Genomic DNA, 55114 nt, shown 5'->3' on the forward strand with positions numbered 1-55114 from the left:
GTAGGCGTTGATCACCCAGGACAGGTTGGTGGTGGAGAAGTCCAGCGCGTCCCTGATCTGCGGCAGGGCGATGTTCACGATGGTGGCGTCGAGCACCACCATCAACTGCGAGGCCGCGATGACGGCCAGGGTGATGCCCTTGTTCGGGCCGTTGCCGCCTCGCGGTGGAGAGTTCTTGCTGAGCGTGTCGGAGATAGCCAAGTTGATGCCCCCTGCTGGCTATTGCTTCGTATGCCGCGGACCCGGAGGTCCGGCTCGGCCGGCGGCGTCCCGCGGGCTATGAAGGAACGGTATCGTTCACTACTGTGGACAATAGCGCTGAATAGTTTATGAACGCAAGCGTTCCTTAGGGTTGGTGACGATGGATCAGTTGGTGCGGCGGCAGGCGGCGGACCGCTCGGACCGCCTTCCGGCCGGCGCGGCGGAGCAGCCGGAGGCCGAGTCCGCGCGGCCCTCCTGCCCCGTCCAGGTCGTTGCCGAGGCCCTGGGCCGGCCGGGGCGGCGGCGGGGGAAGGAGCTGGAGGCGGCGATCTTCGAAGCGACGCTCGATCAGCTCACCTCCGGCGGATTCGCGCGGCTGACGATGGAAGGGGTCGCCGCTGCGGCGCGGACCGGGAAGGCCGCGCTCTACCGGCGCTGGGCGTCCAAGGTGGAACTGGTCATCGACGCCCTGGACGCCACTCTGCCACGCCCCACCGACACCCCCGCCCTCGGGTCCGCCCGAGCGGAACTGCACTACCTCGTCGAGAGTTTCGTCGCCGTCGCGCGCTCCCGGGCGGGCGGTGCGATGAGCGCGGTGATGGCCGAGCTGGACCACGAACAGGCGGAGCTGTTCAAGGACTTCATGGCCCAGCGGATGCTGGGGCCGACCAAGGGCGTGATCCTGGACATCCTGCGCCGGGGCGCCGAGCGCGGCGACGTCCGGCCCGGCGCGGCCACCCCGGTGGTCGCCGACGTCGTGCCGGCGATGCTGCTCTACCGGATCAAGGTCTGCGGCCGCCAGGTCGGCCCCGAGTTCGTCGACCAGCTGGTCGACGAGGTGCTGGTGCCGCTGATCAGGCCCTGAGGCGGGTGGGCCGGGCCGGGCCGATGGCGGCGTCGGCGTCGGCGTCGGCGTGCGAAGGCCCGCCCCGGGTGCGCGGGCGGGTGGCATAGGCTGGAGTCCGACCAGCTGAACGGACCCCATCATGCCCATCGTCCCGCCGACGCACTCCGTCGAGCGCTCGCTGCGCCGCGCCGGTGCCAAGGTCGTCGTCGGCCTCGACGAGGTCGGGCGCGGAGCCTGGGCCGGGCCGGTCACCGTGGGTGCGGCCGTCACCGGCCTGCGCCGGCCCCCGGAGGGGCTGACCGACTCCAAGCTGCTCACCGAACTCCGCCGCCGGGCACTCGCGCCCGTGCTCGCCGACTGGGTCACCGCGTACGCGCTCGGCCACGCCTCGGCGCTGGAGTGCGACGAGCTCGGGATGACCGCCGCGCTGCGGCTGGCCGCGGTCCGCGCCCTGGAGGCGCTCCCGGTGGAGCCGGACGCGGTGATCCTCGACGGCAAGCACGACTACCTCGGCGGCCCCTGGCGGGTGCGTACGGTGATCAAGGGCGACCAGTCGTGCATCTGCGTGTCCGCCGCCTCGGTGCTCGCCAAGGTCCACCGCGACGGTCTCATGGCCGACCTCGGTGAGGCGCACCCCGAGTTCGGCTTCGCCGACAACGCCGGCTACCCGTCCCCGGTCCACCGGGCGGCGCTGGAGGAGTTCGGGCCGACCGAGCACCACCGCCTCTCCTGGTCCTATCTCGACGGGCTGCCCGAGTGGCGCCACCTGAAGCGGATCCGGACGGTTCCCGGATCCGGCGGGGCGGGCTCCGAGGAGTCCGTCGGAGAGCAGCTCGCACTCGGTTTCTGACGGTACGTCTGGAAACTTCCGCAGTGGCCCGCGGGGCCCACGGTGCCCAATAGGTGGGGCGCCCGTGCGCGTCCGACCGGCATTTGATAGATATCCGGGTATGCCTGTCTTCCCCGAGGAGCCGGAGATTAACGAGAGCCTCCCGGGCCCCGGCGTTCCCAGCCCCCGTGAGTCGGACGCACAAGCCCTCCGCGCGCCAGCCACCGGCGGCGCGACCGCCGCCGTGCCGTCGGCCGCCGGTGCCACGCCGGCCCCGGTGCCGGGCCCCCGCCCCGCACCGCCGCGGCCGGCGCCGCGTGCGGCGGCCTCGCGTGCGGACCGTCCGGGGCCTTCGCCGCGCCCGAACCCGATCCCCAAGCCCAGCCCTCCGCGACCCGCGCCCCGCCCGGCGTCGGTCGAGGTCCGGTACGTCCCCGCTGCCGAGGCGGAGGCGCTGGACCGCGCGGACGAGACCGTCGACCTGCTGCTGGACGGCGGCCGTGACCCCGGCGCCGTCCTGGTGCTGACGGTCGGCTCGGCGCACCCCTGGCAGCAGCACGAGCTCTCCTTCGGTGAGGAGCGCTACTGGGCGCAGCTCGCCGAGGGCGGCGACGTGTTCTACGCCGACGCCGAGCTGACCCGCCCGGTCCGCCGCCCGGTGGTCGTGCTGGTCGTCAACGGCGGCCCGGCCGACCGCGCCGCGACGGCGTACGCCAAGGCGCTGCAGCACGCCGAGACGCTGCTGGTGGTCTGCGGCGGAGCCGACCCGACCACCGCCGGCACGCCGCTCGCGGCCGTCGGCGCCCGCGCCCGCCGCAAGCTGCCCGCCTGAGACCCGCTGCGACCCGTCGCGGACCCGTCGCCCTGCGGCGGCTCCGCGGGTCCTGGCGTCACGGGACCCGACGACCGCCCCGGCCCGGTGCCTCTCCTGGTGCCGGGCCCCGGCGTTTGCGGTGGTTCGCCGGTGCCCGGGGAGGCCCGGGGTCGCGGGTGCCCGGCGCGGGCCGTCACGGACCGCGGGCGGGTGGACGGACGGTCAGCGGGTGCCGGTGCGCCGGGTCGGTTCGATCGCCGTGACCCGGGCGGGCCCCCACGGACGCTCGGACTGGCGGGACCGCTGCGGCCTTTGGCCCCGCAGGGCGGCCTGCGCCGTACGCGGCGGCAGCTCCGTCACGGTGTGGACCGGCCCCTGTGCCCACGAACCCGCGTGCGGATTGCGTCCGCCCCGCCCGTCGCCGAGGATCTGCCAGCCGGCCGGGGTCAGTGCGACATACGCTCCGCAGCGCAGCCCGTGCAGGCCGGCCGCGTCCCGCAGGGCCCACATCCAGGCGCCGTCCTGCTCCGTCCAGCCGGCCGCGCCCTCGCGGCAGCGCAGCAGCACGGTGGTCCGCTTCGGGGCGGGCAGCCGCAGGTCGTGCGGGGTGACCTGGCGCAGGTGGGCGAGGATCGCGTTGCGGTGCTGCCAGCCGTCCGTGTCGCGCGGCCAGGGGGCGAACGAGGCCGAGGCGGTCACCCGGTGCAGCGCGTCCAGGACCGCGACCACCACCGTGCCGGGCTGCGGCAGATGGCGCCGGTGCAGCTCCAGGACGAATTCGCGCGGATCGCGGAGCAGCGGGATCCCGGAGGCCGTCCAGGTCTCCAGATCGAGCACCCGTCTGGGGGCCGAACTCCGGGCGAGGGGATACTGACCTCGGTCGATTCCGCTGATCACGACCCTCCTTCCAGACCCACGAGCGCGCAGGTTCCTGCGTGCGCCAGAGGCATGATCCAAAGGACCAGGCTCCGGGTACGCTCCAATTCTCAGGCCAGATGGGGTGGAGCGGCAACGATGAAATGATGAACGCCGCCCGAAAGCCAACGTTCTGCCGGATATATTCCACGGTCGCCGGGAACCGGCCCGGACGCCGCCGGGCTGTGGTCCGGCCGTACCGGAAGGCGCTGCGAAGCCTCTGGAACACGGTCGTCGCTCCTTTCCCGCGGCGAGCTCCCCGTGATCTCCCCGTCTGCCTGTTCGACGGTTCCGGTTGGGTGCGGAGATGTCCCGGTGCCCGTGGATTACTCCTTTCCGGTGAAACCGGCCCGCCGGCCCGGGGCGGCGGTCAGCCCTGGACCCCCAGTACCAGCGGCAGCACCGCGCCCGCTCCGGCGCGGCGCAGCAGCCGGGCGGCCACGGTGACCGTCCACCCGGAGTCCACCAGGTCGTCCACCAGCAGCACCGGTCCGCCCGCGGCCGCCACCGCCGCGGCCGTCTCCGGCGGCAGGACCAGCGCGCCCGCCACCGAGTTCAGCCGCTGGGCGCTGTTGCTGCGCGAGCCGTGCGGCGGCTGCCCGGTCGCGTACTCGATCCGCCCGAGCAGCGGCAGCCGCCCGATCTCGGCGATCCTGGCACCGAGGCTGTCGACCAGCCGGGGCCGGGTGGCGGAGGCCATCGTCACCACACCGACCGGCCGCTCCAGCCGGGCGCCGTCGGCCGCCGCCGGGCCGGCCCAGCCGCCCGGTCCGCGCGCCCAGTCGGCCAGCACGGTGACCAGGGCGTCCACCGCCTCGCCGGGGACCGGCCCGTCCGGGGCCTGGGCGTTGAGCAGCGAGCGCAGCCGGGTGCCCCAGCCGATGTCGGAGAGCCGGCCGAGCGCCCGGCCCGTCTCGGCCTGCTCGCCGGCCGGGATGCGGCCCTTGAGCGGGACGCCCAGCGCGTCCATGCCGGTGGGCCAGAGCCGGCGCGGCTCGAAGCCGACGCCCGGGCGGCCGAGGGAGGCGCGGGCGGCCTCCAGGGCCTCCGCCGAGACCTCCGGTCCGTGCAGCGGCCCGGCGCAGTTGTCGCACCGGCCGCACGGCGCCGCCTGCTCGTCGTCCAGCTGGCGGCGCAGGAACTCCATCCGGCAGCCGGTGGCCGCCGCGTACTCGCGCATCGCCCGCTGTTCGGCCTCCCGGGAGGCGGCCACCTTGGCGTAGCGCGCGGTGTCGTACTCCCAGCTGCGGCCGGTGGCCGTCCAGCCGCCCTTGACCCGCCGGACGGCGCCGTCCACGTCGAGGACCTTGAGCATGGTCTCCAGCCGGGTGCGGCGCAGGTCCACCCGGGGCTCCAGCGCGGCGGTGGAGAGCGGCCGGCCGGCCTCGGCGAGGGCGTCGATGGTCCGGCGGACCTGCTCCTCGGGCGGGAAGGCGAGCGAGGCGAAGTAGCGCCAGATCGCCTCGTCCTCGCGGCCGGGCAGCAGCAGCACCTCGGCCCGGTCGACCCCGCGCCCGGCCCGGCCGACCTGCTGGTAGTAGGCGATCGGGGAGCTGGGGGAGCCCAGGTGGACGACGAAGCCGAGGTCCGGCTTGTCGAAGCCCATGCCGAGGGCGGAGGTGGCGACCAGCGCCTTGACCCGGTTGGCCAGCAGGTCGGCCTCGGCGGTGCGGCGCTCGGCGTCCTCGGTGCGGCCCGAGTAGGAGGCCACCGTGAAGCCGCGCTCGCGCAGGAAGGCCGTCACCTCGTCGGCGGCGGCGACCGTGAGGGTGTACACGATGCCGGAGCCGGGCAGCCGGTCGAGGTGGTCGGCGAGCCAGGCCAGCCGGTGCGCCGGGTCTTGCAGGGTCAGCACGCCGAGGGTGAGGCTCTCGCGGTCGAGCGGTCCGCGCAGCACGAGCGCGTGCTCGTCGCCCGCGCCGGTGCCGAGCTGCTCGGCGACGTCGGCGGTGACCCGGGAGTTGGCCGTGGCGGTGGTGGCCAGCACCGGGACGCCCGGCTGGAGCTCGGCGAGCATGGTGCGCAGCCGGCGGTAGTCGGGGCGGAAGTCGTGGCCCCAGTCGGAGATGCAGTGGGCCTCGTCGACCACCAGCAGGCCGGTGGAGGCGGCGAGCTTGGGGAGGACCTGGTCGCGGAAGTCCGGGTTGTTCAGCCGCTCGGGGCTGACCAGCAGGACGTCCACCTCCCCGGCGGCGACCTCGGCCTGGACGGCGTCCCACTCGTCGGTGTTGGCGGAGTTGATGGTGCGGGCGCGGATGCCGGCCCGGGCCGCCGAGTCCACCTGGTTGCGCATCAGGGCGAGCAGCGGCGAGACGATCACCGTCGGACCGGCGCCGCGCGCCCGCAGCAGGGCGGTGGCGATGAAGTAGACGGCGGACTTGCCCCAGCCGGTGCGCTGCACCACCAGGGCCCGGCGGTGGTCGACGACCAGGGCCTCGATGGCCGTCCACTGGTCCTCGCGGAGGGTGGCGCCCGGGCCGGCCAGCTCGCGCAGGACGGCCTCGGCCCGCGCCCGGACCTCGGCGCGGTCGGCGGCGGTGGCGGTGGTGTGGGTCTTCGGCTGCTGCATGGCCCCCATGTAACCCCGAGGAACCGACACGGGGCGAACGGCGGCGGGCGGGGAGCGGGCGAAGCGGGGAGGAGTTTCATCCGTTCTTCTGCTGAACGGCAGCCATTTTTCCCCCGGGAGAGTGACTCGGCGCTACGCCGATCGAGGGAGAGGTTATCCACAGGGCGGGTTTGTCCACAGGTCCGGAAGAAGTTTCCGGGGCTTCCGGAGAATTGCGGCAGCCTTCCGGCCATGACCGACACGCGCATCGTGCTTCCCTTCGGCGACGGCCCCGACGGCCGTCCGATCACCATGCGGGGCCCGGCCGACATGGCCGAGGTGCTGCCCTACCTGCTCGGCTTCTTCCCCGACGACAGCATCGTCGCGGTCGGCCTCCAGCCGCCCGACCTCCACCAGGGCGGGGTGATCCGGCTGGACATCCCCGAGTCGGCCGAGGAGTGGCCGGCCGCCGCCGAGGAGACGGCCGCACTCCTCGTCGGGCTCTCCGAGCGGCAGGACCGGAGACCGGTCCAGGTCCTCCTCTACCTCTGCCAGGATCCCGTCGGGCCGGGGCCCGGCGGGCAGCACGGCCCGCCGGTGGCGGAGCGGCTGCGCCCGCTCGCGGAGCGGTTGCGGCGGGCCTTCGAGGACCGCGGCGTACGGGTCAAGGAGTCGCTGTGCGTCTCGGCGGGCCGCTGGTGGTCCTTCCTCTGCACGCGGCAGGGCTGCTGCGATCCGGTGGGGCACCCGATCCGCCGGACACCCGGTCCCGGCCCGGTCGCGGTGGCGGCGACCGTGGCCGGCCTGGCACCGCGCGGCAGCCGCCGGGAGATCCTGGCCGGCCTGGCCCCGGTCGGCCCGCCGGGGGCGGAGGCCGTGCGGAGCGCTCTCGCCCGGGCCCGGGCCGGGGCCGGGCCCGCGCCGGGGCGGCGGCTGTCGCTCGACCGGCGGGAGCACGCCGAGCTGCTCGACGCGGCGGTCGCCGAGTTCCTGGCCGGGGCCACGGTGCTCGACGACGACCGGGCGGCGCGGCTGCTGCTGGCGCTCCAGGACCGGATCATCCGGGACCGCGCGGCCGAGTACGCCAGGCCGGACGAGCTCGCGTCCGCCCAGCGGCTCTGGCGGTTCCTCGCGACCCGCTGCGTGGCGCCGTACGAGAGCTGCGCCGCGCCGCCGCTCACCCTGCTGGCCTGGGCCTCGTGGGTCGCGGGGGACAACGCCACCGCGCGTGTGGTGCTCGGCCACACGCTCCGCCGCCACCCCTCCTACCTGCTCGCGCAGCTGCTGTACGAGTCGATGAACGGCGGTTTCGCGCCGGACGCGCTGCTGGCGAGCGTGGAGGAGGAGCGCCGCCGCCGCACCGAGCGGGAGGAGCGGGAGCGGGCGGTGGCCGAGGAACCGGCCGGGGGCGAGGTGCCGGAGGCCGGGCCGCGGCCGGGTCCGCCCCCGGCGCCGGCCCCCGCCGCCGACGGGGCCGCTCCCGGGAAGGCCCGCCGCCGGAGCCGCCGGCGGCGCGGCCGTCCGGTCGCGGTGGCGGGTGCGGGTGCGCAGGGTCCGGCGGCCGGCGGGGCCGCGCCGGGGCGGGCCTCCGACGAGGGCGCGGGCCCCGACCGCCCGGCCGGGGCGCCGCCCGGGCGGGACGGCACCGGCGGCGCCCCCGGCAGCGGTGGGGGCGCCGGGGCCCGCGCCGCACGGGTGCGGTGCACGGCGGCCGGTGCCCGCTCCGTCACCGCTCCGGGGGCGGGGTGCCGGCCGAAGGAGCGGCAGCGCGGCCTGCGCGCGGCCCGGATCGCCCACCCGAGGCCCCGGCCGGCGCCCTCCCCGGCGGGCGGCTGCCGGTGGGGCCGGTCCCGGGGCGCGCGCGGCGCGGCGGCGGAGCGCCATGGGCGCTGACGTCCCGGCGGTCGCGACGGGCCGGCCGAGCCCGTCCGGCCGCCACCGGACCGGCCTCCCCGGCCTCCCCGTCCGTCCCGCCGGGCGGCCGGGGAAGCCCCGGCCGGGTCCGCTCCGCCCGGCGGCCGGTGGCGGTGCCGGCGTCGGTGGCGCGCTACGCCTCGCCGCGCGCCATCGCGATCAGGCGGTCGAGCACCTTGCCCCCGCTGACCCGCAGGCCGTCGTGCTCCCACTCATTGGTGATCCAGGTCCGCAGCCCCCGCACGGACCGCGCGGTCTCCAGCGAGTCGGCGGTGTCGACGTACATGTCGTCGTGGTAAACGGCCGCCACCACCGGCACCTCGTTGGCCGCCAGCCGGGCGGGGTCGTAGAGGTCGGGCCAGTCGGCGCGGGCGGCGAGCAGCTCCGCGGTCTCCTTCAGCGGGCGCAGCGCCGGGTCGGTGTCGAACATCCAGGGGTAGATCATCTCCCCGGTGAACAGCACCGGCGCGCCCGACTCCAGCGCGGCCCGGGCGTCGAACTCCGGGAACTCCGCGCGAACGCGCGCGGCGGACCAGCCGGTGCCGGCCGGGTCCACCGAGCGCTGGCCGTAGATCGACTCGTGCAGGACGGCGTAGAGCGGGCCCTGCGCGAAGGAGAGCTGGGCCTGGGCGCCGGCGAGGAAGGTGTCGGAGAGCTCGGGGCCGGCCGCACCCTCCACCCAGGCCTCCTCCAGCAGGTAGTGGAGGGTCCCGGAGCCGCTGCCGCCGCCGAGCAGCAGCCCGAGCGCCTGGAACGCCTCGACGGTGAGCCGCCCGCCGTCGGGCAGGACGGCAGGGGCGTCGGCGAGGTGCGCGGCGATCCGCCGCACCGCCTCGACGTCCTGCGGGAAGCGCGCGTAGTGGCCCTCGTTCTTGCGGACGACGCGCGGGTAGGCGGCGCGGTAGACGTCGTCGGCGGAGCTGCGCAGGCCGGCCAGGCCGCCGGTGATGAAGGCCCGGTCCAGTCCCTCGGGAGCGATGGAGAGGTAGGTGAGGGTGCAGAAGCCGCCGAAGCTCTGACCGAGCACGCTCCACCGGCGGTCGTCGCCGAGCAGCCGGCGGCGGATCAGCTCGGCGTCCCGCACGATCGAGTCGGCCCGGAAGTGCGCCAGGTGGTCGGCCTGCTCCTTGGCACCGCCCCGCCGCGTCAGCGTCTGCCGGGTGGCGGGCGTGGACCGCCCGGTGCCGCGCTGGTCGAGCAGGAGCACCCGGTAGTCGTCGAGCGCGCGCTCCAGCCAGCCGTCCCGGCCCAGCGGGCGGCCGGCCTTGCCGCCCGGGCCGCCCTGGAGGAACAGCAGCCACGGCAGGCCGGTGTCCTCGGAGCGGTCCGAGGCGACCACCTCGCGGGCGTACACCTCGATCTGCTCGCCCTGCGGGGCGGTGTGGTCGAGCGGCACCCGGAAGACGTGGTCGGTGAAGGCAATCCCGGGCAGCCGGCTGGCGGTGGACATACAACTCCTCGGTCTCTGCTGGTCACAGCCGTCGCATCGGCCCCGGCCGGGGTTGCCGGTGGCGGGGCCGCGACCCCCGCACCGTATCCTGGCCGCGGCCCGGGGCCGCCCCGACGGCCACCGCCCGCGACCGCCCACCCGACGGCCCGTGCGGCCGGGCACGACGGACCGGCGGCGGCAGCGGCTCGGCCGGGAACCGGACCGCGGCGGCCCGGCGGGCGTGACCTGTCACCGGTCTGCGGCGTTCACCCCCGGGGGCCTGTGCCCGGGCGCCGACCGCCCTGCGGGGGACGGGGCACCGGCGCGGGCGGGCCGCGGGGCCCGGCGGTGAGCTCGACGGCACGGTGCGGACGGCACCGTGACGGCCGGGCACGACGACGCCCGGCACCGCTTGGCACGGCCCGGCACCGGGTACGGCCAGACACGGCACAGCGGCCGGCGGGGCGTCCGCCCGACCGGCACCAGCACGCACGCGATCGAACATGCTCGCGGCCCACGGCCCTGACCGGCCACCGGACCGCCGAGGGGAGGAGAGTCCGGTGACCGCGATGAGGCCGCCACAGGCCACGCCCGCCGAGAGCGTGGTCGGCGCGCCGAGACCGGCCGGCCGGCCGGAGCAGGGCCAGCCGGCCGGCCCCGGCGGCCCGTCCCGGTCCGCGCCGCCGCGCCCGCAGCCGGCCGCCACCCACCACGCGGTGCTCTGCGTGAACGCGCCCGCGATGGCCGCCTCGGGCCCCGACGGCCAGCTGCGCGGACACGGTCTGCACGGCTTCTACCGCTCCGGTGTCCGGGTGGTGGCCCGGATGGAGCTGCGCCTCGGCGGGGTCGAGCCGCTCCCGCTCCAGGGCACCCTGACCTCGGCGGCCCAGGCCCGCTTCCTGGGCGCCGTCCGTGTGCCCGGCGACCTCGACCCGGATCCGGCGCTCACCGTCGAGCGGCTGCGCCACGCCGACGGCGTCGAGACCGTGACGGTGCGCAACGCCGGCAGCCGTCCGGTGCGGCTGCCGCTGGAGATCGCGCTCGCCACCGACCTCGGCCCGGTCGGCGAGATCGCCGCCGGCCACCGGTCCCCGGACCTGCCCGGCCAGGTGCAGTCCGCCGGGCTGCGCTGGGCGGGGCCCACGCACAGCGCCACGGTCAGCGCCCAGCCCTCGCCGCACGCCGTGCTGGCCGGAGCCGGCGTGCTGCGCTGGGACCTGGAGGTCCAGCCGGGCGCGCGCTGGTCGGTCGAGCTGCGGGCCGTCCTGGAGAGCACGGCGCCCGCCCCGCGCCCGCCGGGCGGCCGCGGCACCGGGGTCCCGCTCCCGTGGGCCGAGCCCGAGGTGCGCTGCGACGACCCGCGCGCGGGTCTGGTGGTGTCGCGCTCCCTGGACGCCCTCGGCGGGCTGCTGTTCGCCGACCCCGACCGGCCCACCGACCTCTACCTGGCCTCCGGCGCGCCCTGGCGGTTCGGCCTCGCCCCGGCCGACGCGCTCTGGGCGGCCCGGCTGACCCTGCCGCTCGGTACCCGGCTCGCCGCCGGCACCCTGCGCGCCCTGGCCCGCCGTCAGCAGCCGGCCGCCGCCCCCGGCCAGGGGCCCCACCGCACCGAGGGGCTGCTCCCCGGCGCGCTGCGGCACGGCGGCCCCGAGCTGCCGCCGACCTGCACCGCCACCGAGGCGACCCTGCTGTTCGTCACCGTGCTGGCCGAGGCCTGGCGCTGGGGCCTGCCCCGGGCGGAGACCGCCGAGCTCCTCCCGGCCGCCGAGCGGGCGCTCGGCGCGCTGCGCGAGGGGCTGGTGGACGGCTTCGTCACCGACCTGAGCCGTCCGGTCGAGGAGCGGTCGGCCCACCCGGTGCCGGCCCGCGCCGAGGTGCAGGCCCAGGCGCACCGGGCCGCCCTGCACGGCGCCGACCTCCTGGAGGCCTTCGGACGGCCCGGCGCGGAGGAGTGGCGCGGCTGGGCGGCCGCCCTGCGCGGCCGGTTCCGCGAACGGTTCTGGGTGGACGACCTCTCCGGCGGCCGTCCCGCCGCCGGGCTCGCCCCGGGAGGCCAGCCGCTGCCCGCCGTCGCCGCCTCGCTGGTCCACCTCCTGGACCCGGGCCTCTGCGCCGACGGCGGCCGGCACGAGAGCCTGCTGGACCGCGAGCAGACCAGGCTGCTCGCCCAGCGGCTGGCCGCGCCCGAACTCGACAGCGGCTGGGGGCTGCGCACCCTCAGCGCCAAGTCGCCCCGGTTCAACCCGCTGGGCCACCGCAGCGGGGCGGTGCGCGTGCACGAGACCGCCCTCGCCGTCGCCGGACTCGCGGAGGCCGGCTACGAGAACGAGGCCGGGGCCCTGCTGGAGGGCCTGCTCGGCGCCGCCGCCCAGTTCGAGGGCCGGCTGCCCGAGATGTACGCGGGGGAGCAGTGGACGCCGGGCAGTCCGCCGGTGCCGCACCCGGGGGCCTGCCGGCCGGCGGCGGTCTCGGCCGCCGGGGCCGCGCACGCGGTGTTCGCGCTCGCCGGGGTCCGGCCGGACGTCCCCGGCGGGCGGGTGCTGGTTCGTCCGGCCAGCACGGCGCCGCTCGGGGAGCTGGAACTGACGGGGCTGCGGGTGGCCGGCGAGCCGTTCTCGGTGCGGGTCAGCCGGATCGGCGTGGCGATGGTCGAGGAGGCGTCCGCCGAGCTCCAGCTGGTGGCCCGCTGACGCCGCCTCCGCCCTCGCGTCCGCCCGTGCCGCCCGGGCGCGGGCCGGACCCCACCGGCCCGCGCGGGGCGCGCGGCGGAAGGGGCCGCGGCAGCACGGCCCGTACACGGGCCTGTGCTTATCGTCAGAGAGACGACTATGATCGTCGCCATGTCGCGTTATGACCCGTCGGCCTTCCCCCCGTTCGCAGTCACGGTCGACCTGGTCGTGCTGACGGTGCGCGAGCACGCGCTCTGTGCCCTGCTGGTCCGCCGGGGCGAGCCGCCCTACCAGGGCTACTGGGCGCTCCCCGGGGGATTCGTGCGCCCCGGCGAGGGACTGGCCGAGGCCGCCTCGCGGGAGCTGGCCGAGGAGACCGGCCTGCGCGCCTACTCCGCCCCCGGCCATGACGCGGCCGCGCCCGGCACCGCCGGCGCCCACCTGGAACAGCTCGCCACCTACGGCCACCCCCAGCGCGACCCCCGGATGCGGGTGGTCAGCGTGGCCTACCTGGTCCTCGCGCCCGACCTGCCGACCCCGCGCGCCGGCGGCGACGCCAGCGGCGCCCGCTGGGCCCCGGTCACCGAACTCCTCGGCCCGAACCAGGTCGACGGCGTCCCGCTCGCCTTCGACCACGGGCTGATCCTGGCGGACGGGGTGGAGCGGGCCCGCTCCAAGATCGAGTATTCCTCGCTCGCGACGGCCTTCTGCTCGCCCGAGTTCACCGTCGGCGAGCTGCGCCGGGTCTACGAGGCGGTCTGGGGCGTGGTCCTCGACCCGCGGAACTTCCACCGCAAGGTGACCGGCACCCCGGGCTTCCTGCTGCCCTCGGGCGGGACGACGACCCGTCAGGGCGGGCGCCCGGCCCAGCTGTTCACCTCCGGCGGGGCCAATGTGCTCAACCCGCCGATGCTGCGCCCGGAGTCCTGAGCCGTCACGGCCCGGTGGTCCGAACGTCTCGGTCGCAGGATCGGATTGTCCCCTGATCGGGTGAGGTGTGCGGGCGGTGTGCCCGCGCCGCTCCCGTAATGCCCGGAATCGCCGGTGCGGACCCCTAATGTGCTGGCGCGGAACCGTGCGGGCGCGACCCTGCGCCGTGCGGACCAGGTCGGCCGAGGGCATGGGAGCGAGCCAGCGATGATCCAGATCACCGGACTGACCAAGGTCTACCGCCGGGGCGTCCCGCCGGCGGTGCTGGATCTGACCTTCGAGGCCCGCCCGGGCACGGTGACGGCGCTGCTGGGCCCCGAGGGGGCGGGCAAGTCGACCGCGCTGCGGCTGATGCTGGAACTCGAACGGGGCCGGGGCGTCACCCTCTTCGCCGGCCGCACCTACCGCCGGCTGCGGCGGCCCGAGCACGAGGTCGGCGTGGTCCTGGCCGGACCGGGCGGCGCGCCCGGGACCGCTGACACCGCCGGGCACCCGGACCGAAAGGCCCGGGGCCACCTCAGGATGCTGGCCTCGGCCGTCGGGGTGCCGGCCCGGCGGGCCGACGAACTCCTCGAGCAGATCCGGCTCGCGGCCGTCGCCGACCAGCGCCTGCGCACCTTCTCGCCGGGGATGCACCGCCGGCTCGCCCTGGCCGCGGCGCTGCTCGGCGAGCCCGGCACACTGCTCCTGGACGCGCCCACCGAGGGGCTCTCCCCGCGCAACGTGGAGTGGTTCCACTCCTTCCTGCGCTCGTTCGGCGCCGCCGGCGGCACGGTGCTGGCCACCACCCGCACCCCGCAGGAGGCCGCGCGGTTCGCCGACCGGGTGATCACCCTGGACGAGGGCCGGATGGCGGCCGATCAGCCGGTGGCGGAGTTCCGGCGCACCCGGATCAGCCCCGAGGTCGCCGTCCGGGGGCCGCAGATGGCCCGGCTCGCGGACCTGCTGACCGGCCACGGCGCGCAGGTCCGCCGGGACGGCGGGGCGGGGCTCGCGGTGGCCGGGATCGGGCGGACCGAGATCGGCGAACTCGCCTACCGGCACGGCATCCTGCTGCACGAACTCGCCGACCGGGCGGTCGAGCAGCCCGCCCCCCGGGCCGCCCTGCCGGCCGGCTCCGGACGGTCGGGCCACCTCCAGGTGCAGGCCGGTCCCGGCCCGGTCCGCCCCTCCGGGAACCGGGCGGCGGGGGCCGCGGCGAAGGAACGGCGGCAGGAGCGGACGACCGCACCGGCGTCGGCCGAACAGACGATGGCGATGGCGGTGTCCCAGCGGCCGGCGGCGGACGATCAGCCGGCGAAGGGGAAGCCGGCGCCGGACGCGGCCGCGCCGGACGCGGCCGTACCGGACAGGGCGGCCGCCGCCGACCGGGACCCCGCGCCCACCCTCGCCCTCCCGGTCGCGGCCGCCGCCGGACTCTCGGCCGCGACCGCGCTGTCCGCGCTCACCGCCCGCAGCGGGATCCGGGCCGTCCCCCGGCGTCCGGCCGCCGGGGCCGGGAGGCCGCGGGAGGAGGCCTCACCGACCGTCGCCGTGGACCGGCTCTTCCGGGACGGGCTGACCAGCCTCGCCCACTCCGCGGACGGCCTCCCCGGCCGGGCCGCGGACCTGAGGACCGACGACACCATCCGCCTGGGCCGCGTCGCCCACCCCGCCGCCGCCCACGCGCCCGCCGAGCACCCCGCCGCCGGGGCCGCCGGGCCGCTGGGGGCGGACCGGGCCGGCGTTGCCGTTCCCGTGACCTCTGACCTTCGGAGCGAGTGAAGCGTGCGAGTTCTGGCTTATGAGCTGCGCCGGGTGCGCGGCCTGCGTTCGACCTGGCTGCTGCTCGGCCTGGTGGTGCTCTGCGACGCCGTGGCCGCCGGTCTGCTGGCGGCGCGGACGGTCGACGCGGACCTGGGCGGCGCGGCGGCGGTACGGCTGCTGACGGCGGCGGTGCCGCTGCTGCCGCTGCCGTTCGCGGCGCTGGGCGCCGGGCTGCTGGGAGCGCTGTCGTACGGGCACGAGGTGCGGCACCCGGGGCTGGCCGCCTCGCAGGTGGGCTATCTGCGCCGGGTGCGGCTGCTGGCGGGCAAGCTGCTGGTGACCGGTGTGATCGCGGCGCCGCTGGCCCTGGTGACGCTGCTGGTCGACGCGGTGACCGTGCACCTCGCACTGCCGGCCGGGGTGACGGTCACGGCCTGGTCGGACCCGGCCGCGCTGTCGGACCGGGTCGCGCGGGCGCTGGCCGCGGCCGGCCTGGGCGGCCTCGGCGAGCTGCCGGGGGCGTCGGCGCCGCTGGCCCTGGGGGCCGGGCACGGGGCACCGGCCGCACTGGCGGCGTTCGTCCTGCTGGTGGTCGTGGCGGGCTGGACCGGGGTGCTGACCGCCGCGCTGACCCGCAGCGCGGCCGCCGGGGTGCTGCTGCTCTGCGCGCTGCCGCCGCTGCTGGAGTCCGGGGTGGCGCTGCTGCTGCGGCACACCGGGACGGCCTGGCCGACCCGGGCGGCGGAACTGCTGCCGTTCCAGTCCGGGACCGAGTGGGCGTACGGATGGGTGTACGGCGGGGACCGCCGGGTTGCGGCGGACGGTTCGGTGCTGACCGATCCGGCGCTGCTGGCCGCGGTGGCGGCTCCGGCCCTGGTGTTGCTGCTGGTCACCCTCGCGGTGCAGGTCAGGCGCCGGGCGCTGTGAGCCCCCGGCCGCCGGGGCGGTTCGTCAAGATCGGCCAAGGGTGACCGTAATGCGTGCTTCGCCCTGATAAGAAGTCAATTATCCAGTCACGGTCGATCACCCTTTCGTGTGCTTTTCACGAGAATTCTCAAGCTGCGCCCGCCGATCGCCGACAAAGGAGCTGTGAACACCCTTGCGCACCCCGCCATGACCCCCGCCCGTTCCGCCGACGGGGCCATCCCCGGCCCCGCCGACCTGGACCGCTTCTCCTACGCCGACCGGCCCACCCCGCCGGCGCCCCGCTGGGAGGGTGCCGAGTCGGACCTCGCCCGGGTCGGCCGCAAGACCACCAGCAGCCGCGGCCGCGGCCTGCACGGCCAGCTCGTCCAGCAGCTCGGCCAGATGATCGTCTCCGGCGACCTCGGCGCCGACCGGCCGCTCGTCCCCGAGGAGATCGGCCAGCGGTTCGAGGTCTCCCGCACCGTCGTCCGCGAGTCGCTGCGGGTACTGGAGGCCAAGGGCCTGGTCAGCGCCCGCCCCAACGTCGGCACCCGGGTCCGCCCGGTCAGCGACTGGAACCTGCTCGACCCGGACATCATCGAGTGGCGCGCCTTCGGTCCGCAGCGCGACGAACAGCGCCGGGAGCTGTTCGAGCTCCGCTGGGCGATCGAGCCGCTGGCCTCCCGGCTGGCCGCCGGCCACGGCCGGGAGGACGTCCAGCAGCGGCTGGCCGAGCTGGTCGAGATCCTGGGGCACGCCTGCGCCCAGGCGGACCTCGCCACCTACGCCCGGGCCGACGCGGAGCTGCACGGCCTGGTCCTCCAGCTGGCGGGTAACCGGATGCTGGAGCACCTCTCCGGGATCGTCGCCTGCGCGCTCCAGGTGTCCGGCGGTCCGGCCACCTCCTGCGAGCGGCCCTCGGAGTCCTCGGTCGGGCTGCACGCCCGGCTGGTGGACGCGCTCGGCACCGGCGACGGCACCGCCGCCGAGACCGCGATGCGGGCACTGCTCACCGTCCACCCCGAGATCGAGCCCTCCGTCCCGGCGCCCCGGGAGCACTGAGCGGACCGTTCGGCGACCGGGCGCTGCCATCCCCGCCCCGCGACCTGTGCACGGACCGCCTCGTCATGATCCGTCCGACCGCGACCGTCCCGCGGCTTCCCGCCGCTCCCTCCGCGACCCCGGCCCTCCGGCTGCCGCCACGGTGCAGCCGGGGGGCCTCCGCACGTGCGTCCGGCGGACGTGCGCCGAGTAGGGTGTCGTGTTCATGGTGAACGACTCGGACGCGAGTGGGGGATGATGGAAGCCGGCCCCCGGGCCGCGGGCGCCCTCCGGTGTGACCCGCGACACGAAGGCCATGCGTAACACTTGACGAGTAGCAGCGATGTCTCCTGAGCGGAAGCAGCTCCGGAATACCCCAACATGTCAGAATGCTGTGTTGGTCTGCGGCGCTGCTGCCGTCCTGCAAACCCAGTCCTCAAGCCCGAGTCGGTCGGAATCGACACCGCGTGCCCGACGCGCGATTTCCTTCCCCGCCCGCTCGGGCGGCCGGTACGGGTTCGAGTCCACTCATCGTCCGAGAGGTTGTTCGTGTCGGCCAGCACATCCCGTTCGCTTCCCCCCGAGATCGCCGAGTCCGCGGCTCTGCTGGCTCTCATCGAGCGGGGCAAGGCCCAGGGGCAGATCGCCGGTGACGACGTGCGCCAGGCGTTCGAGGCGGACCAGATCCCGGTCACCAAGTGGAAGAACGTCATGCGCAGCCTCAACCAGGTACTGATTGAGGAGGGGGTGGACCTCATGGTCAGCGCGGCCGAACCGGCCGGCGCCAAGCGCAAGAGCGTTGCTGCCAAGAGCCCCGCCAAGCGCACGGCGACCAAGGCGGTCACCACCCGGAACCCGGCCGCTCCGTCGGCCCCGACCAAGCCGCCCGTGCGCATCGCGCCCGGTGCGACCATCTCCGCTCCGGCGGTCGCGGCCGCCGCCGCGCCGGTCAGCACGGTGTCCGCCGAGATCACCGCCGAGTCGGCCCCGGCCGTTTCCGAGGTGAAGTCGGCCCCGGCGAAGAAGGCCGCACCGGCCAAGAAGGCCGCCGCCAAGAAGACCGCCGCGCCGGCCAAGAAGACCGCCGCCAAGAAGACCACCGCCGCCAAGACGGGCAAGGGTGACGAGGAACTGCTCGGCGAGGAGGAGCTGCTGGAGGAGGCGGCTCTGCCGGGCGACAAGCCGGGCACCGAGGGCGACGCTCCGGAGGAGGAGTCGGAGGGCTTCGTCCTCTCCGACGACGACGAGGACGACGCGCCGGCCCAGCAGGTGGCCGTCGCCGGTGCCACCGCCGACCCGGTCAAGGACTACCTGAAGCAGATCGGCAAGGTCCCGCTGCTCAACGCCGAGCAGGAGGTCGAGCTCGCCAAGCGGATCGAGGCCGGCCTGTTCGCCGAGGACAAGCTCTCGGCCGCCGACAAGCTCGCCCCCAAGCTCAAGCGCGAGCTGGAGATCATCGCCGAGGACGGGCGCCGCGCCAAGAACCACCTGCTGGAGGCCAACCTCCGCCTGGTCGTCTCGCTGGCCAAGCGCTACACCGGCCGCGGCATGCTCTTCCTGGACCTGATCCAGGAGGGCAACCTCGGTCTGATCCGTGCGGTCGAGAAGTTCGACTACACCAAGGGCTACAAGTTCTCCACCTACGCGACCTGGTGGATCCGCCAGGCGATCACCCGCGCGATGGCCGACCAGGCCCGCACCATCCGTATCCCGGTGCACATGGTCGAGGTCATCAACAAGCTGGCCCGCGTCCAGCGCCAGATGCTCCAGGACCTGGGCCGCGAGCCCACCCCGGAGGAGCTGGCCAAGGAGCTCGACATGACCCCGGAGAAGGTCATCGAGGTCCAGAAGTACGGTCGCGAGCCCATCTCGCTGCACACCCCGCTGGGCGAGGACGGCGACAGCGAGTTCGGTGACCTCATCGAGGACTCCGAGGCGGTCGTCCCGGCCGACGCGGTCTCCTTCACCCTGCTCCAGGAGCAGCTGCACTCGGTGCTGGACACCCTGTCCGAGCGCGAGGCGGGCGTGGTCTCGATGCGCTTCGGCCTGACGGACGGTCAGCCGAAGACGCTGGACGAGATCGGCAAGGTCTACGGGGTCACCCGTGAGCGCATCCGCCAGATCGAGTCGAAGACCATGTCCAAGCTGCGTCACCCGTCGCGCTCCCAGGTGCTGCGCGACTACCTGGACTGATCACCGTCCGACCACCGGTACCGGTCACCGGTGCCGACCGGAAGGCCCGGAGCCCCGTGCTCCGGGCCTTCCGGCTGTTCGGGGCGGGTGGGTGTCAGCGTCCGGGTGGCCGTTGTCCCCCGTCCGGGTGGCGGTGCGGCGGCGAGCGGTCGCGGAGCGTGGCCGGTCACCTACGCTGTGCCGGTTGCCTGCTGCCGAGCCACCTGGAGACACGGTGTCGCCCACCCCGGACCGTCCGGACCGCGCCGACCTGCCGACCCCCGCGCCCGCCCCCGCACCCGTCGACGCGCCCGCCGGGTCCGCCGCGTCCGAACCCGCGGTCCGGGTGTCGCGGCGGCGCCGGGCCGCCGCCCTGGCGCTGCTGGCCGCGCTGCCCGCGCCGCTGCTCGCCCTCGGCCCGGCGGCCCCGGACGCCCACGCCCGGCCGCAGGGCCGGATCGTCGGAGGCGAGGCGGTGGGCACGGGCGACCACCCGTGGGTGGTCGCGCTGTCCAGCCGCCAGCAGTTCGGCTCCGGCCGCTCGGGGCAGTTCTGCGGGGGAGCGCTGGTGACCCCGACCAAGGTGGTCACGGCGGCGCACTGCTTCTACGACGAGTCCAGCGGGCGGCAGGTGGACCGGCCCGGTCTGCGGGTGGTGGTCGGCCGGGACGACCTGCGCGGCTCGGCGGGCCGCGAGGTGGCGGTGCGCGGCGTCTGGGTCCACCCCGACTACTCCTTCGCCACCAACATGAACGACGTGGCGGTGGTCACCCTGAGCGAGTCGCAGGGCAGCCGGCCGCTGATCGACCTGGTCGGCCAGGGCGAGGCGGAGCCGTACCGGCCCGGGACCAGGGCGCAGGTGTACGGCTGGGGGGACACCACCGGCCGCGGCGACTACTCGCCCTCGCTGCGCAGCGTGGACGTGCCGATCGTGCCCGACCAGGCCTGCGCGCAGGCCTACCCGGGCGGCCCGGACGGGCGCTTCGACGCCCGGGGCATGGTGTGCGCGGGGGAGCAGCGGGGCGGCAAGGACGCCTGCCAGGGGGACAGCGGCGGCCCGCTGGTGGTCGCCGGCCGGCTCGCCGGGCTGGTCTCCTGGGGCACCGGCTGCGCGGAGGCCGCCCATCCGGGCGTCTACACCCGGATCTCCTCGGTCGCCGACGCGGTGCGCGCCGTCCTGTAGCCGGACGGGCACCCGGTGTTGACCGTTCGGGCAGCCCGGGAGGGTGGGCGGATCCGGTCCGGGGACGACGAAGCCGGGCGACCGGCCCCCGAAGGGGCAGTCACCCGGCTCACCCGGTCACGCGCGGTGCGCGACCGGACACACAGCTCGACGCTGGTTCCTGTGGGGCGGCGCGATCAGCGCTCGTCGTCGTTGGCCGTGGCGGACGTGCCGCCCAGGCGGCCGCTCTCGTCCTGTATCTCCACGGCGATCTTCTTGAGCTCCGGCTCGAACTTCCGGCCGTGGTGGGCGCAGAAGAGCAGCTCTCCGCCGCTGGCGAGTACGACGCGCAGGTAGGCCTGGGCGCCGCAGCGGTCGCAGCGGTCAGCCGCGGTGAGCGGGCTCGCAGGTGTCAGAACAGTAGTCACGTCGCCTCTTCTCTAGCTCGACGAGCTGTCGTACCAGGGTCAACATCCAACCAGGCCGAAAACGTTCCCGCTCGTGGCTTTTCTTCTCTGAGGATTCTGCTGTGTTGATGAGGACGTGCCCCGGGGGCCGGTGGTTCATGCGTACCGGATCCCAGGATCCGCCCGTCGCTCGAACGCCCGATCGGAACCGGATGTGGGAGTCCGCGTAGCATAATCCTCTGCTGGGTTGGAGCATAAGCCCCGTCCCGGGCCCCGGTAGCCTGCATAACGGCAGTTCCGGAGCCTGTACCCGGTCCCACGGTCCGCCAGGAACGGTGGTACCGGGAGGAGATGGAGCCCCGGCGCCCCCGATCCGGCACGACCCTTGTTCGCGGAGCGCGTACAAGCTGCGCGGGATCGGCCCGCCGTGCTGTGCACCCAGCGGAAGGGTGCGCACACAGAGGGGAAACGGCTGTCGGTGCGGTGTGCTGCACTGGCGGACGGTCCGGACGCGTCCGGATGTGACCGATGAGACAGAACTTGACCGAGGAGAGTGCCGCGTGAGTGCCGAAACGACCGTGCCGTCCGCTCTGCTGGCCGGCGACGACGGTTCCAACTACACCGCTCGGCACCTGCTCGTCCTGGAGGGCCTGGAGGCGGTCCGCAAGCGCCCCGGCATGTACATCGGCTCGACCGACAGTCGCGGCCTCATGCACTGCCTCTGGGAGATCATCGACAACTCCGTCGACGAGGCGCTGGGCGGCTACTGCGACCGGATCGACGTCGTGCTGCACGACGACTCCTCGGTCGAGGTCCGCGACAACGGGCGCGGCATCCCGGTGGACGTCGAGCCGAAGACCGGGCTGTCCGGCGTCGAGGTCGTGATGACCAAGCTGCACGCTGGCGGCAAGTTCGGCGGCGGCTCGTACGCGGCCTCCGGCGGTCTGCACGGCGTCGGCGCCTCCGTCGTCAACGCGCTCTCCGCCCGGCTGGACGTCGAGGTCGACCGCAGCGGCCACACCCACGCGATCAGCTTCCGCCGCGGCACCCCCGGCATCTTCACCGAGACCAGCCCGGACGCGCCGTTCGAGCCGGCCAACGGCCTGACCAGGGTCCGCAAGGTGCCCAAGACCCGCACCGGCACCCGGATCCGCTACTGGGCCGACCGGCAGATCTTCCTCAAGGACGCCAGACTCTCCCTGGAGAACCTGCACGCCCGGGCCCGGCAGACGGCCTTCCTGGTGCCGGGTCTGACGATCGTCGTGCGTGACGAGCGGCTCACCGAGAGCGAGAAGGTCGAGGAGAGCACCTTCCGCTTCGACGGCGGCATCACCGAGTTCTGCGAGTTCCTGGCGCCCGACAAGCCGATCTGCGACGTGCTGCGGCTGCACGGCGAGGGCACCTTCAAGGAGACCGTGCCGGTCCTGGACGACCTCGGCCACATGACGCCGACCGAGGTCACCCGGCACCTCGGGGTGGACATCGCGCTGCGCTGGGGCGCCGGGTACGACACCACGCTGCGCTCCTTCGTCAACATCATCGCCACGCCCAAGGGCGGCACCCACGTCACCGGTTTCGAGCGCTCGCTGGCCAAGACCGTCAACGAGGCGCTGCGGGCCGCCAAGGTGCTGCGCGTCGCCGAGGACGACATCACCAAGGACGACGCCACCGAGGGCCTCACGGCCGTGGTCACCGTCCGGCTCGCCGAGCCGCAGTTCGAGGGCCAGACCAAGGAGGTGCTCGGCACCTCGGCGGCCAACCGGATCGTCGCGGCCGTCGTCGCCAAGGAGCTCAAGGCCTTCCTCACCTCCGCCAAGAAGGACGAGAAGGTCCAGGCCCGGGCGGTGCTGGAGAAGGTCGTGGCCGCCGCCCGCACCCGGGTCGCCGCCCGCCAGCACAAGGAGGCCCAGCGCCGGAAGACCGCGCTGGAGACCAGCTCGCTGCCGGCCAAGCTGGCCGACTGCCGCAGCGACGACGTCGACCGCAGCGAACTGTTCATCGTCGAGGGCGACTCCGCGCTCGGCACCGCCAAGCTGGCCCGCAACTCCGAGTTCCAGGCCCTGCTGCCGATCCGCGGCAAGATCCTCAACGTGCAGAAGGCGTCCGTGAGCGACATGCTCAAGAACACCGAGTGCGCGGCCATCATCCAGGTGATAGGGGCCGGTTCGGGCCGCACCTTCGACATCGACCAGGCCCGCTACGGCCGGGTCATCTTCATGGCCGACGCCGACGTCGACGGCTCGCACATCCGCTGCCTGCTGCTGACGCTGTTCCAGCGCTACATGCGGCCCATGGTCGAGCAGGGCCGGGTCTTCGCGGCCGTGCCGCCGCTGCACCGGATCGAGCTCACCAACCCCAAGCGCGGGCAGGAGAAGTACCACTACACGTACTCGGACGCCGAGCTGCGTTCCACCCTGCTGGAGTTCCAGCGCAAGGGCCTGCGCTGGAAGGACCCGGTCCAGCGGTACAAGGGCCTGGGCGAGATGGACGCCGACCAGCTGGCCGAGACCACCATGGACCCGCGCCACCGCACGCTGCGCCGGATCAACCTGGGCGACCTGGAGCAGGCCGAGAAGGTCTTCGACCTGCTGATGGGCAACGACGTGGCGCCGCGCAAGGAGTTCATCGTGGACTCGGCGGCCACCCTGGACCGCTCGCGCATCGACGCCTGAGCACCGCCCGTTCGCACGAGGGCCCTCCACCCGTGGGTGGAGGGCCCTCGTGCTGCCGGTTCCACCCCCGTCCACCCCGGAGCCGATCAGCCGGGGGCGCCGGATCCGTACCGTCGGAGAGGTCGGCCCGAACCCCCTCCCGGACGGAGAAGCCTCATGTCTGCCCAGCTCAACGCCGCTCTGGTGGTCGTGGTGACGGCTCTGGTGCTCCGGCGTCAGATGCGCGCCCGGCGGCTGGACACCGAACGTCGCTTCTGGGTGCTGCCGGTGGTCCTCGGCGCGGTCGCGCTGCGCGACCCGCAGCTGCTCGACCGCCGGGACACCGCGTGGTCCGCCGTCCTGGTCGGCTCCGGGCTGCTCGCGGTGCTCGCGGCGGGCTCGGTCTGGGGCTGGACCGTCCGGATCTGGCGGGAAGCGGACAGGGCGCTCTGGGTGCAGGGCACCAGCGCGACGCTGGCCGCCTGGGGCGGGCTGGTCGCGATCAGGTTCGGCCTGTTCGGGATCGGGGAGGTCCTGCACCTGCACCAGTCGAGCAGCGCGCTGCTGCTCGGGCTGGCGGTCCTGCTGCTGGTCCGCACGCTCGTGGTGCACCGGCGGGCGCGGGCGCTGGAGCCCCCGGGGCCGGCCGCCGTACCGTGCTGAACGTCGTCGTGAGCTCACCGGGAGGAAACGTTTGGTCGCCGAGGGGTACTGGACCCGCTGGCCGTCCCGTGAGGGGTTGCGGTACGACGCCGAGAGCCGGCCGCGGCGGATGCTCACCGTGCTCGGCCGACTCGTCGTCCTGGTCAGCGTCTGCTGGGGGACGCTCACCGGCGGCAGGTACGCCGGCTGGGCGGTGGTGGTCGTGGTGGCCGGGCTGGGCGTGGCGGTCGGCCTCGCGGCCGGCTATCTGCACGCCAGTTGGGCGCAGTGGGCCTGGCCCGCGTACGCGCTGGCCGCCGCGGTGTTCGCGGCCGCCTGGCTGGCCAACTGGGGGCAGGCCTACCTGCTCGCCGACGTGCTCTGGTACGGGCTGGCGGTGACCTCGGTGATCCGGCTGCCGCCCGGGCCCGCGCTGCTCGTGGCCGGCGCCTCGCTCGGCTCGTACACCGCGGTGAGCTGGGCGAGTTGGCTGAGCATCATGGCGACCGTCGGCGGCCTGCTGCTGCTCGGCTACCTGCTGCGGCTGGACATCGAGGCGCGCGGTACCGCGCGGCGGCTGCTCGACCAGGAACGGGCCGCCCGGGCCGCCGAGGCGCAGAGCGCCGCGCTCGCCGAACGGGCCAGGATCGCCCGGGAGATCCACGACGTGCTGGCGCACAGCCTCTCCGCCCAGCTGGTGCACCTGGAGGCGGCCCGGCTGATGCTGGACTCCGGCACCGACCGGGAGCGGATCCGCGAACGGGTGGTGGCCGCGCGGCGGATGGCGCAGGACGGACTGGCCGAGACCCGGCAGGCGCTGTCCGCGCTGCGCGGCGAGTTCACCCCGGTCGGCGAGTACCTGGTGGAGCTGACCGCGGTGGAACGCGCGGCGTTCGGGGTGGTCGGGACACCGCGTCCGCTGGCCGCCGAGGCGGGGCTCGCCGTCCGGCGCACGGCGCAGGAGGCGCTCACCAACGTACGCAAACACGCCCCCGGCGCGCGCTGCACGGTCGAGCTGCGCTATCTGGCGCGACAGGTGGAGCTGGAGGTGCGGGACCAGCGCGCCGGACGGGCCGAAGCGCCCGGCGGACTGGCGGCCAGTGGCGGCGGGTACGGTCTGCTGGGGATGCGCGAACGCGCGGAACTGCTCGGCGGCACCCTGTTGGCGGGCCCCCACGAGGGAGGGTGGCGCGTGCTGCTGCGGGTGCCGGCATGACGGAACCGGTGGTCACCAGGGTGCTGGTCGCGGACGACCAGACGGTGGTCCGCGAGGGGATCGTGATGCTGCTCGGGCTGCTGCCCGGGATCGAGGTGGTCGGCTCGGCGGCGGACGGTGAGGAGGCCGTCGCCCTGGTCGACCGGCACCGGCCGGACGTGGTGCTGATGGACCTGCGGATGCCGCGCTGCGACGGGGTCGAGGCGACCCGGCGGATCCGCGCCGGGTACCCGGGGACCGAAGTCGTGGTGCTCACCACCTACGCCGACGACGACTCGCTGTTCCCGGCGCTGCGGGCCGGGGCGCGCGGCTACCTCACCAAGGACGCGGGCGCCGAGGAGATCGTCCGGGCGATCGCGGACGTCCGGTCGGGGGCGGCCGGGCTCTCGCCGCAGGTGCAGCTGAGGCTGCTGGAGCGGCTGGCGGGGGACGCGCCCACCGCGCCGGGACCGGCCTCGGGACCGGCTCCGGGACCGGCTTCGGGACCGGTCTCGGGACCGGCGGCGGAGGAGCCGCCGGACGGGCTGACCGCGCGGGAGGCCGAGGTGCTGGGGCTGATCGCGCAGGGGCTCTCCAACACCGAGATCGCCCGGCGGCTGTACGTCAGCCCGGCCACCGTGAAGACCCACATCAACAACCTGTTCGCCAAGACCGGCGTGCGGGACCGGGCGCAAGCGGTCGCGTACGCCTTCCGACACGGAATCACCGGGTCTCCGCAGTAGTCGGATGAGTGTCTGTCGGATCATCGATCACCTCATCGAGTGAACGTATCTGCGGTGGGGGTTTGGGGAGTCCGGGCGCCGCCATCATGGTTCGCGTCACAACCCCCCGGCCCAGGAGCAGCCGTGCCTCAACCGCAGACGAGAAACCCCGAGCCGGGAGGGCAACTGGACTGGTGGGCGCCGGAACCCGGGCCCGTACCAGGGCCGGTGCCTGGACCCGCGGTCGACGGCAGCATCGAGGTGTACCGGGCCGTCCAGCGGAGCGCGGCCTTCCAACGGATCCGCCACAGCTACCGGACGTTCGTCTTCCCGGTCAGCGGCGTCTTTCTCGCCTGGTACCTGCTCTACGTGGCCGCCCAGGCGGCGGCCCCCGCGCTGATGCGCCGTCCGGTCGCCGGTCCGGTGAACGTGGCGTGGCTGCTCGGCCTGCTGCAGTTCGCCACCACCTTCCTGCTGGCCTGGCTCTACGCCCGCAACGCCCGCACCAAGCGCGACCGGGCCGCCCTGTCGCTGCGCTGGGACACCCAGGACCAGCTGCGATGAGGGCCGCCACCCCGCCCCCCGTCGCCCCCGCCGGGGACCACCACGGCCTGGCCGTGGTGCTCTTCGCCGTCGTCGTCCTGGTCACCCTGGGGATCACCTTCTGGGCCGGCCGCCGCGGCAGCGCCGCCGAGGACTTCTACGCCGGCGGCCGCGACTTCACGCCCCTGCAGAACGGGTTCGCGCTCTCCGGCGACTACCTCTCGGCCGCCTCCTTCCTCGGCGTCGCCGGGCTGATCGCGCTGTACGGCTACGACGGCGTGCTCTACAGCATCGGCTTCCTGGTCGCCTGGCTGGTGGTGCTGATGCTGGTCGCCGAACTGGTCCGCAACGCCGGCCGGTACACCCTGGCCGACGTGCTGGCGCTGCGCCTGCGCCGGCGCAAGGTCCGGGCGGCGGCCGGTGGCGCCAGCGTGGTCGTCACGCTGTTCTACCTGGTCGCCCAGATGGTCGGCGCGGGCAGTCTGGTCGCGCTGCTGCTCGGCACCAACAGCGCCCAGGCCCGGACCTGGACCATCGTGGCGGTGGGCGGTCTGATGATCGTCTACGTCACGATCGGCGGCATGCGGGCCACCACCTGGATCCAGATCGTCAAGGCGTTCCTGCTGATCGCCGGCTCGGTGGTGCTGACCGTGCTGCTGGTGGTCCGCTTCCACGGGGACGTCGCCGAGCTGATGCGGCAGGCGGCCCAGCACAGCGGCGCCGGGCAGCGCTACCTGGAGCCCGGGCTGAAGTACGGCAAGAGCTTCACCAGCCGGCTGGACTTCTTCAGTCTGGGCCTGGCCCTGGTGCTGGGCACCGCCGGTCTGCCGCACATCCTGTCCCGCTTCTACACCGTGCCCACCGCGCGGGCCGCCCGCCGTTCGACGATGTGGGCGATCGGGCTGGTCGGCGGCTTCTACCTGATGGCCATCGCGCTGGGCCTCGGCGCCACCGCGCTGATCGGCTCGGCCGAGGTGCGGCACGCCAACTCGGCGGGCAACACCGCCGTCCCGCTGCTCGCCCTGGTGCTCGGCGGCGGCAACGGCTCGACCGGCGGGGTGGTGCTGTTCGCGCTGATCTCGGCGATCGCCTTCGCCACCATCCTCGCCGTGGTCGCCGGGCTCACCCTGGCCTCCTCGGCGGCGTTCGCCCACGACATCTGGGCGGGCGCCTGGCGGGGACGGCCGCGCGGCTCGCGCGGCGGCAGGGGTGCCCGGGGCGGCCGGGGCCTGCGCGGCCGGCGGGCCGTGGTGCCGGCCTCCCGGCGGTCGCGCGGCGAGGCGGACGCCCGGGCCGCGACCGGGGCCGGGGCGGACAGCGCTCCGGCGGCCGCCGAGCGCGACGAGGTCCTGGTCGCGCGGATCGCGGCGGTCGGGATCGGCGCGGTGGCGATCGTGCTCAGCCTCTTCGCCCAGCAGCTGAACGTCGCCTTCCTGGTCGGCCTGGCCTTCGCCGTCGCCGCCTCCGCCAACCTGCCGGTGCTGCTCTACAGCCTGTTCTGGCGGCGGTTCACCGCCCGCGGCGCGGTCTGGTCGGTGTACGGCGGGCTGATCCCGGCGGTGGTGCTGGTGACCTTCTCACCGGTGGTCTCCGGCACCAAGGTCGCGCTGTTCCCCGGGATGGACTTCCACTGGTTCCCACTGGAGAACCCGGGCATCGTCTCCATCCCGCTCGGCTTCCTGGCCGGCTGGATCGGCACCCTCACCTCGCCCGAGCCGGCCGACCCGGACCGGTACGCCGAGCTGGAGGTCCGCGCGCTGACCGGGGCCGGGGCGGTCTGAGCGTCCGAGGAACGAACGACCCCCGGCGGGCACCCGCCGGGGGTCGTCGCACGTCACAGCTCCCGGAGGGCGGCGACCTCCATCCGGGACGGGGTGCCCGCCGCCTTGCCGCAACTCTCCGGGCGGGCCGGCTCGCTGACGCCCTCGGTCACCCGGACCTCCCAGGCCCGGCCGTCCTCGTGCCGGACCTCGACCCGCCAGCGGCCCGCGCCGTCCGGCCGCGTGGCCACGGTGAGCGCGTCGGCCCTGGTCTCACCGGTGGCCAGCCGCACCGCGTGGTCGGCCGCCTGGCCCGGGCGGTCCCAGCCGGAGCAGCCGCGCGACCACTCCGGCACCATGCGGCCGGACGCCGTCGCCGCCAGCACGTCCTTGGCCGACTCGGCGGTCAGCCGGCCGTAGGCGTAGCCGTACGGCAGCACCAGCATGGTGGGGGAGAAGCGGTGGCCGCCCAGGTGGGTCACCTCCCACACCTCGCTGTGCCCGGCGGCGGCCAGGTCGGCGGCGAGGGGGCGGCCCAGCAGGGCGCAGCAGCGGTCCCGGCGGCCGTTGGTGCACACCAGGGCGATCGGGCCGCCGACGTGCGGCGCGCCGAGGCCGCCGTGGTCGCCGGCGCCCAGCGCCGCGAAGTCGAGGGCGAGGAGCTCCGCCGGGTCCGTCACCTCGTGCCGGCGCACCCAGCTGCGGCCGGGCGCCGGGACGGTGTGCGCCACGATCACCTCGTGCCGGGCCGTCGGCAGGCAGTCCGCATGCCGACCGGGCCGCCGGATCAGCGCCACCCGCACGCCGGTCCCGGCCACCGCGGCATCCAGCGCACGCCCGACCACCGGGTCCAGATGGCTCTCGCCGAGCGCCTTCGCACCCCACGGGCCGTTCTGCTCGACCAGCAGCCAGGTGCTCGCGGTCGCGGCGGTGGCGGCCAGCGGCTCCGACAGTTCACGCGACAGCGTCGCACAGGTGCTCACCCCGGTAAGGCTACCCTTGCTCCTCAGCCGAAGGCGGCCCGGATCCTCGCCTCGGCCTCGGGGGACGGGGCGGATTCGGCCGTCGGCCCCGGGTCCGACAGCGGGAGGTCGGCGAACTCCAGGTGGACGCTTCGGACGATCCCCGCGAAGACCTCCGAGTACAGTTCCCAGTCCTCGGCGCACGGTGTGCTCAGCTCCAGCGAGAGCAGCTGGGATTCGTTCGGGAGCGGTAGGTGCACCTGGATGACCGAGGTGGCCAGGGCCTTCTCGCCGATGGGGGTGGAGACCGCGTCGATCACCGCCACCGCCCGCCCGGCGGGCAGCGCCAGCTCGGTCACGGTGGCCTCCGGCCGGGCCCGGGAGAGCCCGTCCCGCAGGCCGTCCACCGCTCGTTCGGGGTGGAGTCCGCCGAGCGGCGCCAGGGTGGCGACGACCGAGGCGGTACTGGTCCGGCCCTCGACGTCCAGCAGGCAGAGTCCCGCATAGATGGTTCCGGCCTCGGCCATCGGCGGGATCAGCCCGGCGAGCACGGCCGTCCATTCGGTGCGCAGGTCGTCGCCCTCCGAGGCCAGGACCTCGCAGACCACCTCCCAGAGCTGCTCGGCGACCTGCTCCTCGGTGCCGAGTACGGGGATGTCGTGGAAGGCGGGCGGGACGACGAAGCGGATCTGGAGGGTGTCCGTCACGGTGGTCGGGCCTTTGGAGTCGGGTGGCCGGCGGGTCAGTACGGTTTCCGGAGCCGGTTGCGGGTGTCCAGCCAGCTCGGGGGCGCGGGGACGAGGACGCCGTGCCGGCGGGCCTCGACCAGGAGGTCCAGGTAGGCCGCCGCCTGGGCCTTGACCCCGCTCCGCCGCCAGGAGCGGAGCAGGAGCAGCAGCGGTCCGGTGGCGAGGACGGCGGCCGCGGCCAGGGCGCCGGCCGCCGCGAGCGCCGAGGAGCGGTTCGGTGAGTCGGGGGCGAGCGTCGCACCGATACTGGCCGTGGTCCCGGCCGCCACCACGGCCAGGACGGCGAGCGTTGCCCAGACGCTCCACCGCCGGACGGCCCGGCGCTGTGCGGTCAGCATCGCCTGCACGGCCCGCCCGTCCAGGAGGTCGATGCGGTGCTCTGCACCCAGGGTCCGTGCCGTGCGCACGAGTGCCGGGTTCCCGGTGAACTCGCTCATCGGCACGACCAGGAGGCTTCCGGTGGCGGACGGGAGCGGTGGCGTGGTGTCCGGTGCGGCTGTGGTCGGTGGCGCCTCCCACGGTGCCGGTGCCGGTGCCGGTGCCGGTGCCAGTGTCGAGGGCGGGGGCGAGGGCGCGTGCGGCGGCGGGGTGGTGGGCGCGGGACCGGACGCGTCGAACCACTCGTCGGGGATCCGGATGTCGAGCCCGGCACTCCTGGCCCGTGCCAGCAGCGCGGTGTAGGTGGTGAAGTGGACGGAGTCCCGCTGCTTCTTCGCCCCCTTCCCGGCCCCGACGGCCCAGACCACGATGCCGGCGGGAACCGCCAGGATCGCGGCCACCAGCATCGCCACCTGCTTCGGCTGGACCGGCGAGGAGAGCGAGCTGCCGATCACGGCCGCCACCACGATCCCGCCCAGCACGAGCATCGCGCCGACTTCGGTGTGCCACTCCAGGTCGATGCGCCGGCGGGCCGTCAGATGGTCGGTGACCACCTGGCGGGCCACCTCGTCGTCCAACAGGTTGACCCCGTAGAGCGCCTTGGCCCGTTCCGCCGCTTCGACGGCCTCGGGCACGCGGGCCAGTTGGCTTCCCGAGACGGGGAGGGTGACATAGAGGTACTCGGGCATGGGATCTCCGTCAGGCGACCGCGGCGAGGAATGGCGTGGGCGAGGGGCGCGGACCCGGTTGCGGCACGGGGCCGACGTACGGCGGCGGCGGAGCGGCAGGCCCGTCGTCGTCCCTGGTCAGTCGGCGGTACAGCCCGTAGCCGAGGCCGGTGGCCTTGACCGGAATGGTGACCAGACGCGGGTCCACCGGATGGCCGAGCTTGGTCAGGCCGGCGACGATGCCCTTGGTGGTCAGCGGATTGGAGGTCATGCCGAAGAGGCTGCCGCCCGCGCCCTTGATCCGCTCGGACGCGGAGGCGCCCTTGCTCGCCTTGATCGGATCGACGAAGTTCCTCAGCGGTGCCCGGACCAGCTTGTTGGCCACGCCCGAGCCCAGCACCTTCGTGGTCGTGCGGCCGGCGGTGGCGAAGCCCCGGACCGCGCCGACGCCCGGGATCACCCCGAGCGAGTCGAGGCCGATGTCCGCCCAGGACACGTCCTTGCCGCGGGACTTTCCGACGCCGTGTCCGATCAGCGCGCCGGCGCTGGTGAGCACCGCGAGGCCACCCAGGGCGACTCCGCCGACCTGGCCGACCACCGGGATCCAGGAGATCGCCAGGGCGGCGATCGCCAGGCCGGCCGAGATCTTGGAGAGCAGGTCGGCATGGTCGACCAGGAAGTCGACGGACTTCTGCCACGCGTGCTGCACGCCGTCCAGCAGGCGCTTGAACACGTTGGGGTCCGGCGGGTGGTTCCGTGAGGCCTCCTCGACGGCGCGGGCGGCGGTTTCGGCCTTCCGGCGGTGGTCGTCGAGTTGTCTGCGGGCGCGGGTGATGACCTCGTCGAGCTGCTGGTGGCCGCGGAGGGCGGCTTCGCGGGCGGCCTCGAACCGGGCCTGGGTGCGCTCCAGGACGTCGGCGGCCGGGGGCTGGGCACCCGGCCGGGCGAAGGTGTCCAGGGAGCGGCCGAGGTCGGCGGTCTGCTGGTCCTGCCACTCCAGACGGCGGCGCAGCTCGGCGGCCTCGGTCTCCATGCCCCGGCCCGCCGCGATCATGGTGGAGAGCTGGGTGTGCCAGGTCTTCAGGGCCAGGGAACACGCGGCCATCGACCGGTGGCCCTTGTCCAGGTACTTCGGCAGCTCGCCCAGTTTCTCCGCGAACGCGCGGGCGGCCTCCCCCTCCCAGGCGCCGCCGGTGGTGCCGATGCCGGCGAGGGAGCCGCGGAGCTCCTCCAGTTCGCGGGCCACCGCGTCGACGTCGGTGTACAGCTGGGCGATCGCGCCGAGATCGCCGGGGGCCGGGCAGAAGCCCAGGCCCGGCCAGTTCTGGTCGCTCATGGTGGTTGCCCTCCCCCGTCGGCGGCGCGGTCAGGTGGCGCCGAATCCCTTGGCGACGCCCTGCTCGTGGTCCCCGTAGCTCTTGAGCGTGAGGTCGAGGCCGTCGCGCAGCCCGGTGGCCAGCTTGGCCATCCGGCCGATGCCGCCGTGCCACTCGTCCTCGAACTGCTTGCAGGCCGAGTCGAGCCGGGCGGTGCCGGTCTGCCGGCCCTTGCCCAGGTTCTCCAGCCGTTTGGCGACGGCGCTCATGCGGGTGCCGCATTCGCCGAGTTGGGTGGAGACCGTGTGCATGCGGGCGAGGTCGATCCGGAAGTCGTCGGGCAACGGTCCGTCTCCCTCCGGGGTCGGTGGTGGGTGGCCCTTCCGGTGCGAACCTAGCTCAGGGGCGGCGAACAATCTTGCGATGCAGGGAAGTTGGGGGGAGCGTTCCGGTTGGGGGAATGCCGCAGGGCGCCGAACGGGGTTCGGCGCCCTGCGGGTCAGGCGGGTCAGGCGGGGCCGGCGACCGTGGCGATGGGGGTGGTGACCGGGGTGCCGGAGCCGTCGCGGCGGGGGTCGCGCTCGGGGAGGTCGACCGGGGCGCCCTTGGCGGTGGTGGCGCGGGCGGGGGCGGGGCCGGCCCAGGCGAAGGCGAGGGCGTCCTCGCCGCGCAGGAAGCGCTGGCAGCGGACGCCGCCGGTGGCGCGGCCCTTGCGCGGGTACTGTTCGAAGGGCGTGACCTTCCAGCTGGACTGGGCCTCGCCGGCGAGGGTGCCGGAGGCGCCGGCCACCGAGACCACCACCGCGTCGGCGGCCGGGTCGACGGCGGTGAAGGAGAGCACCCGGGCGCCGTCCGCGAGCTTGATGCCGGCCATGCCGCCGGCCGGGCGGCCCTGCGGGCGGACCTGTCCGGCGGGGTAGCGCAGCAGTTGGGCGTCGGAGCTGATGAAGACGAGGTCCTCCTCGCCGGTGCGCAGCTCGACCGCGCCGACCACCGCGTCGCCGTCCTTGAGCGCGATCACCTCGAACTCGTCCTTGTTGGCGGGCCATTCGGGGACCACTCGCTTGACGACGCCCTGCGCGGTGCCCAGCGCCAGGCCGGGGGAGGACTCGTCCAGGGTGGTCAGCGCGAGGACCCGCTCGTCGGCCTCCAGCCGGAGGAACTCGGTGGGGGCGGCGCCGCCGGCCAGCGTCGGCGAGGGGGTGGGCGGCAGCGCCGGCAGGTCGATGACGGGCAGCCGCAGGACCCGGCCGGCCGAGGTGACCACGCCGACGTCGGCGCGGGCGGTGGTCGGCACCGCGGAGACGATCACGTCGTGCTTGGCGCGCTTCTCGGAGAGCTCGAACGGCTCGCCGTCGGCGGTGCGGGCGAGCAGGCCGGTGGAGGAGAGCAGCACCCGGCACGGGTCGTCGGCGACCTCCAGCGGGACGGTCAGCGAGGCGGCCGGAGCGGCGCCGGCCTCCAGCAGGACGGTGCGCCGCTCGGTGCCGAACTGCTTGGCGACGGCGCCGAGTTCGCCGGAGACCACGCTGCGCAGCTTGTTGTCCGACTCCAGGATCTCGGTCAGGTCGGCGATCTCGGAGGTCAGCTTGGCCTGCTCCTGCTCGAGTTCGACCCGGTCGAAGCGGGTGAGCCGGCGCAGCGGGGTGTCGAGGATGTACGCGGTCTGCGTCTCGGACAGCGAGAAGCGCTCGATCAGGCGCTCCTTGGCCTGGGCGGCGTTGTCGCTCGACCGGATGATCGCGATGACCTCGTCGATGTCGACCAGCGCGACCAGCAGGCCCTCGACCAGGTGCAGCCGCTCCTGGCGCTTGCGGCGGCGGAAGTCGCTGCGCCGGCGGACCACCTGGAAGCGGTGGTCGACGTAGACCTCCAGCAGCTCCTTGAGGCCGAGGGTGAGCGGCTGGCCGTCGACCAGCGCCACGTTGTTGATGCCGAAGGTCTCCTCCATCGGCGTCAGCTTGTAGAGCTGCTCCAGCAGGGCCTCGGGCACGAAGCCGTTCTTGACCTCGATGACCAGGCGCAGCCCGTGCTCGCGGTCGGTGAGGTCCTTGACGTCCGCGATGCCCTGGAGCTTCTTCGCGTTGACGAGGTCCTTGATCTTGGAGATGACCTTCTCCGGGCCGACGTTGTACGGCAGCTCGGTGACCACGATGCCCTTGCGGCGGGCGGTGACCGCCTCGATGCTCGTGGTGGCGCGGATCTTGAAGGTGCCGCGGCCGGACTCGTAGGCGTCCCGGATGCCGGAGAGGCCGACGATCCGTCCGCCGGTGGGCAGGTCCGGGCCGGGGACGAACCGCATGAGGGTGTCGAGGTCGGCGCTCGGGTGCTTGATCAGGTGCCGGGCGGCGGCGACGACCTCGGAGAGGTTGTGCGGCGGCATGTTGGTGGCCATGCCGACGGCGATGCCGGTGGCGCCGTTGACCAGCAGGTTGGGGAAGGCGGCCGGGAGCGCGAGCGGCTCCTGCTCGCTGCCGTCGTAGTTGGGCCCGAAGTCGACGGTCTCCTCGTGGATCGACTCGACCATGGCCATCGAGGCGGCGGTGAGCCGGGACTCGGTGTAGCGCATCGCGGCGGGCGGGTCGTCGTTGCCGAGCGAGCCGAAGTTGCCGTGGCCGTCGATCAGCGGCAGCCGCATCGAGAACGGCTGGGCCATCCGGACGACCGAGTCGTAGATGGAGGCGTCGCCGTGCGGGTGCAGCCGGCCCATCACCTCGCCGACCAGGCGGGCGCACTTGACGTGGCCGCGCTCCGGGCGCAGGCCCATCTCGTTGGCCTGGTACAGGATGCGGCGGTGCACCGGCTTGAGGCCGTCCCGGGCGTCCGGGAGGGCCCGGGAGTAGATCACCGAGTAGGCGTACTCGAGGAACGAGCCCTGCATCTCGTCCACGACGTCGACGTCGAGGATGCGCTCCTCGAAGTCTCCGGGGGGCGGGGTCTGCGAACTGCGGCGGGCCATCGCGGCGGGGCTCCCTTACGTCTCGCTTGCGTCTCGTCCACGTCTCGTCGGCGCGGTTGTCGCCGGGGCTGTCGGCGGTTCTGTCAACAGGGCTCGGCGCCCCCATTGTGGACCCTCCCGCCGACAGTCCGGGCCAGCGCCCCTCTTCCGCCCCTGGCGAACGCCCTGTCCGCGCGGACACATCCACGGCGTTCGCGCGTTGCACCACAATGGGGGACGCCACACGAACCCCGACTTCGACGACGGGAAGGACCCGAGCGCATGGCCAACCCGGCCCCCGCCTCCCAGCGAGGCATCGCCATCACCGAGCACCGCCTGGCCAACGGCCTGCGCGTCGTCCTCTCCGAGGACCACCTGACCCCGGTGGCCGCGGTCTGCCTCTGGTACGACGTCGGCTCCCGGCACGAGGTGAAGGGCCGCACCGGGCTGGCCCACCTGTTCGAGCACCTGATGTTCCAGGGATCCGCCAACGTCTCCAACAACGGGCACTTCGAGCTCGTGCAGGGCGCCGGCGGCTCGCTCAACGGCACCACCAGCTTCGAGCGCACCAACTACTTCGAGACCATGCCGGCCCACCAGTTGGAGCTCGCGCTCTGGCTGGAGGCGGACCGGATGGGCTCGCTGCTGGCGGCCCTCGACGAGACGTCGATGGAGAACCAGCGCGACGTGGTGAAGAACGAGCGCCGCCAGCGGTACGACAACGTGCCCTACGGCACCGCGTTCGAGAAGCTGACCGCGCTGTCCTTCCCGGACGGCCACCCGTACCACCACACCCCGATCGGCTCGATGGCCGACCTGGACGCGGCGACCCTGGAGGACGCCCGGGCGTTCTTCCGCACCTACTACGCGCCGAACAACGCGGTGCTCTCGGTGGTCGGCGACATCGACCCGGAGCAGACCATCGCCTGGGTGGAGAGGTACTTCGGCAGCATCCCCGCGCACGACGGCAAGCAGCCGCCGCGCGACGGCAGCCTGCCGGAGGCCATCGGCCGGGAGCTGCGCGAGCTGATCCGCGAGGACGTGCCGTCCCGCGCGCTGATGGCCGCCTACCGGCTGCCGCACGACGGCACCCGCGAGGCGGACGCCGCCGACCTGGCGCTGACCATCCTCGGCAGCGGCGAGTCGAGCCGGCTCTACAACCGGCTGGTCCGCCGGGACCGCACCGCCGTCGCGGCCGGCTTCGGCCTGCTGCGGCTGTCCGGCGCGCCGAGCCTGGGCTGGCTGGACGTCAAGACCTCGGGCGACGCCACCGTCGAGCAGATCGAGGCGGCCGTCGACGAGGAGCTGGCCCGGTTCGCGGCCGAGGGCCCGACCCCGGCCGAGCTGGAGCGCGCCCAGGCGCAGATCGAGCGCGAGTGGCTGGACCGGCTCACCACGGTGGCCGGCCGCGCCGACGAGCTGTGCCGCTTCGCCGTGCTGTTCGGCGACCCGAAGCTGCTGAACGACGCCCTGCCCAAGGTCCTCGACGTCACCGCCGAGGAGGTGCGGGAGATCGCCGCGGCGCGGCTGCACCCGCAGAACCGGGCGGTGCTGGTGTACGAGCCGACCCCGGCCGAGGACACCGCCGACGACACCGCTGCCACCGCCGAGACCGACGAGGAGGGCGCCGCCGTATGAGCACCGAGTACGTCCCCGCCATGACCTTCCACCCCCAGCCCCAGCCCGGCACCCCCACCCCGTGGGCGTTCCCGGCGCCGGAGCGCGCCGCGCTCGGCAACGGCATCACGGTGCTGCACTGCCACCGCCCCGGGCAGCAGCTGGTGGCCGTCGACGTGCTGCTGGACGCGCCGCTGGCGGCCGAGCCGGAGGGCGTGGACGGCGTCGCCTCGATCCTGGCCCGGGCGTTCAGCGAGGGCACCGACACGCTGACCGCCGAGGAGTTCGCGGCCGAGCTGGAGCGGGCCGGCGCGACCCTGGACGCGCACGCGGACCACCCGTGCATCCGGGTCTCGCTGGAGGTCCCGGCCTCCCGGCTGGCCCGCGGCCTGGACCTGCTGGCCGCCGCGCTGGGCAGCCCGGCGCTGCCGGAGGACGAGATCGAGCGGCTGGTCGCCAACCGGCTGGACGAGATCGTGCACGAGCAGGCCAACCCGGCCCGGCGGGCCGCCAAGGCGCTGTACGCCGAGCTGTTCGACGGCGCCGACCGGCTGTCGCGCCCGCGGGCCGGCACCGTCGAGACGGTCAAGACGATCGACCGGGCCGCCGTCCGGGCGTTCTACGAGGCGCACGTGCGGCCCGTGACCACCACCGTGGTCGTGGTCGGCGACCTCACCGGCACCGACCTGCCGGCCCTGCTGGAGTCCACCCTGGGCGCCTGGAAGGGCGCGCCGGCCGAGCCGAGCGCGCACGCGCCGGTGACCGCCGACGACACCGGCCGGGTGATCATCGTCGACCGGCCCGGCTCGGTGCAGACCCAGCTGCTGATCGGCCGGATCGGCCCGGACCGGCACGACCCGAGCTGGGCCGCGCAGATCCTCGGCACCTACTGCCTGGGCGGCACCCTCACCTCCCGGCTGGACCGGGTGCTGCGCGAGGAGAAGGGCTACACCTACGGCGTGCGGGCCTTCGCCCAGCCGCTGCGCTCGGCCGCCGACGGCAGCGGGCGCTCCCTGCTGGCGATCAGCGGCTCGGTGGACACCGCCTCCACCGCCCCGGCGCTGGCCGACACCTGGACCATCCTGCGCACGCTGGCCGCCGAGGGGCTCACCGACGCGGAGCGCGCCGAGGCGGTGCAGTTCCTGGTCGGCGTGGCGCCGCTGAAGTACGAGACGGCGGGCTCGGTGGCCGGCACCCTGGCCGACCAGGTGGAGCAGCACCTGGCCGACGACTTCCAGGCCGAGGTCTACCGGCAGCTGGCCGAGCTGCCGACCGCCGCCGCCACCGAGGCCGTGGTCAAGGCCTTCCCGCCGGACCGGCTGGTGACCGTCCTGGTCGGCGACGCCGCGGCGTTCGCGGACGGGGTGCGGGAGCTGGGCATCGGCGAGGTGACCGTGATCAGCGCCTGACCCACAGGCCCGCGGGGGCCCGGTGGAGCGTTCCGACGCTCCGCCGGGCCCCTCGGCGTTGCGGCGTTAATTCCCTTGCGGACGCCGCGCGGTGCGTGGGTAGATATCCCCCGGCACCCGGTTCACACACGGAGAGGAGGCGGTCACCATGCGGGTCGAGCAAGCCCAGCGGCGCTCCCCGAGACTGTCCTCCCGATGCCCCTTGGCCGCCTGAGCGCGGCCGACCCCTGACATCCCCGCGCCGCGCCGGGCCTCTTCGCGCGGCATTCCCCGGGGCCGCACGCCCCGCCTAGGCTTGAACCATCCGACCTTGGAGGTCGTTGAACCATGTCGTACACCGAGGTACCCGGCGTCCGGGTTCCGATCCGGATGTGGACCGACCCGGCCACCGTCGAGGGCCAGGCGATGCAGCAGCTGCGCAACATCAGCTCGCTGCCCTGGCTGCACGGGCTCGCCGTGATGCCCGACGTCCACCTGGGCAAGGGGGCGACGGTGGGTTCGGTGATCGCGATGCGCGGCGCCGTCTGCCCGGCGGCGGTCGGCGTGGACATCGGCTGCGGGATGAGCGCGGTGAAGACCTCGCTCACCGCGAAGGACCTGCCGGACGACCTGTCGCGGCTGCGCTCGCGGATCGAGCAGGCCATCCCGGTCGGCCGCGGCCTGCACACCGACCCGGTCGAGCCGGGCCGGCTGCACGGCGTCCCGGCCGCCGGCTGGGACGACTTCTGGCAGCGGTTCGACGCGGTCGCGCCCGAGGTGAAGTGGCGCCGCGAGCGGGCCGCCCAGCAGCTGGCGACGCTCGGCGGCGGCAACCACTTCATCGAGGTCTGCGTCGACGACACCGGCGCGGTCTGGCTGATGCTGCACTCCGGCTCGCGCAACATCGGCAAGGAGCTGGCGGAGCACCACATGGGCGTGGCCCAGTCGCTGCCGCACAACCAGGGCCTGATCGACCGTGACCTCGCGGTGTTCGTCGCGGACACCCCGCAGATGGCCGCGTACCGGCAGGACCTCTTCTGGGCGCAGGAGTACGCCAAGCGCAACCGGGCGCTGATGATGGCGCTGTTCCAGGACGTCGTCCGGCGCGAGTTCCCGCGGGCGAAGGTCGGCTTCGACGAGGTGATCAGCTGCCACCACAACTACGTGTCGGAGGAGCGCTACGACGGCGTCGACCTGCTGGTGACCCGCAAGGGCGCGATCCGGGCCGGGTCCGGCGACTACGGGATCATCCCGGGGTCGATGGGCACCGGGTCGTACATCGTCCGCGGGCTGGGCAACGAGGCGTCGTTCAACTCGGCTTCGCACGGCGCGGGCCGGAAGATGAGCCGCAGCGCGGCGAAGAAGCGTTTCACCATGCACGACCTGGCCGAGCAGACCAAGGGCGTGGAGTGCCGCAAGGACGCGGGCGTGGTGGACGAGATCCCCGGCGCGTACAAGCCGATCGAGAAGGTGATCGAGCAGCAGCGGGACCTGGTGGAGGTCGTCGCGCACCTGAAGCAGGTGGTCTGCGTCAAGGGCTGAGCCCGCCCCGCCGTCGCCCGCGCCGAGCCCCCGGCCGTCCGGCCGGGGGCTTCGGCGTGCTCAGGCGCCGCCGCGCCCGGGGTCGAGCCGCCGGTAGCCGGGATGCACCCCGGCGGTGAGGTGCTGGGCCTCGGCGACCCGGCGCAGCAGCGCGCCCAGGGCGATACGTTCCTGCGGGTCGAGGCCCGCGCAGATGGCCTCCTCGTGGGCGAGCGCCGCCTCGGCCAGCCCGCGCATCGCCTCCTCGCCCTTGGGCGCGAGGTAGAGGTCCTGGAAGCGGCGGTCCTTGGGGTTGCGCCGGCGCTCCACCAGGCCGCGCGCCTCGATGGCGTCGACGAAGGCCACGAAGCGGCTGGGGGACATGCCGAGTCGCCGGGCGAGCTCCTGCTGGTGTTGGCCGGGGGCCAGGCTGACCGCCCGGAGCAGGCCGGCCTGGGCCGGGGTGAGGTCCAGCTCGGCGACCCGCCGGGTGAAGGCCTGGGTCGCGTGTTCACCCAACTGGGCGAGGAGAAAAGCGACCTGGGCTCCCTGCGGGCCCGTGTGCGGGATCGGTGCGGGATCGGGAGTTTCGGTCATGGAAACACGATAGCAGTGGACAATGATGTCCTCGGGTGAACTATTCTGGATCTGGAACTACCGGCGTCGGTGCGGATCCGTGCGACGCCGCGCCCGGCCCCGACGACCCGTTCTCGACTGGAGCACCCCTCATGACCACGACCTCAGCGGTGCCGGCCGCCTCCGCCCGGCGTTCGCAGTCAGGACCCCCCTTGCTGCTGCCCGCCGTGGCGTTCGCGGCACTGATGGTGGTGTCCATCGTGCTGGCCCGGCAGACCCCGCTGCCCACCGACTCGGCGGCCGACACGCTCGCCTACTACAAGGACCACGCGACCGCCGCGAAGGTCTCCGGGACGCTGCAGTTCGGTGCCTCGCTCCCGCTCGCGGTCTGGGCCGCCATCGTCTACCAGCGGCTGCGCCGGCTCGGCGTGGTCGCCCCCGGCCCCGGCATCGCCCTGGTCTCCGGGGTGCTCGCCTCCGCGGCGATGGCGCTGTGCGGGCTCACCGTCTGGGCCGCCTCCCGCACCGGGGACCTCGGCGACGCGCCGCTCGCCCGTTCGCTGGCGGACCTCGCCTTCGCCTCCGGCGGCCCGGGGCACGTCGTCCCGTTCGCCGTGATGCTGGCCGGCGTGGCGGTGCCGATGCTGCTGCTCGGCTTCGGGCCGAAGGGCTTCGCCTGGGCCGGTCTGGTGCTCGCCGGGATCGGCGTGCTCGGCACCCTGGCGCTGCTCTCCACCAGCCTCGGGTTCTTCCTGCCGATCGCCCGCTTCGGCGGTCTGATCTGGCTGATCGCGGCCAGCGTGATCCTGCCGAAGCAGCGTCCGCGCCGCACCGCCTCCTACGAGACGGAGGCGGAGTCGGCCTGAGGCCGGCCGGCTGACTGCTCCGGTGCGGTGACGGCCCCGGCCCCCGTTGGTGGTGCTCCGGGGTGGGGCCGTCCCGGCCGGGGGAGGGCGACGGGGCGCGGCGCCGGGAGGCGCGGCGGACCGGTCGCGACCGAGCGGGCCGATGGGCTCGTGAGGAAAAGGGAAGGCGGCGCGGCGGTGTCCTGGGGAGGAAGGCCGCCGCGCCGCCGGCCGTCGTACGGCGACCGGAGGGGGTCGTCGGCCGTCGGCGGGTGGTGCGTGGGGGCGCGGGCGCGCGGGGCGGGTGACGGGGCCCGGCGTGCGCGGGAGGCGCCCGGCCGTCAGGCCGCCGCGAGGCGGCGGTCGAGAACGGCGAGAATCAGCTCCTCGATCCGGCGGGCCACCGCGGCGCTGTCGCCGTCCGGTGCGGCCAGCAGATCGAAGGTCTCGAAGCTGGTCAGCATGAAGAGCAGCTCCACCAGTTCGTCGAGCTCGGCCTCGCCGACCTGCGCGTCGCGGTCGGCGAGCAGCCGGCCGAGCACCACCTGGAGGCCGCCGCGCCGCCGCTCGCCCCGGCTCTGCAGCGCGGTGTCGAGCTCCGGGTCGAGGATGCCCAGGCCGCGCAGCCGCCGCAGGGCGATCCGGCCGGAGGCGTAGAAGCCGGTGAGGACGTCGAGGACGGCGGAGAGCGCCTCCCGGCCGCTGGGCGCCATGAACGCCGCGGGCATCCTGGCCATTCCGCCGCGCTGGGCCAGGTCGTCGAAGAGCGCCTCCAGCAGGCCGGTCTTCGAGTCGAACTGGTAGTAGACGGTCATCCGCGCCACTCCGGCGGTCTTGGCGACGGCGTCCATGCTGAACGAGGCCGGGCCCTTCTCCCCGGTGAGCAGCTCGCTGGCCGCCTCCAGAATGCGGGTGCGGGTCTGTTCGGCGGCAACCTGGCGTTGGCCGGCTCGGTACTGGCGTGGGCTCATGGGCTGTTGACGTCTCCTGAGGCGGGTGCTATCACATTCATTGTACACTCAGTCTATATAAAAATACGGGAGCAGGGAACGGTCCGGTACGGACCGCGTCCCGGACCCGTGGAGGACCGGCGCCACTCCCACACACGACATCTCTCCACTGCGGAGGCCACGATGAGGTATCGCCATGTGAGTGTGCCGAGGCTCGGCGGAGCCGAGGTCCTGCGGCTGTCCAGCGACGAACTCCCGGCCCCGGCCGTCGGTCAGGTCCGGGTCAAGGTGCTCGCCGCCGGCGTCTCCTACGGTGACATTCTGCTCCGTGCCGGTGTCATCCCCGGAGGGCCCAAGCGTCCGTTCACCCCCGGGTACGACCTGGTGGGGGTGGTGGACCAGGTCGGACCGGGCACCAGGGCCCCCGAACCGGGCCGGCGGGTCGTCGCACTGGTGCGCAGCGGCGGCTACGCGCAGTACGCGCTCGTCGCCGCCAACCGCCTGGTCCCGCTGCCCGACGGGGTCGACCCGGTCGAGGCCTCGGCGCTCGCGCTCAACTACTTCATCGCCCAGCAGATGCTGCACCGGGTGGCCGGGGTGCGGCGCGGCGGGACGGTGCTGGTGCACAGCGCGTCCGGCGGCGTCGGCACCGCCTTCCTGGAGCTGGCCGCGCTCGCCGGGGTCACCGTGTACGGCACCTGCTCCGCCGCCCGGGCCGAGCAGGTGCGCGCGCTCGGCGGCCGTCCGATCGACCGGGCCGAGGACTTCCTGCGGGTGGTGCGCGCACTGCCGGGCGGCGCGGTGGACGCGGTCTTCGACCCGGTCGGCGGCCGGCACTTCCTGCGCTCGTACCAGGCGGTGCGGCGCGGCGGTGTGATGGTCGGCTTCGGCCAGAACGCCGCGCTGCGCGGGACCGACCGGCGGGACCTGCTGACCGGCGCCCAGGGGTTCCTGGGCGGCATCGTGCTGCCCAAGCTCGTCCCGGACGGGAAGCGGACCCTGTTCTACAACGCGTGGAGCCTGGAGAAGTCCCACCCGGCCGCGTACCAGCAGGACCTCGCGACCGTGCTGGAACTGCTGCAGAAGGGGCAGGTCACCCCGCGGGTGGGCCGCACCGTGCCGCTGGACCGGGCGGCGGACGCGCACCGCGCGATGGAGAGCGGGGCCGTCACCGGGAAGATCGTGCTCGTCCCGGCCGCCTAGCCGGCCGACCCGGCGCGCGCCACCGGTCGCGGGGCGCGCGCCGACCGCCGCGCCTCCGTCCCCGGGGTGCGGCGCCGTGACCGGGGACGGGGCAGGAAAGGTTCCCAGCGTGTTGGGGATTCCCGACCCATGACGGTGGGACGGCCGGTCCGCAGGATGGCCGTAGCACCGCTTCCCCCCGCTGCCGTCCCGTCGGAGGCCCTTCGATGCGAACCGCCCTGCGCCGCGCCCACCGTCGTCTCCTGCTGCGCCGGTGGGCGCGGCGGACCGGCCGCTACCTGGCGGACGGACTGATCTGGCTCGGACTGGCGATGGGGGCGCTCACTTCGCCCTCCGCCCTGCCGGGGGCGCGGAAGCCGGAGGACGTGCTGCCCCCGCCGGGGGTGCCGCACTGGCATCCGGAACGGGCCGGAGCGCACCCCGCGCCGTTGACCCGGCGCGAGGAGGAACTGTGGGCGCACCTGCTGGAGGGCTGACCGGGCCCGTGGCCCGGCGGCTCAGCTGCCGAGGCCGGCGCGCCGGGCCCGGACGGCCGCCTCGGCGCGGTCCGCGACCTGGAGCTTGCTGAAGATCCGGGAGAGGTAGTTGCGCACCGTCTTCATCGAGAGCCCGAAGTCGTTGGCGATGTACGCGTTGTTGCGGCCGTCCGCGAGCATGGTGAGCACCGCCATCTCGCGGGGGGTGAGGTCGGGGAACGGCTCGCGCTCGGGGGCCGGCCGGCGGACCTGCGCCAGCAGGTGGGCGGCGGCCTCCGGGCCGAACAGCGCCCCGCCCTGGCTGACCGCGGTGATGGCGCGGCGGACGTCGTCCAGGCCGGCGCCCTTGACCAGGTAGCCCCGCGCGCCGGCCCGGACCGCCGCGACGATGGACTCGTCGTTGTCGTCGGCGGTCAGCATCACCACCGCGACCCGGGGGTGGCGGGCCAGCAGGGTGCGGGTCGCCTCGATGCCGTCGGTGCCGGGCATGCCGATGTCCATCAGGACGACGTCGGGTGCGAGCCGCTCGACGGCGGAGAGCACGTCCGCCCCGCTGGACGCCTCGCCGACCACCGTCAGTGAGTCGATCCGGTCGAGGAGTTGGCGTAAACCCGCCCGGAACAGCTCGTGGTCGTCGACGACCAGGATGCGCAGGTTTCGGGGCAGGGCCGGGTCCATGGGGGGCTCCTAGGAGAGGGTGAGGGAGCGAGGGAAGCGCGGGAAGCCGGGTGCGGGCGCGGGTTGGTCGGGCACGGAATCCGCGACGGCCCCCGGCAGGGGAGGAGGGGGCCGGGAAGGGATCAGGCGAGGCCGGTGCCGTCGAGCAGCGTCCAGTGCGGCAGCCGGATCCGGACCGCAGTGCCGTGCGGGGTCCGGGCCACCACCGAGAAATCACCGCCGAGTTCCTTGGTGCGGACACACATCGACGGAAGTCCGATTCCGCGGACGGCGTCCGCGGAAATGCCGATCCCGTTGTCCTCGATCGACAGGTCGAGACCATTTCTGCCGACCGAAGCGGAGATCCGGCAGACCGATGCCCGCGCGTGCCGGGCGACATTGGCGACGGCCTCGCCGGAGATTTTCTGCAATTCGGTCTGGACGTCGGCCGGGAAATCGTCCAGGACGGTCGGCAACTCCGTGACGAACCGCAGCCGGCCGGCCCCGGCCTCCTCGAAGGCGTGGACCTGCCGGTCCAGGAACTGGCGCAGCGTGCCGGCGGGCTCGACGGTCCGGGGCTCGGGGCGGTCGAGGTCCCGGATCACCTGGCGGACATCGGCGATGGCGGTGCTGACGTCCTCCCGGGCCTGCGCCAGCAGGGCCGGTGCCTGCTCGGCGTCGCCGTTCAGGTTGAGGCCGGCCAGCTCCATCCGCATGTGCAGGGCGGCCAGTCGGGGAGCCAGTGAGTCGTGCAACTCCCGGCGGAGGCGGCGGCGTTCGTCGAGCCGGGCGGCGGCGTCCGGACAGTCGGACTCCGTATCGGCGGCCACGTGGGCGGTCGCGGCGGGAGCAGGTCGGCGCGGCTGGGACGGCGGCAGGCGGGCGGCCCCGAGGCCGGTGACGAGTCCGAGCAGGACGCTCACCAGCCGGGCGATCCGGTCGGAGGTGTTCCGTTCACCGCGCGTAGCGAGTGCTGCCACGCCGCCCATGGCCAGGGTGCTCGGTCTTCGGTCGCCCCTGCCGGAGGGTTTGAGTATCTGGTCCAGCATGGTTCCTGAGATCCCCCCGTCGCTCGCGTCTGATCCACACTGTGCACGGGCGTTTCCTGGCGCGGGGAAGTGGAATTCCTCGGGCATGTCCGAAAATCGGCACGGCGAAACCTGAACTATCGGTCCGTCGTACGTTTCAATGCCGTGATCCCAATCCACCCGGGACAAGACCTTAGGCGCGCCGTTGCACAGGGCGCAAGGGTGGGCGAGCCGGGTGGGGGAGAGGGCGGTGACGGATTCGGTCACTTGGTTGCACCCATGTGAGTGAGCGCTTACCCTCATGGAGTCGGGCCACGAGCACGACCGGCGAACGAGGCGTACGGCGCCCCGCCGGCGTCCCCCGGAGAGCCGAGGAGGCGACCCATGGGCACATCCCGCACCACCGATCTGACGCTCGATCAGATCGCCGAGATCTACCGGACGATGAGCGTGATCCGGGCCTTCGAGGACCGCCTGCACGGCCTCGCGAAGAACCTCCCCGGCGCGGTCCACCTCTACAGCGGGCAGGAGGCCGTCGCCGCGGGCGTGTGCGCGGCCCTCGCCCCGGACGACTACCTCGCCAGCACCCACCGCGGCCACGGCCACGCGATCGCCAAGGGCTGCGACGTCGAGGCGATGATGAAGGAACTGCACGGCCGGCCCGACGGGATCTGCGGCGGCAAGGGCGGCTCGATGCACATCGCGGACTTCGACCGCGGCATGCTCGGCGCCAACGGCCTGGCCGGCGGGGGCGTGCCGCTCGCCTGCGGCGCTGCACTGACGGCCCGTCAGCAGCGCACCGGCCAGGTCGCGGTGGCCTTCACCGGCGACGGCGGCGCCAATCAGGGCGCCGTGCTGGAGAGCCTGGTGCTGGCCCGGATGCTCGACCTGCCGGTGGTCTTCGCCGTCGAGAACAACGGCTACGCCCAGGCCACCCCCGCCGACCGGCACTTCTCCGGCACCGACATGGCCCAGCGCGCGGCCGGCTTCGGGATCCCCGGCGAGGTGGTCGACGGCTACGACGTGCTCGCCGTGCACGCCGCCACCGCCGAGGCCGTGCGCCGCGCCCGGGCGGGCGAGGGCCCGACCGTGCTGGAGTTCCGGGCCGAGCGCTTCCACGGCCACATGGAACTGTGGGACGACCAGTCCTACCGCCCGGGCGCCGACCCGGAGCGGCTGCGCACCGAGTCCGACCCGCTGCTGCTGCTCCGCTCCCGGATCGCCGACGGCACCGTGGCCGGACCCGCCGCCTTCGAACTCGACCGGATCGACCGGGACGCCACCGCGCTGGTCGAGGCGGCCGTCGCGGCCGCCGCCGAGCCGTTCACGGCCGACCCGCGCAGCCTGCTCGACCACGTCTACACCCGCTGACCCGCCCCGGAGGAGGGATCCACGTGCGCACCATCACGTACCAGCAGGCGATCGGCGAGGCGCTGGCCCAGCAGATGCGCTTCGACCGCTCGGTGGTCCTCATGGGCGAGGACAGCACCAACGCCTGGGGTCCGACCAAGGGCCTGCACCTCGAATTCCCGGACCGCGTGCTCGACATGCCGATCACCGAGGCCGCCTTCGTCGGCGCCGCGGTCGGCGCCGCCGCGACCGGCCTGCGCCCGGTGGTCGACCTGCTGTTCGTCGACTTCGCCACCGTCTGCTTCGACCAGATCGCCAACCAGGCCGCCAAGCTGCGCTACATGGCCGGCGGCCGGATCTCGGTGCCGCTGGTGCTGCGCGCGATGTGGGGCACCGGACTGCGCCGCGGCGCCCAGCACTCGCAGGCGCTGCACCCGCTCTTCGTCCACCTGCCCGGCCTCAAGGTGGTCGCGCCGTCCAGCCCCTACGACGCCAAGGGGCTGATGGCGCAGGCCCTGGTGGACGACGACCCGGTGCTGTTCCTGGAGCACAAGATGCTCTACTTCGTGCCCGGCGGCGTCCCCGAGGAGCCGTACGCGATCCCGTTCGGCTCGGCCAAGGTGGTCCGGCCCGGGACGGACTGCACCGTGGTCGCGATCGGCCGGATGGTCTCGGTCGCGCTCGCCGCCGCCGAGCAACTCGCCGCCGAGGGCGTGCAGATCGAGGTGATCGACCCGCGGACGCTGTCCCCGCTGGACACCTCGACCATCTACGGCAGCGTGGAGCGCACCGGGCGGCTGGTCGTGGTGGACGAGGCCCACCCGCGCTGCAGCCTGGCCACCGACATCGCCGCGCAGGTCGCGCAGGACCGCTTCGCGGCGCTGCGCGGGCCGGTCCGGATGGTCACCGGGCCGCACGCGCCGGTGCCGTTCAGCCCCGAGCTGGAGGACGCCTTCGCCCCCGGGCCGGACCAGGTGGCGGCCGCCGTGCGCGCCACCGGGCCGGTCCGCAGCGCGGCCTGAGCGCCGCGTCGACGACCGATCAGTTTCCGTACCGCTGTGCTGCCGGGCCCGGGTGCGGGCCGGCCGACCGAGGAGGAACCGAGTGACGTCCCGACCGTTCGTGAAGCAGCCCGACGAGGGGCGCGCCATCTGGCACGTGGGCGCGCTGCTCAAGTTCAAGGCGACCGGCGCCGAGACCGACGGGCAGTTCTGGCTCGCCGAGCAGCTGTCCCCGGCGGGCTACGCCTCGCCGGTCCACCTGCACACCCGCGAGGACGAGTTCTTCATCGTCCAGGAGGGGGAGATGGTGCTGCGGATCGGCGACGACGAGCACAAGGTCGGACCGGGCGCGACGGTCTTCGCCCCGCGCGGCATCGCCCACCAGTACCGGGTGGAGACCGAGGGGACCCGCTTCCTGGTGCTGGGCACCCCGGCCGGGTTCGAGGAGTGGTTCTTCCGGACCGGCGAGCCGGCCACCAGCCTGGAGCTGCCGCCGCCGCTCCAGGGGCCGCCGGACTTCGCCCGCCTGCTCGGCGCGCTGGAGCCGCTCGGCGTGCAGCTGGTCGGGCCGCCGCCCGGGCCGGGCGGGCCCGCCGGGCCGCCGCGCTGACCGTGCCGCTGCCTCGTCCGCCGGCCCCGCCGCCCTCCGCGGGCGGTGGGGCCGGTGTGCTGGTCGAAACCCCCGGCCTGCCGGCCGAATCCGGTGAGCGGGTACTCACCTGCACGCTATCCTTCGGGTACCCCTCCGCAGCCGCGGCCCGGTCCGGGACCGGCCGCCCCGTCCCCTCGGAGCCTTCATGAGTATGCGCGAGCAGATCGTCGACGCCGCCGAGCGGGTGATCCGGGACCTCGGCCTGGCCCGCTGCACCACCAAGGAGATCGCCGAGGTGGCGGGCTGTTCCGAGGGCACCATCTACCGGCACTTCCGCAGCAAGGAGGACGTCTTCCTGGCCGTCCTCGCCGAGCGGCTGCCCGGCCTGCTGCCGGTGCTGCGGGCGCTGCCGGAGGAGGTCACCAGCGAGGGCGAGGTGCGGGCGGCCCTGCAGCAGGTGGCCGAGGAGGCGCTCGCGTTCTACCGCGAGTCGATGCCGATGCTGCTGTCGGTCTTCGCCGAGCCCAAGCTGCTCGACCGCCACCGCGAGTGGATGCGGGCCAACAACGCGGGGCCGCACCGGGCCGCCGAACTGCTGGCCGACTACCTGCGGCGGGCCCAGCGGTCCGATCTGGTCAGCCGGGACGCCGACCCGGTGGCGGCGGCCCAACTCCTGCTCGGCGCCTGCTACCTGGCTGCGTACGGGGGCGTGTTCGCCGCCCCGGCGGGCGACTCGGAGGCGCTGCGCGAGGCCGAGGCCTTCGTCCGGCAGCTCTGGCGGACGCTGGCCCCCGCCGACCGGCCGGCGGCGCCGGCCAGGAGCCGCACCAAGGCCCGCTGAGGCGGTGTCCCGAGGACCGGCCCGCCGCCCGGTGAGCAGTACCGGGCGGCGGGCCTTCGGCTGCGCCCACGGGCGGCCCCGCCCCGAGCCTGCCGACCGTCGGCGCCGGACAGGAGCGCCCGGAGGCGAGCGGGCGAGTAGCAGGAGGGGCGGACGGCCGGTAGCCGTCCGCCCCTCCTGCTACCCCGCCGCGGTTCAGCCCGGGAGCCCCAGGACCTGGGCCGCCGCCGTGACCTGGCCGAGGTCCCCGGCGCACGGCATCAGCAGCAGCTCGTCGCAGCCCGCCTCGGCGTACCTGCCGACCAGCCCGCGCAGCTTGCCCGGGTTGTCGGCCGCGCCGCGCAGGATGTGGTCGACGAACGGCCCGGCGTCCCGGTAGTACGACCGCAGATAGCCCTCGGTGTGCTTGCCGGCGTCCTCGCCGAGCGCGAAGTACGCCAGCGCCACCAGCCGCGGCGCCCCCGTCCGGCCCTCTGCCGACCACTGCTCGCGCAGCGCCTGGGCGCCCTGGGCGAACATCACCGGTCCGGTGCCGCCGCCGATCCAGCCGTCGGCCAGCCGGGCGGCCCGCCGCAGCGCGGCCGGCGAGTGCCCGCCCAGGATCAGCTCCGGTCCGTCCGGCCGGACCGGGGCCGGGCCGACCGCCGGCTCCCGGCCGGACTGCGCGTCGGCCCAGTGCCGGCGCAGCTCGACCACCTGGGTGCCGGTCCGGGCGCCCCGGCCGGCCTTCTCGACCTGGCCGACCTCGAAGTCGTCCTGGCGCGAGCCGACCGCCAGGCCGAGGGTCAGCCGGCCGCCGGAGAGCCGGTCCACGGTGGCCGCCTGCTTGGCCAGCAGCGCGGTGTTGCTGCGCAGCGGCGAGATGAGGATGCTGGTCGCCAGGCCGATCCGCCCGGTCACCGCGGCGGCCGCGGCCAGTGTGCTGAGCGGCTCCCAACTGGTGTGCACCAGGCGGTCGATGGTGCCGAGCGTGGAGAACCCGGACTCCTCGGCGAGGCGGGCCCAGGCGACCACGTCGGCGCCGGTCGCGCCGGCCAGCGAGGTCGGCAGTCCGATTCCGACCTTCATCTCACTCACCCTCGATCGGCCGGTCGTGGCGGCGGGAGAGCACGTTCTCCATCGAGGCCAGCCGGAAGAAGGCCTGCGCGCCCTCCCGGCTGGTCATGTCGCGCGGAACGGCGAGGTGCTTCTCCAGCTCCCGCTCGAACTCGCGGACCGCGGGCTGCCGGCTCATGTGCGCGGCCACCAGCGGCAGCGGGCCCTCGATCTCGATGACCCGGACGGCCAGTTCCCGGCCCACGAAGGCCTGGGTGCCGAGGAGCTTGCCGACCACGGTGCCGTCGGGCGTCCTGACGTCGAAGTCCGGGCGGCCGCTCTTGCGGAACAGCTCCTTGACGATGTCCTCGCTGCCCGGCAGCAGCGGGTAGTACAGCGCGTGCCACGTGCTCATGGTGGGTCTCCTGACGGTTCGGGGCCGGGCTCGGCCCGGCGGTGGGTGGGCGGGCGCGGGAGGCGGGTGGCGTCACTGGCTGGCGGTGACGCCGCCGTCCACGTACAGCACCTGGCCGGAGATGAAGCCGGCCCGCGGCGAGGCGAGGAAGGTGACGGCGTCCGCCACCTCGTGCAGCTCGGCGGTGCGGCCCAGCGGGATCCGGCCGAGCACCGTCCGCATGAACTCGGGGTTGCGGGCGTTCTCCTGGACGAAGTCGGTGCGCACGAAGCCCGGGGCGACCGCGTTCACCGCGATCCCGTGCCGGCCCCATTCGGCGGCCAGCTGCTTGACCAGCAGGTCCAGCCCGGCCTTGCTGGCGCCGTACGCGCTGAAGCCGCGCCGGGCGCCGAACTTGCCGCGCACCGAGGAGAGGTGGACGATCCGGCCGCCGCCGGCCGCGATCATCGCCCGGCCGACCGACTGGGAGAGCCAGAAGGCGCCCAGCAGGTTGGTGTCGACGATGGCGCGCCAGTCCTCCTCGGAGATGGTCTCGGCGCCGACCGTGACCAGCGCGCTGGCGCAGTTCACCAGGATGTCGACGCCGCCCCAGTCGGCCGCCACCGCGTCCACCAGCCGCTCGACGTCGGCGCGGTCGGCGACGTCCACGGCGTGCGGCGCGACCGTGCCGCCGCGGGCGGCGAGCGGGGCCAGCCGTTCGGCGGTCTCCTCGGCCTTCTTCAGCGAGCGGCCGGCGACGGCGACCCGGGCGCCCTGCGCGGCGAGGTCCTCGGCGACGGCGGCGCCGATGCTGCCGTAGCCGCCGACCAGCAGGACCCGGCGGCCGAGGAACTCCCGTTCGGCGGGGACGCGTTCGGGCGCCGGCCGGGGCGGGACGGCGGCGCCGGGCGGTCCGCCGATCCCCGGCGGAGGGCCGCCGGCCCCGGGGGGTGGTCCGCCGGGGCCCTGCGGCGGGCGGCCGGTCCCCGGGGGCGGTCCGCCGCCCGGGCGTCCGCCGGGCGGGCCGGGCGGTTGGGTCGGTGCGGCTGCCGTCATGGCAGCACCTCCCTGTCGCGTGTCGGTGGATGCGGGTGTTCCGACGGTCGGTCGGAGGCGATCAGGCCGCGGCGGGCGCGGCGGGCAGGCCGAACAGCCCGGCGGCGTTGTCGTGCCGGATCCGCGCGACGGTGGCGGCGTCCAGGCCGAGGCCGTCCAGCCGGGCCAGCGAGGCGTCCAGCGGTGCGCTCATCGGTGGGGAGTCGGTGCCGAACATGACGTTGCCGGCCCCGAAGGCGTCCACGGCGGCGGCCACGGCGCGCAGGCTCGGGGTCGCGGTGTCGACGTACACCCGGCGCAGCGCCTCGGCGAGCGGGGGCACGGCGGGGCCGCCCGGAGCACCGCCCGGAGCGCCGCCGGGGGGACCCCCGGGAGCGCCGCCCGGCCGCCCGAAGGTGACCGGCATCCGCCGGGCCAGCTCCAGCCGCTCCAGCAGCAGCGGCAGCCCGCCGCCGCAGACCGGGGCGACGATCCGCAGCCCCGGGTACTTCTCCAGCCACCCGGCGAACAGCACCGCCGCCGTGCCGAGCGTGACGTCGCACGGCCGGGCGATCTGCTCGACCAGCCGCAGGTCGTCCAGCTCCCCGGCCCCGGCCGGTTCGGCCGGCGGGTGCAGCATCACCGGGGCGCGGTACTGCGCGGCCATCGCGAAGAAGGCGTCGGCCTGCGGAGTGTCCAGGAACCGCCCGGCGATGCTGGAGTTGACCATCAGAGCGACGAACTCCTCCTGCTCCAACCGCTTGGCGGCGGCGGCGAGTTCGGCGTCGGAGCCGAGCGGGTTGGTGTAGACGTAGCCGCGCAGCGCGGCGGGCCGGGCGCGGACCTGCTCGCCGAGCCAGTCGTGGAAGCGTTCGAGGGCGGCCGGCGGCCGGCGGTAGTTGTCCGGGCCGGGCGTGCGCACCATGGTGCCCGCGCCGACGGGACTGCCGACCAGGGACATGGTGATCCCGGCCGCCGCCTTGAGCTCCACCATGCCGTCGACGTCGGAGAGGCTCGGCGGCATGGGGAAGCGGCGGAAGAGTTCGGGCGACGTGATGTGGCCGTGCACATCGATCGTCATCGGCTCGGCACCTCCTGGGACGGCCGTCGGCCGGTCGGCGCGGCGGGGTGGTCGCGGGCCTCGGGCAATCGGTGAGTGAGTGCCCGCTCGCACCGTAGGGCGCGGCCGGTGGGCGCGTCAACACGGCCCGCAGGAGGGGTGGTTGGTTCAACGACCGGGCCGGGCCAACGGCCCGGAACGGCCGGGACGCGGTCCGTGGGCGCCGGGGCGACGTCCCAGCCCGGTGGAGACGGATGCCTCCTGACACTGGGACCGCCCGGCGGCAAGGATGAGGCCGCGGGGCCGCCCCGGGGGCCGAGATGCCCCGGCCCCCGGGGTCCCGTTCCTCCCGTATCGGGCGACCCCGCCCCGGTCCGCCGCGCAGCGTCGCGGCGGGCGTCCCGCGAATCCCGGATCGATTCGAGGAATCGATATGAAGGACTTGAAGAGCAACTCGGACGTCTGGCTGGTGACGTCGTCCAGCATTCAGCTCGGCACGCTGTGGATCATGAAGACCTCGATCCTGCCGATGCTGAACTCGCTGCCCTACGACCGGTACGTCAACACCTGCCAGCTCATCGACATGCACGTGTTCCACCCGATCGCCTTCTGGAACGGCCTCGCCACCGCCGCCGTCGGCGCGAGCAAGGCCGTCCGGACGGAGAGCATGGTGGCCAAGGTGCTGTACGCGGCCGGCACCGTCGGCATGGCGACCGTCGCGGTCGCCTCCGAGGGCGTCAACCGCCCGATCTGGCGCCAGATCGAGCGCTGGAGCCCGTACCGGGACAGCGACGCGGCGTGGCGTGGCAAGCGCCGCCGCTGGCACCTGGCGCACGAGACCCGGACCATGGGCGCGATCGGCGCCGCGGCCTGCTTCGTGCTCGCCTCGCTGCTCTGACCCGCGCCCGCACCTCTCCTCCGTTCCTCCCCGGACCCGCCCCCGGCCGCGCGCCGGCCGGGCCGTCCGCCGAGCAAAGGACTGTCATGACCTCGTCCATCGAGAGTGCGGTGGAGGCCAACAAGGCCCTCATCCGCGACCTGACCGAGCGGGCGTTCAACGACGGCGACCTCTCCGCCATCGGCGACCGCTTCGCCGAGGACTACGTGGTGCACGCCCCCGGCCTGCCCCCGATGCCGCCCGGCCCGGACTCCTTCCGCCAGGCCGTGCTGCTCTGGCGCAACGCCTTCCCGGACGTCCACGTGACCGTCGAGGACGTGGCCGGCGACGGTGACCGCGTCTACGCCCGGTTCACCACCCGCGGCACCCACCAGGGGCGGCTGTTCGACATCCCGCCCACCGGCAAGCCGGTCACCGTGCACGAGATGTCGTGCCACCGGGTGGTCGACGGCCGGGTTGTCGAGTCCTGGATCGGCGACAACGTGCCCCGGATCCTGCTCGACATCGGCGCCGTCCAGCCGGTCGGCCGCCCGCAGCACTGAGCCGCCGGCAGCGCTGAGCCGCCCGCGGCACCGCGCGCGCAGCACTGAGCAGCACACCCACCCGAACCAGCCCGAGGGGAGCCCGCATGCACCGCACCCTGATCATCGCCCGGATGGTGCCCGGCGCGGAGGGCGACGTCGCCCGCGTCTTCGGCGAGTCGGACGAGACCGAACTGCCCCGGCTCGCCGGCGTCACCCACCGCTCGCTGTACCTGCTCGGCGACGCCTACGTCCACCTGCTGGAGACCGACGACCCCGGCCCGGAGGCGGTCGAGGCCGCCCGCCGGCACCCGGAGTTCGGCCGGGTCAGCGAACGGCTCACCCCGTTCATCGCCCCCTACCTGCCCACCTGGCGTTCGCCGCAGGACGCGGTCGCCCGGTGCTTCTACACCTGGGAGCCCGGCACCGGCGGACGCTGAGCCCGCCCTCCGCCGGCGGTGCCGCGCCGGCCGACCCGGGGTCCGTTCACCCCGGCCGGCCGTGCGGCCCAGGAGCAGTCCCTACACCGGAGAAAAGAGGCAGCACCATGACCGACCACCAGGCCGGCGGGACGACCACCGTCGTCACCGCGCAGGAGATCGAGAGCGTCCTCATCACCAGCGCCGGCGCCGCGCCGGACGTCTTCGAGGGCTCCCGGCACGTCCCCCTGGAGGAGCTCGGCCTCGACTCGCTGGCCGTGCTGGAGCTGGAGGCGGTGATCGCCGACCGCTACGGCCTGAAGGTTCCGGACGGCGCGGTCGCCCTCAGCGTGGACCAGATCGTCGCCGAGCTTCAGACCGCCGGGGCGGTGGGCTGAACGATGGCCGGGCACACCGAGAACAGCATCGTCGTCCAGGCCCCGCTCAAGCTCGTCTGGGACGTCACCAACGACGTCGCCGGCTGGCCGGAGCTGTTCACCGAGTACGCCTCCGCCGAGATCGTCGAGCGGCGCGGCGAGACCGTCCGGTTCCGGCTCACCATGCACCCGGACGAGGAGGGCCGGATCTGGAGCTGGGTCAGCGACCGCACCGTCAACGTCGCCGACCGCACCGTCCACGCCCACCGGGTGGAG

General features: G+C 74.6%; 51 protein-coding genes (2 of these 51 only partly in view). 32 read left to right on the forward strand and 19 right to left on the reverse strand.

All coding sequences use genetic code 11. The annotated features are described in order from the left end of the window. Nucleotides 1-201: the 5' end (the start) of an MFS transporter gene (locus tag ACFCLZ_RS25600; RefSeq protein WP_380279617.1), read on the reverse strand. 1347 nt of this gene lie to the left of the window's left edge; the window shows 201 of its 1548 coding nt (coding positions 1-201); its start codon is at nucleotides 199-201; its stop codon lies off the left edge, out of view. 160 nt (nucleotides 202-361) lie between these two features. Here ACFCLZ_RS25600 and ACFCLZ_RS25605 point away from each other — a divergent pair, with 160 nt between their 5' ends. The 3 genes from ACFCLZ_RS25605 to ACFCLZ_RS25615 all read left to right on the forward strand — a co-directional run bounded on the left by ACFCLZ_RS25605 (nucleotide 362) and on the right by ACFCLZ_RS25615 (nucleotide 2709). Beyond that, nucleotides 362-1066, forward strand: a complete 705-nt coding sequence (locus ACFCLZ_RS25605) for a TetR-like C-terminal domain-containing protein (RefSeq protein ID WP_380279619.1) — start codon at nucleotides 362-364, stop codon at nucleotides 1064-1066. A 121-nt stretch (nucleotides 1067-1187) separates the two neighbouring features. After that, nucleotides 1188-1898, forward strand: coding sequence for a ribonuclease HII (locus ACFCLZ_RS25610; protein WP_380279621.1), 711 nt, complete (start codon nucleotides 1188-1190; stop codon nucleotides 1896-1898). A 256-nt stretch (nucleotides 1899-2154) separates the two neighbouring features. After that, nucleotides 2155-2709: a hypothetical protein gene (locus tag ACFCLZ_RS25615; protein WP_380279623.1), complete on the forward strand. Its 555-nt coding sequence runs from the start codon at nucleotides 2155-2157 to the stop codon at nucleotides 2707-2709. A 204-nt stretch (nucleotides 2710-2913) separates the two neighbouring features. Here the strand turns inward: ACFCLZ_RS25615 and ACFCLZ_RS25620 are convergent, their stop codons facing one another. Then, nucleotides 2914-3588 (reverse strand): hypothetical protein, encoded by a 675-nt coding sequence (locus ACFCLZ_RS25620; RefSeq protein ID WP_380279625.1) that lies wholly within the window; start codon nucleotides 3586-3588, stop codon nucleotides 2914-2916. A 388-nt stretch (nucleotides 3589-3976) separates the two neighbouring features. Then, nucleotides 3977-6184, reverse strand: a complete 2208-nt coding sequence (locus ACFCLZ_RS25625) for a RecQ family ATP-dependent DNA helicase (protein ID WP_380279627.1) — start codon at nucleotides 6182-6184, stop codon at nucleotides 3977-3979. 222 nt (nucleotides 6185-6406) lie between these two features. Here ACFCLZ_RS25625 and ACFCLZ_RS25630 point away from each other — a divergent pair, with 222 nt between their 5' ends. Beyond that, nucleotides 6407-8047: a DUF4192 domain-containing protein gene (locus ACFCLZ_RS25630; RefSeq protein ID WP_380279629.1), complete on the forward strand. Its 1641-nt coding sequence runs from the start codon at nucleotides 6407-6409 to the stop codon at nucleotides 8045-8047. A 154-nt stretch (nucleotides 8048-8201) separates the two neighbouring features. Here ACFCLZ_RS25630 and ACFCLZ_RS25635 read toward each other — a convergent pair whose 3' ends face one another. Then, nucleotides 8202-9518, reverse strand: a complete 1317-nt coding sequence (locus tag ACFCLZ_RS25635) for an alpha/beta fold hydrolase (protein WP_380279631.1) — start codon at nucleotides 9516-9518, stop codon at nucleotides 8202-8204. 548 nt (nucleotides 9519-10066) lie between these two features. On the opposite strand from ACFCLZ_RS25635, the gene ACFCLZ_RS25640 reads away from it, so the two are divergent. The 7 genes from ACFCLZ_RS25640 to ACFCLZ_RS25670 all read left to right on the forward strand — a co-directional run bounded on the left by ACFCLZ_RS25640 (nucleotide 10067) and on the right by ACFCLZ_RS25670 (nucleotide 20144). Further along, nucleotides 10067-12187 (forward strand): glycogen debranching N-terminal domain-containing protein, encoded by a 2121-nt coding sequence (locus ACFCLZ_RS25640; RefSeq protein ID WP_380286284.1) that lies wholly within the window; start codon nucleotides 10067-10069, stop codon nucleotides 12185-12187. 150 nt (nucleotides 12188-12337) lie between these two features. Next, the gene (locus ACFCLZ_RS25645) at nucleotides 12338-13096 is read left to right on the forward strand and encodes an NUDIX domain-containing protein (protein ID WP_380279633.1); all 759 of its coding nucleotides are present in this window, start codon (nucleotides 12338-12340) and stop codon (nucleotides 13094-13096) included. A 207-nt stretch (nucleotides 13097-13303) separates the two neighbouring features. Further along, entirely contained in the window at nucleotides 13304-14860 is a 1557-nt protein-coding gene (locus tag ACFCLZ_RS25650; RefSeq protein WP_380279635.1) for an ATP-binding cassette domain-containing protein, read from the forward strand. 3 nt (nucleotides 14861-14863) lie between these two features. Then, the gene (locus tag ACFCLZ_RS25655) at nucleotides 14864-15769 is read left to right on the forward strand and encodes a hypothetical protein (protein ID WP_380279636.1); all 906 of its coding nucleotides are present in this window, start codon (nucleotides 14864-14866) and stop codon (nucleotides 15767-15769) included. Nucleotides 15770-15877: 108 nt separating this feature from the next. Next, nucleotides 15878-16810: a FadR/GntR family transcriptional regulator gene (locus ACFCLZ_RS25660; protein ID WP_380279638.1), complete on the forward strand. Its 933-nt coding sequence runs from the start codon at nucleotides 15878-15880 to the stop codon at nucleotides 16808-16810. A 522-nt stretch (nucleotides 16811-17332) separates the two neighbouring features. Next, nucleotides 17333-18982, forward strand: coding sequence for an RNA polymerase sigma factor (locus ACFCLZ_RS25665; protein ID WP_380279639.1), 1650 nt, complete (start codon nucleotides 17333-17335; stop codon nucleotides 18980-18982). Between the two features lie 325 nt (nucleotides 18983-19307). Then, nucleotides 19308-20144: a S1 family peptidase gene (locus ACFCLZ_RS25670; RefSeq protein WP_380286285.1), complete on the forward strand. Its 837-nt coding sequence runs from the start codon at nucleotides 19308-19310 to the stop codon at nucleotides 20142-20144. A 176-nt stretch (nucleotides 20145-20320) separates the two neighbouring features. On the opposite strand, the gene ACFCLZ_RS25675 is transcribed toward ACFCLZ_RS25670, so the two are convergent. Beyond that, nucleotides 20321-20551 (reverse strand): hypothetical protein, encoded by a 231-nt coding sequence (locus ACFCLZ_RS25675; protein ID WP_380279641.1) that lies wholly within the window; start codon nucleotides 20549-20551, stop codon nucleotides 20321-20323. A gap of 539 nt (nucleotides 20552-21090) precedes the next feature. On the opposite strand from ACFCLZ_RS25675, the gene ACFCLZ_RS25680 reads away from it, so the two are divergent. From ACFCLZ_RS25680 to ACFCLZ_RS25705, 6 genes are all read left to right on the forward strand, one after another. After that, complete coding sequence (locus ACFCLZ_RS25680; protein ID WP_380279643.1) at nucleotides 21091-23202, forward strand: type IIA DNA topoisomerase subunit B; 2112 nt, start codon at nucleotides 21091-21093, stop codon at nucleotides 23200-23202. 156 nt (nucleotides 23203-23358) lie between these two features. Beyond that, nucleotides 23359-23844: a DUF1453 domain-containing protein gene (locus tag ACFCLZ_RS25685; RefSeq protein WP_380279644.1), complete on the forward strand. Its 486-nt coding sequence runs from the start codon at nucleotides 23359-23361 to the stop codon at nucleotides 23842-23844. Nucleotides 23845-23875: 31 nt separating this feature from the next. Beyond that, the gene (locus ACFCLZ_RS25690; protein ID WP_380279646.1) at nucleotides 23876-25039 is read left to right on the forward strand and encodes a sensor histidine kinase; all 1164 of its coding nucleotides are present in this window, start codon (nucleotides 23876-23878) and stop codon (nucleotides 25037-25039) included. Next, a complete protein-coding gene (locus ACFCLZ_RS25695) occupies nucleotides 25036-25761 on the forward strand; it encodes a response regulator (protein ID WP_380279647.1) in 726 nt (241 codons plus the stop codon). Before ACFCLZ_RS25690 ends, ACFCLZ_RS25695 begins: the two co-directional genes overlap by 4 nt. 207 nt (nucleotides 25762-25968) lie before the next feature. Further along, complete coding sequence (locus tag ACFCLZ_RS25700) at nucleotides 25969-26304, forward strand: DUF485 domain-containing protein (RefSeq protein ID WP_380279649.1); 336 nt, start codon at nucleotides 25969-25971, stop codon at nucleotides 26302-26304. Beyond that, on the forward strand, nucleotides 26301-28064 hold the full coding sequence (locus ACFCLZ_RS25705; protein ID WP_380279651.1) for a cation acetate symporter: 1764 nt from the start codon (nucleotides 26301-26303) through the stop codon (nucleotides 28062-28064). The genes ACFCLZ_RS25700 and ACFCLZ_RS25705 overlap by 4 nt, the downstream gene beginning before the upstream one ends. A 53-nt stretch (nucleotides 28065-28117) precedes the next feature. Here the strand turns inward: ACFCLZ_RS25705 and ACFCLZ_RS25710 are convergent, their stop codons facing one another. The 6 genes from ACFCLZ_RS25710 to ACFCLZ_RS25735 all read right to left on the reverse strand — a co-directional run bounded on the left by ACFCLZ_RS25710 (nucleotide 28118) and on the right by ACFCLZ_RS25735 (nucleotide 35075). Then, entirely contained in the window at nucleotides 28118-29026 is a 909-nt protein-coding gene (locus ACFCLZ_RS25710) for a sucrase ferredoxin (RefSeq protein WP_380279653.1), read from the reverse strand. Nucleotides 29027-29049: 23 nt separating this feature from the next. Then, nucleotides 29050-29712: a hypothetical protein gene (locus ACFCLZ_RS25715; RefSeq protein ID WP_380279654.1), complete on the reverse strand. Its 663-nt coding sequence runs from the start codon at nucleotides 29710-29712 to the stop codon at nucleotides 29050-29052. A gap of 35 nt (nucleotides 29713-29747) precedes the next feature. Beyond that, nucleotides 29748-30821: a hypothetical protein gene (locus tag ACFCLZ_RS25720; protein WP_380279656.1), complete on the reverse strand. Its 1074-nt coding sequence runs from the start codon at nucleotides 30819-30821 to the stop codon at nucleotides 29748-29750. 10 nt (nucleotides 30822-30831) lie between these two features. Then, nucleotides 30832-32136 carry a WXG100 family type VII secretion target gene (locus ACFCLZ_RS25725; RefSeq protein WP_380279658.1) on the reverse strand — a complete coding sequence of 435 codons (1305 nt, stop codon included), beginning with the start codon at nucleotides 32134-32136 and terminating at the stop codon, nucleotides 30832-30834. Between the two features lie 30 nt (nucleotides 32137-32166). Beyond that, the gene (locus ACFCLZ_RS25730) at nucleotides 32167-32460 is read right to left on the reverse strand and encodes a hypothetical protein (RefSeq protein WP_380279660.1); all 294 of its coding nucleotides are present in this window, start codon (nucleotides 32458-32460) and stop codon (nucleotides 32167-32169) included. 164 nt (nucleotides 32461-32624) lie between these two features. Then, on the reverse strand, nucleotides 32625-35075 hold the full coding sequence (locus ACFCLZ_RS25735; protein WP_380279662.1) for a DNA topoisomerase (ATP-hydrolyzing) subunit A: 2451 nt from the start codon (nucleotides 35073-35075) through the stop codon (nucleotides 32625-32627). A 261-nt stretch (nucleotides 35076-35336) separates the two neighbouring features. On the opposite strand from ACFCLZ_RS25735, the gene ACFCLZ_RS25740 reads away from it, so the two are divergent. From ACFCLZ_RS25740 to ACFCLZ_RS25750, 3 genes are all read left to right on the forward strand, one after another. Further along, the gene (locus ACFCLZ_RS25740; protein ID WP_380279664.1) at nucleotides 35337-36692 is read left to right on the forward strand and encodes a M16 family metallopeptidase; all 1356 of its coding nucleotides are present in this window, start codon (nucleotides 35337-35339) and stop codon (nucleotides 36690-36692) included. A gap of 20 nt (nucleotides 36693-36712) precedes the next feature. Continuing rightward, nucleotides 36713-38080, forward strand: coding sequence for a M16 family metallopeptidase (locus ACFCLZ_RS25745; protein ID WP_380286286.1), 1368 nt, complete (start codon nucleotides 36713-36715; stop codon nucleotides 38078-38080). A 327-nt stretch (nucleotides 38081-38407) separates the two neighbouring features. Continuing rightward, complete coding sequence (locus tag ACFCLZ_RS25750) at nucleotides 38408-39601, forward strand: RtcB family protein (protein ID WP_380279666.1); 1194 nt, start codon at nucleotides 38408-38410, stop codon at nucleotides 39599-39601. A gap of 60 nt (nucleotides 39602-39661) precedes the next feature. Here the strand turns inward: ACFCLZ_RS25750 and ACFCLZ_RS25755 are convergent, their stop codons facing one another. Then, a complete protein-coding gene (locus tag ACFCLZ_RS25755) occupies nucleotides 39662-40177 on the reverse strand; it encodes a MarR family winged helix-turn-helix transcriptional regulator (protein WP_380279668.1) in 516 nt (171 codons plus the stop codon). Nucleotides 40178-40308: 131 nt separating this feature from the next. On the opposite strand from ACFCLZ_RS25755, the gene ACFCLZ_RS25760 reads away from it, so the two are divergent. Next, complete coding sequence (locus tag ACFCLZ_RS25760) at nucleotides 40309-41022, forward strand: DUF4386 domain-containing protein (protein ID WP_380279670.1); 714 nt, start codon at nucleotides 40309-40311, stop codon at nucleotides 41020-41022. Nucleotides 41023-41342: 320 nt separating this feature from the next. Here ACFCLZ_RS25760 and ACFCLZ_RS25765 read toward each other — a convergent pair whose 3' ends face one another. Further along, complete coding sequence (locus ACFCLZ_RS25765; RefSeq protein ID WP_380279672.1) at nucleotides 41343-41972, reverse strand: TetR/AcrR family transcriptional regulator; 630 nt, start codon at nucleotides 41970-41972, stop codon at nucleotides 41343-41345. 177 nt (nucleotides 41973-42149) lie between these two features. Here ACFCLZ_RS25765 and ACFCLZ_RS25770 point away from each other — a divergent pair, with 177 nt between their 5' ends. Next, nucleotides 42150-43154 (forward strand): medium chain dehydrogenase/reductase family protein, encoded by a 1005-nt coding sequence (locus tag ACFCLZ_RS25770; protein WP_380279673.1) that lies wholly within the window; start codon nucleotides 42150-42152, stop codon nucleotides 43152-43154. A gap of 206 nt (nucleotides 43155-43360) precedes the next feature. After that, complete coding sequence (locus ACFCLZ_RS25775) at nucleotides 43361-43630, forward strand: hypothetical protein (RefSeq protein WP_380279675.1); 270 nt, start codon at nucleotides 43361-43363, stop codon at nucleotides 43628-43630. A gap of 21 nt (nucleotides 43631-43651) precedes the next feature. Here ACFCLZ_RS25775 and ACFCLZ_RS25780 read toward each other — a convergent pair whose 3' ends face one another. Both ACFCLZ_RS25780 and ACFCLZ_RS25785 read right to left on the reverse strand, forming a co-directional pair. Next, nucleotides 43652-44308: a response regulator gene (locus tag ACFCLZ_RS25780; RefSeq protein ID WP_380279677.1), complete on the reverse strand. Its 657-nt coding sequence runs from the start codon at nucleotides 44306-44308 to the stop codon at nucleotides 43652-43654. Between the two features lie 122 nt (nucleotides 44309-44430). After that, entirely contained in the window at nucleotides 44431-45267 is an 837-nt protein-coding gene (locus ACFCLZ_RS25785) for a sensor histidine kinase (RefSeq protein WP_380279679.1), read from the reverse strand. A 432-nt stretch (nucleotides 45268-45699) separates the two neighbouring features. On the opposite strand from ACFCLZ_RS25785, the gene ACFCLZ_RS25790 reads away from it, so the two are divergent. The 4 genes from ACFCLZ_RS25790 (at nucleotide 45700) to ACFCLZ_RS25805 (ending at nucleotide 49099) form a co-directional block, all read left to right on the forward strand. Further along, nucleotides 45700-46686 carry a thiamine pyrophosphate-dependent dehydrogenase E1 component subunit alpha gene (locus ACFCLZ_RS25790; RefSeq protein WP_380279681.1) on the forward strand — a complete coding sequence of 329 codons (987 nt, stop codon included), beginning with the start codon at nucleotides 45700-45702 and terminating at the stop codon, nucleotides 46684-46686. Between the two features lie 23 nt (nucleotides 46687-46709). Continuing rightward, nucleotides 46710-47687 (forward strand): alpha-ketoacid dehydrogenase subunit beta, encoded by a 978-nt coding sequence (locus ACFCLZ_RS25795; protein WP_380279683.1) that lies wholly within the window; start codon nucleotides 46710-46712, stop codon nucleotides 47685-47687. Between the two features lie 82 nt (nucleotides 47688-47769). After that, nucleotides 47770-48276, forward strand: a complete 507-nt coding sequence (locus ACFCLZ_RS25800; protein WP_380279685.1) for a quercetin 2,3-dioxygenase — start codon at nucleotides 47770-47772, stop codon at nucleotides 48274-48276. A 187-nt stretch (nucleotides 48277-48463) separates the two neighbouring features. Next, nucleotides 48464-49099: a TetR/AcrR family transcriptional regulator gene (locus tag ACFCLZ_RS25805; RefSeq protein WP_380279686.1), complete on the forward strand. Its 636-nt coding sequence runs from the start codon at nucleotides 48464-48466 to the stop codon at nucleotides 49097-49099. A gap of 195 nt (nucleotides 49100-49294) precedes the next feature. Here the strand turns inward: ACFCLZ_RS25805 and ACFCLZ_RS25810 are convergent, their stop codons facing one another. The 4 genes from ACFCLZ_RS25810 to ACFCLZ_RS25825 all read right to left on the reverse strand — a co-directional run bounded on the left by ACFCLZ_RS25810 (nucleotide 49295) and on the right by ACFCLZ_RS25825 (nucleotide 52644). Further along, on the reverse strand, nucleotides 49295-50167 hold the full coding sequence (locus ACFCLZ_RS25810) for an LLM class flavin-dependent oxidoreductase (protein WP_380279687.1): 873 nt from the start codon (nucleotides 50165-50167) through the stop codon (nucleotides 49295-49297). 1 nt (nucleotide 50168) lies between these two features. After that, a complete protein-coding gene (locus ACFCLZ_RS25815) occupies nucleotides 50169-50549 on the reverse strand; it encodes a SchA/CurD-like domain-containing protein (protein WP_380279688.1) in 381 nt (126 codons plus the stop codon). 72 nt (nucleotides 50550-50621) lie between these two features. Beyond that, on the reverse strand, nucleotides 50622-51584 hold the full coding sequence (locus ACFCLZ_RS25820) for an SDR family NAD(P)-dependent oxidoreductase (protein WP_380279690.1): 963 nt from the start codon (nucleotides 51582-51584) through the stop codon (nucleotides 50622-50624). A gap of 61 nt (nucleotides 51585-51645) precedes the next feature. After that, on the reverse strand, nucleotides 51646-52644 hold the full coding sequence (locus tag ACFCLZ_RS25825) for an amidohydrolase family protein (RefSeq protein WP_380279692.1): 999 nt from the start codon (nucleotides 52642-52644) through the stop codon (nucleotides 51646-51648). Between the two features lie 412 nt (nucleotides 52645-53056). Between ACFCLZ_RS25825 and ACFCLZ_RS25830 the strand changes: the two genes are divergently transcribed. The 5 genes from ACFCLZ_RS25830 to ACFCLZ_RS25850 form a co-directional block, all read left to right on the forward strand. After that, entirely contained in the window at nucleotides 53057-53521 is a 465-nt protein-coding gene (locus tag ACFCLZ_RS25830) for a hypothetical protein (protein ID WP_380279694.1), read from the forward strand. An 86-nt stretch (nucleotides 53522-53607) separates the two neighbouring features. After that, nucleotides 53608-54063, forward strand: coding sequence for an ester cyclase (locus tag ACFCLZ_RS25835; RefSeq protein WP_380279696.1), 456 nt, complete (start codon nucleotides 53608-53610; stop codon nucleotides 54061-54063). Nucleotides 54064-54149: 86 nt separating this feature from the next. After that, complete coding sequence (locus ACFCLZ_RS25840) at nucleotides 54150-54482, forward strand: TcmI family type II polyketide cyclase (protein WP_380279698.1); 333 nt, start codon at nucleotides 54150-54152, stop codon at nucleotides 54480-54482. Nucleotides 54483-54589: 107 nt separating this feature from the next. Beyond that, nucleotides 54590-54859: a phosphopantetheine-binding protein gene (locus ACFCLZ_RS25845; RefSeq protein ID WP_380279700.1), complete on the forward strand. Its 270-nt coding sequence runs from the start codon at nucleotides 54590-54592 to the stop codon at nucleotides 54857-54859. A 3-nt stretch (nucleotides 54860-54862) separates the two neighbouring features. After that, on the forward strand, nucleotides 54863-55114 hold the beginning of the coding sequence (locus ACFCLZ_RS25850; protein WP_380279702.1) for an SRPBCC family protein. It continues 270 nt past the right edge of the window; the window shows 252 of its 522 coding nt (coding positions 1-252); it begins with the start codon at nucleotides 54863-54865; its stop codon lies beyond the right edge, outside the window.

Origin of the sequence: Kitasatospora purpeofusca, assembly GCF_042691725.1 — a bacterium.
Lineage (GTDB): Bacteria > Actinomycetota > Actinomycetes > Streptomycetales > Streptomycetaceae > Kitasatospora > Kitasatospora purpeofusca_B.

What these genes read in the sequence shown, in the direction of transcription:
- ACFCLZ_RS25605 (WP_380279619.1), top strand. Translation starts at nt 362, where the DNA reads ATGGATCAGTTGGTGCGGCGGCAGGCGGCGGACCGCTCGGACCGCCTT.
- ACFCLZ_RS25610 (WP_380279621.1), top strand. Translation starts at nt 1,188, where the DNA reads ATGCCCATCGTCCCGCCGACGCACTCCGTCGAGCGCTCGCTGCGCCGC.
- ACFCLZ_RS25625 (WP_380279627.1), bottom strand. Translation starts at nt 6,184, where the DNA reads ATGGGGGCCATGCAGCAGCCGAAGACCCACACCACCGCCACCGCCGCC.
- ACFCLZ_RS25630 (WP_380279629.1), top strand. Translation starts at nt 6,407, where the DNA reads ATGACCGACACGCGCATCGTGCTTCCCTTCGGCGACGGCCCCGACGGC.
- ACFCLZ_RS25635 (WP_380279631.1), bottom strand. Translation starts at nt 9,518, where the DNA reads ATGTCCACCGCCAGCCGGCTGCCCGGGATTGCCTTCACCGACCACGTC.
- ACFCLZ_RS25640 (WP_380286284.1), top strand. Translation starts at nt 10,067, where the DNA reads ATGAGGCCGCCACAGGCCACGCCCGCCGAGAGCGTGGTCGGCGCGCCG.
- ACFCLZ_RS25645 (WP_380279633.1), top strand. Translation starts at nt 12,338, where the DNA reads ATGTCGCGTTATGACCCGTCGGCCTTCCCCCCGTTCGCAGTCACGGTC.
- ACFCLZ_RS25650 (WP_380279635.1), top strand. Translation starts at nt 13,304, where the DNA reads ATGATCCAGATCACCGGACTGACCAAGGTCTACCGCCGGGGCGTCCCG.
- ACFCLZ_RS25685 (WP_380279644.1), top strand. Translation starts at nt 23,359, where the DNA reads ATGTCTGCCCAGCTCAACGCCGCTCTGGTGGTCGTGGTGACGGCTCTG.
- ACFCLZ_RS25695 (WP_380279647.1), top strand. Translation starts at nt 25,036, where the DNA reads ATGACGGAACCGGTGGTCACCAGGGTGCTGGTCGCGGACGACCAGACG.
- ACFCLZ_RS25705 (WP_380279651.1), top strand. Translation starts at nt 26,301, where the DNA reads ATGAGGGCCGCCACCCCGCCCCCCGTCGCCCCCGCCGGGGACCACCAC.
- ACFCLZ_RS25720 (WP_380279656.1), bottom strand. Translation starts at nt 30,821, where the DNA reads ATGCCCGAGTACCTCTATGTCACCCTCCCCGTCTCGGGAAGCCAACTG.
- ACFCLZ_RS25725 (WP_380279658.1), bottom strand. Translation starts at nt 32,136, where the DNA reads ATGAGCGACCAGAACTGGCCGGGCCTGGGCTTCTGCCCGGCCCCCGGC.
- ACFCLZ_RS25735 (WP_380279662.1), bottom strand. Translation starts at nt 35,075, where the DNA reads ATGGCCCGCCGCAGTTCGCAGACCCCGCCCCCCGGAGACTTCGAGGAG.
- ACFCLZ_RS25740 (WP_380279664.1), top strand. Translation starts at nt 35,337, where the DNA reads ATGGCCAACCCGGCCCCCGCCTCCCAGCGAGGCATCGCCATCACCGAG.
- ACFCLZ_RS25745 (WP_380286286.1), top strand. Translation starts at nt 36,713, where the DNA reads ATGACCTTCCACCCCCAGCCCCAGCCCGGCACCCCCACCCCGTGGGCG.
- ACFCLZ_RS25750 (WP_380279666.1), top strand. Translation starts at nt 38,408, where the DNA reads ATGTCGTACACCGAGGTACCCGGCGTCCGGGTTCCGATCCGGATGTGG.
- ACFCLZ_RS25755 (WP_380279668.1), bottom strand. Translation starts at nt 40,177, where the DNA reads ATGACCGAAACTCCCGATCCCGCACCGATCCCGCACACGGGCCCGCAG.
- ACFCLZ_RS25760 (WP_380279670.1), top strand. Translation starts at nt 40,309, where the DNA reads ATGACCACGACCTCAGCGGTGCCGGCCGCCTCCGCCCGGCGTTCGCAG.
- ACFCLZ_RS25765 (WP_380279672.1), bottom strand. Translation starts at nt 41,972, where the DNA reads ATGAGCCCACGCCAGTACCGAGCCGGCCAACGCCAGGTTGCCGCCGAA.
- ACFCLZ_RS25775 (WP_380279675.1), top strand. Translation starts at nt 43,361, where the DNA reads ATGCGAACCGCCCTGCGCCGCGCCCACCGTCGTCTCCTGCTGCGCCGG.
- ACFCLZ_RS25780 (WP_380279677.1), bottom strand. Translation starts at nt 44,308, where the DNA reads ATGGACCCGGCCCTGCCCCGAAACCTGCGCATCCTGGTCGTCGACGAC.
- ACFCLZ_RS25790 (WP_380279681.1), top strand. Translation starts at nt 45,700, where the DNA reads ATGGGCACATCCCGCACCACCGATCTGACGCTCGATCAGATCGCCGAG.
- ACFCLZ_RS25805 (WP_380279686.1), top strand. Translation starts at nt 48,464, where the DNA reads ATGAGTATGCGCGAGCAGATCGTCGACGCCGCCGAGCGGGTGATCCGG.
- ACFCLZ_RS25810 (WP_380279687.1), bottom strand. Translation starts at nt 50,167, where the DNA reads ATGAAGGTCGGAATCGGACTGCCGACCTCGCTGGCCGGCGCGACCGGC.
- ACFCLZ_RS25815 (WP_380279688.1), bottom strand. Translation starts at nt 50,549, where the DNA reads ATGAGCACGTGGCACGCGCTGTACTACCCGCTGCTGCCGGGCAGCGAG.
- ACFCLZ_RS25820 (WP_380279690.1), bottom strand. Translation starts at nt 51,584, where the DNA reads ATGACGGCAGCCGCACCGACCCAACCGCCCGGCCCGCCCGGCGGACGC.
- ACFCLZ_RS25825 (WP_380279692.1), bottom strand. Translation starts at nt 52,644, where the DNA reads ATGACGATCGATGTGCACGGCCACATCACGTCGCCCGAACTCTTCCGC.
- ACFCLZ_RS25830 (WP_380279694.1), top strand. Translation starts at nt 53,057, where the DNA reads ATGAAGGACTTGAAGAGCAACTCGGACGTCTGGCTGGTGACGTCGTCC.
- ACFCLZ_RS25835 (WP_380279696.1), top strand. Translation starts at nt 53,608, where the DNA reads ATGACCTCGTCCATCGAGAGTGCGGTGGAGGCCAACAAGGCCCTCATC.
- ACFCLZ_RS25840 (WP_380279698.1), top strand. Translation starts at nt 54,150, where the DNA reads ATGCACCGCACCCTGATCATCGCCCGGATGGTGCCCGGCGCGGAGGGC.
- ACFCLZ_RS25845 (WP_380279700.1), top strand. Translation starts at nt 54,590, where the DNA reads ATGACCGACCACCAGGCCGGCGGGACGACCACCGTCGTCACCGCGCAG.